We start from the raw sequence: 44748 nt of genomic DNA on the forward strand, positions 1-44748 counted from the left end.
GGGCGGGGGGCTGTGGGGCACGCGCTTCACCGCGCACGCGCGCGTGTATCCGCTGGGCGTCGCTCGCTCCTTCTTCCTCCAGGGCGGGATGACCTATCACCAGGGCCGCGAAGCAGACTCCGAGGGCGACTCGCTGTCCGTGCGCGTCACCCGTGATGCCGCCCGCACCGCGAACGCCACGCTGGGCTACCGCGCGGATCTGGGCACGCGCGGATGGCTCGCCTTCGAGGCCGGCTGGGCCTTTCTGGTGCAGGGCGTCGAGTTCGCGAGCCTTGTCTCCGCGCCCGCGCCGCCCGTCTCGCGCGGGATGCAGGATGAGCTCCGTCAGCTCTTCGCGACGCCCTTCGGTCCCCAGGCGCTGGCCGCGTTCGAGCAGACCCGCAAGGCCGGGTTGGAGCCCGTTTACGGCATCTCGCTGGCGGACCGCGAGCGCATGCGGCAGGTGGTGGAGACCTTCAGTGCGGTGGCGCAGGACCGCGACCGCGCGGAGCTCATCCTCTTCAGCGCGACGGTGGTGTCCTCCCTGGGCTCCAGCGCCATCCTGCTGTCCCAGGAGGGCACTGACGCGCGGCTGCAGGGCTTCGGCACGCTGGGCGTGAGCCTGCTCTTCGGCAGCCTGGACCTGCTGCAGCAGTTGCGTCGCGAGGACCCCGCGCTCCTCCTGGAGGAGTTCAACGCGTCCGACGCGGATCCGGCGGCGGATCCAGGCCGGACCATCGCCCGCGTGGACTACCGGCTCAACCGCTTCCTCGCGCAGGAGCGGAAGATCCGCCGGCAGCTCGCGACGGCGGGCTGGCTCTACGTGGGCGCGTCCGTGGTGATGTTCGGGCTGGCGGAGCTGCTGCGCGTGACGGACAGCGACCCCCAGGTGGTGGTGGATGGCGAGCGCGCCGCGCTGCTGATGGCGGTGAGCGGCACGTCCTACCTGCTGCGCGCCCACTACACGCAGAGCGCCACGGAGCACCTGGTGCGCCAGTGGAACTCGGACCCGGAGCTGCGGCGGCTGCCCCGCGTGTCCGTCGCACCCGTCCGGGGGGCGCGATGCTCGCCGTGGGCGCTGCCTTCTGAATGAACATCGCGTCGGCTTTCTTGCTGTTCGGGCTCCGGCCCTGGAGCCCGACGACAGGGTAGGGTCGGCGCCATGTCGATCCCTTCCTTCACCACGTACCCTGAACTCGAGACCGGGCGGTTCCGCCTGCGGCAGCCCCGGTTGGAGGACGCCGCAGCGCTGGCCGTCGTCTACGGCCACCCCGAGGTGTCGCGCTACCTCCTCTATGACGACTTGGGGAGCACGAAGGCCACGAGCGAGAAGTTGGCGCGGGACCTGGAGTCCGCGAAGCGCGGCGAGGGCTTCCGCTGGGTGCTGTGCGAGCGGGGGCAGGACGTCCCCCTGGGCAGCGTGGGGCTGTTCCACTGGAACGCGCGCGACCGCAACGCGGAAGTGGGCTACGTGCTCTCCATGCCCCTGTGGGGCCAGGGCGTGATGAAGGAGCTGCTGCCCACGCTCCTGCGCTTCGGCTTCGTTCAGATGGGGCTCCACCGCATCGAGGCCCGCCTGGACCCGCGCAACGCCGCCTCGATGCGCGTGCTCACCCGCGCGGGCTTCCAGCCGGAAGGCGTCCAGCGGGAGAACTGCGCCGGGCCCGGTGGCTTCACGGACACCGCCCTGTTCTCACTGCTGGAAAGGGAGTGGCGCCGCGACACATCCTCCGACGCGCCCGAAAAGAATGAGTGTCCGGGGGGCTCCCTGCCCTGAGCCCAGGGCGTCACGGCGCGGAGCGGAAGAGGGGTGCTCGGGCTGCACGGAAATCATAGGGTGGGCGCTTCCAGGACAACCCATGACCGCCCGCCCGCTCCCCCTCGCAGTCCTCGTGGTGCTCGCCGCGCTGGGCGCCGCCGCCCAGCCGCCCACGTCCCCGCTGGGACCCGTGTCGCCCACCACCGGTCTGGTGTTGCGGGACGACGTGGTGCACGCCCTCATCCAGGAGAGCTCGGGCGACCGCATCCACGACGGCGTGCAGCGGCTGTCGCTCCTCGCCCGGGACGCCCAGGACGGCTACGCCGAGGCGGCCGGATGGACGCTGGCCGCCGCCCAGGCCGCGGGGCTTCAGGACGTGCACCTGGAGGCGATGAAGGATGGCCCCCAGTGGCGCGCCACCCGGGGCGAGCTGTGGGTGGCCGGTCCCCACCGCTACCGGGTCACGTCCTACGCGGACCTGCCCATGTCCCTGGCGAGCGGCAGTGGCAGCTTCGAGGGCACGGGCCTGGAGCTGGTCGACGTGGGCACGGGCACCCAGGATGCGGAGTACGCGGGCAAGGACCTGAAGGGCAGGGTGGCGCTCACCCGAGGCCATCCCACGGCCACGCTGCGCACCGCGGTGGCGAAGCTCGGCGCGGTGGGCGTGGTGTCTTCCTATTCGACGCCGCCCTGGAACGCCCCCCACCGCATGGATGGTGACTTCCCGGATCAGGTGGGCTGGGCCCATGTCCCGAATGCGCTGCTGCCGCAGGGGCAGCGCCCGCCCTTCCTGTTCATGGTCTCGGACCGGCAGGGGCGCGAGCTGCGGGCCCAGCTGCGGGAGGGCCCGGTGAAGGTGGACGTGAGCGTCGCCTCGGAAGCGCCCACCGGACATCTCAGCATCGTCAGTGGCGTCATCCCCGGCACCCGCGCTGGGGAAGAGGTCGTCCTCACCGCGCACCTGGACCACTACAAGCCCGGGGCCGACGACAACGCATCAGGGGCGGCCACCCTGCTGGAGCTGGTGCGCACGTACACCACGCTCATCCGCCGGGGCGTGCTGCCGCCTCCGGTGCGCACCTTGCGCGTGCTGTGGCTGCCGGAGTTCGAGGGCACCCGCGAATGGTTCTCCCTCCACGGTGCGGATCCGGTGCGGCGGGTGGTCCAGTTCAACTTCGACATGCTCGGCGCCAGCATGACCCGCGCCCACTCGCGCTTCCTGGTGTCCTACACGCCGGACTGGAATGGCAGCTTCGTGAACGCCGTGTCCGAGTCCACGGTGGCCTTCATGAACCGCTTCAACGGGGTGGCCTACCCGCCGAGGAAGGACTTCCGCATCGGCTCGGTCACCGGCTCGCAGGATCCACTGGATGCCCACATGGATCGCTACAGCCGGGGCTCGGACCACCAGCTCTTCAACGACCACGGCATCCCCGGCGTGGCCTTCTCCACCTGGCCTGACGACGGCTACCACACCAGCGGCGACCGGCCGGAGAACGTGGATCCCACCCAGCTGCACCGCGCCGCCTTCGCGGGCCTGGCGAGCATCACCGTCGCCGCCTGGGCCGAAGGCACGGGCGCCCTGGAGCTGGCGCGCCTGGTGTCGGTGCACGGCGTGCGGCGCGTGGCGGAGGACGAGTTCCGGGCCCGCCGCGACCTGGCCGCGACGCCCGTCGCGCAGCTGCCCGGCACCGCCCGTCTGGCCCGCGCCGTGGTGCGCGCCGCCTACCAGCGCGAGCGCGACGCCCTGAGCTCCTGCGTGCCCCTGGGGGCGCCCGCCGCGCCGGTGCAGGCCATGGCCCGGGCGCTGGAGACCGCGGAGACGCAGGCCCTGAAGCGCGTGGAGGTGGAGGCCAAGGCGCGCGGGGTGTCGTTGAAGGAGCCTGCTCCCAGCGAGGCCGAACGTCGGGCGCGGGCCTTCGTTCCGCGTCGCGTGAAGGGCCAGGAGCTTGCCTCGTTCGACGACGTGGAGCGCCGTGCGACCCCCGAGGCAAAGCCCCGGGTGGACGCGGTGCAGGCCGCCCTGACCGCGGCGGCCACGGCCCTGCGAGAGCGAGGGGAGGGCGAGCTGCGCTTCTACCAACTGGCCGAAGCGCTCGCGAGCTACGCCGACGGCGGGCGCTCCGTGGCGGACATCCGCGACGCGGCCTATGCCGAGTACGGCCACGTCTTTCCCGTGGAGGCGCTCGTGGACCTCTTCGAGCTGCTGGAGCAGGGCGGCGTCATGACGCGGAAGCGCTGAGGGGAACCCCCCCCGGACTGTTGAAGTCCGGGGGGCCGTTCGCGGGCAAGGCCTTACTGCATGCAGCCGGCCCAGCCGCGCTTGCCATTGGCCAGGTCCAGGTGGAACTGGCTGCCGGTGGTGCTGATGGAGACCGCGTCAGCCCAGTCTCCGAGGGTGGCCTGGAAGCTCCCCCGGACGCCCGTGACGCCGCAGGTCGCGCCGGCCGTGTTGGTGAGGTTGATCTGCGCCGTGCCCGGGTTGCCCGCCATCCAGTTCCAGTTGCCCAGGTCCTGGGTCGCGTCCAGGCACACGGCCGTGACGTGGTAGTTCACCGGATAGGAGTGGGTGCCGGGCTTGGCCACGAGCTTCCAGTAGGAGCCATCGTTGAAGACCCGGGCCTCGTCCGGGTTCGCCTGATCGTCGAACGCCCATCCGTACCCGGTGATGTCGCCGCTGCTGTCCTTGATGTCGACGGCGAGGTTCTTCACCTGCTGCAGGAAGCACTGGCGGGTGCCATTGGCGGGGCCAATCACCTTGTCACCGGAGGAGGCCTGCTGCCCCGTGCTCCAGTCGACCTCCAGGCGGTTCGCCGAGGTGTTCACGCAGCGCGCGAAGGCGATGAGGTGCTTTCCCGCCGCGGGCTGGACGAAGAGCTCGTAGTTGCCGCTGGCGTTCTTGCGCACGCCGGCCATCGCCGGGTACGTGCCGCCGGAGTAGAGGAAGGCGCCCACGGGCCGCATGTGCCCGCCGATGCCCGACAGGAAGCAGGTCCGGTTGACGGAGGTGCCGATGTCCACGGAGCTCGTCTGGGTATCCCCCCACGAGTAGTTCCAGTTGCCCGAGAAGGCGTCTTCCCGCTGCCCGATCGCGGTCTCATCCTGGAGCTCGGGCTGCTGCTCCTCCATGCCGCCGCACGCAGCCAGGGGAACCGCCACCATCGCGGACAGCGAGAGCGCCTTGATGAAGTTCGTGAGCATTGTGTGTTTCTCCTTGTCTGGGTTTGACGTGCTCTTGATGAGCATGCAGGGACCCATTTCAAGGCACGTGCCACGCTCCTCCCGCCCGCATTCCCCCGTGCGGCAGGGCTTTTCACGGCAAGCCCCGCCAGTCGTGGGCAGCTCCGGCCGGCAAACCTTGCCGGTCCCTGGGGCGACCCGGTGGGATAGGGTCGCCGACCATGCGCACCCATCGAGTCCTGTTCACCCTGCTGCTGCTCACCGCTCCCAGTGCACTCGCGCGCGAACCCTTCCCTGACGCGACGACCCATGAAATCCAGGCGATCTTGCTGAATGCGCACAATGGCTACCGCTCGCGCCACGACGCTCCCAGGCTGGAGGTGGATCCAGCGCTCGTGGCCTTCGCGAAGGGCCGCGCGAGAGAGGTCTCGACGTCCGAAGGTCTCGGCGAGGCCCACCGGGGACTCGTCCACGGATACGGTGAGAACCTCTATTGGGCCGGGAGCTCGACGAAGGCGGAGGCGGCCGCCATCGCGGCTGCCGCCGTCAAGGCCTGGTACGACGAGATGAAGCTGTACGACTTCAAGAACGGTTCCTCCTCCAAGGCCACCGGCCACTTCACGCAGCTGGTCTGGAAGGGCACCACCAAGGTGGGCTGTGCCGTCGCCCAGGGGAAGGGCTCCAGGTTGTACGAAACGTATGTGGTCTGTAATTACCAGGCCCCAGGAAACATGATGGGGGACTTCCAGAAGAACGTCTCCCCCAAGCGCTGACTGGGAGCGCGGCAGGGCCCCCTTGCACGCAAGAGGGCCTCGGCAATCGCGGGGACGGTCGGGATCAGTCCTGCTTCAGGGTGCTGAACACGGCGGGCAATTCCTTTTCACCCAGGCCCGCGCCGAGGGCCCGCCGGTAGTTCTCGAGCAGCTCCTTGGGGAAGCGCGCGCTGATGCGGGCGTCCGTGCTCAGCCGGACGATGTGCTCGATGGCCGCGACGTGGGTGTTGAGACTGCACTGATCACCCGAGAAGTCGTTGCGGTCGATCATCCCCTGCGCGGCGTCGGCGGTGACGGAGATCAGGCCGAGGAAGGAGTTCTTCTGGGCGAAGAAGGCCTTCGGATCGAGCCCTTCTGCCTTGCACATCGCCGCGGCGTGGAGGACCGCCAGGGTGCCTCCGTAGTAGGCCTCCAGGATGGCGCAGTCGAGCGTCGCGGCGGAGCCGATCTTCTCGTCGACGAAGACGGAGTTCCTGGCGATCGCCTGGAGGGTCTCCGCGTGCCGGTCGAAGGTGGCTTTCGACCCGGCGTAGAAGACCGTGGCGTAGTCGGTGGCCACGAAGGCCGGGTAGGCGAGGATCGCGGCATCCAGGTAGTCCACGCCGTGAGCCTTCGCCCACTCCAGCCCTCCTCGCGCGTCCGCGGGGGAGCCGCTGGTGATCTGGACGAGCGTCGTCCCGGCGAGCGCGGCCGCGACGCTCGTCGAGGAGACCAGCTCGGAGAAGGCGGCGTAGTTGGACAGCGAGACGACCACGAGTTCCCGTCCGGAGACGGCCTCGCCCAGGTTCTCGAACGCGAGGGTGCCACCGCCCACGGCCCTGGCCTTGGCTGGCGTCCTGTTCCAGACCGCGACCTCGTGCCCCGCCGCGGCGAAGGCCCGCGCCAGAGCGCTTCCCATGAGCCCACTGCCAATCACCGCAATCTTCGTCGGACGGCTGGAAGGCATCTTCAGTCCCCTGTTGTTTGAGCAAGCGCGGGCCTTGCACCCGGTGCTCGCGGATGAGAGCACGGGCGCGCTGGAGAATCCCGAGGTTGTTACAGGGGAGGCCGGGGCCGAAACGGCTGGTTCACGGAGGCTGGTGGTGACTTGGCTCCTGCGCCCACGGCTCGCGGAGCATGCTCCCGGTGCCAAGGGACAGGCCGTAGAGTTCCCCGGCATTCGTGCGCATCACCATCGTCGCGATCTCCTCGGCGCGGATGCGGCTCACTTCCCCACCGCGAACCATGTCGCCGAGTGCCATCGCCAGCGCGGTTCGCGTCTGGCTCGTTCCAATCCAGGCGGCCAGCTCCCAGCCGGTGTCCGGCCCGAAGGACGCGGCGTCGGTCCCGAAGAGCACCTTGTCGGGGAACTGGCGCAACCAGTCCCTGAGTATCGCGGCCAGCGCCTGGGGCGTGTAGAGCAACGCCATCGCGGACGTGTCCACGTACACGTTCGGCTTCCACATCATCGCGCGCGCATGGGCCGCGAAGACGCCACCGCCGTGCACGAGGACGAAGCGGGTGTGGCGCAGCGTCGGATCATTGAACGTCGGCTCCAGCAGCAGCGGGTCGGCTCCGGCGGTCTCGTAGTACGCACCCGGGCCCTCGAACGCGTGGAGGTGGACCGCCATCCCCAGGCGGCCGGCCTCGCGTGAAATCTCCCGGAACAGGAAGTCCTGGAGCGCCTTGTACTCGGCATGGGACGGCTCTCCACCGCCGACGTAGCGCGAGTACACGGCGGCCGCGGTCTGGGCGGGGACGTCGGCGAAGTCCAGGGAGCGGAGCAGGGCCGCCTCGAACTTCACCGCGACGCAGTCCGCCAGCTTGTGACGCTCCAGCGTGGGCGTCACCACGGTCCGCAGGTACGCCTCCAGTGTCCCCGGCAGCTCCGCGACCTTCAGCTCCGCCAGGTAGCGCCGCAGGAGCGACACCTCCTGCGGATACAGCTTGAGGCGATCCGGCGTCCTGGCGGCTTCCGCGCGCGTGGAGAGCGGAAACATCAGTGCATCCACGAAGGACACCCAGCGGAAGCGCGGCGGCGAAAGGCCCGGTCCCATCGCCACCCGGTTCGTGAGCATCACCTCCGTCCCCACGCGGTCCAGCACCCATTCGGGGAATCTCTCTCCGTGCTGCTCGGCGATGGCCCGCATGGTGGCCCGCAGCACGAGCCAGTGCTCGTCGCTCAGCAGCTCATCGTGGGGATATCCGTAGAGGGCTTGATACGCGGCCACCCAAACAGGGCTCTCCGGCTGCAAGGTCACAGGGAGCGGGAAGTCCCCCAGCACCTCCAACGAAAGCGCGTCGAACTCCGTGTCGCCGGGCACGGTCGTGTTCGCATGGGTGTGGTTGTCCACGGCCCGGAGCTCACCGATGAATTCGCGCAGCTCGGCCGTGCTCGTGTCCGGTGTCATCACGCCCTCCTTTTCACCATGACCATGGGGGAGGGTGCCGCCAACCGTGTGCGGGCATCCGTCCGCAGGACTCGCAGGCCGGCCATGGCCCGGTGCGGCAAGGCTCAGGTGGCACGGTTGCGCACATCGCGCACGCGATTGCGCCCTGGGTGGGATCCAAAGAGACCGGCAGCTGACAAGACAGCATGGAAGCAACCCCTGCCACGCTGGAGACACCGTGCGAGTCCCGAACAAATCCCTGGCCGTGGCGTGCGCCGCGGTCTTCCTGTCCTTCGGCTGTGGCGACGACGCGGATGACGGCCCCCCGCAGGCGGATGACATCGAGAGTCGGAGGGCGGGAGAGTCGCTCGACTCGCTGGAGTCCCGCTGGAAGCGGGCCGTGAAGGACAAGCCCACCGGCATCGCCTCCACCGTGGACCTGTCGGGCAGCTCCATCGTCCTGACCACGAGAGGCCAGACCCAGGTGGACGCGCCTGGCGTGCTGGTGCCCGCGCCCATGTTCCCCAACAACCAGCGCTGCCTCTTCCTGACCAACGCGCAGGTCGGCGCGCAGACGGGGCTGCTGGTGCTGGAGGGGACGCAGATCCAGTTCACCGCCGGCACGCTGGGCAGCGTCGAAGTCGGCTCCGCCACCGCGAACTCCGTGGTCGGGCTGACCACCCGGGATACCACCAGCGACTCCAACCCCACCGCCACCTTCCCCGAGGACTGGAGCGGCACGGACAAGTCCCTGTTCTTCTCCGACGCGGCCGTCATCCACGCCAGCAACCTCACGCTCACGGGCTTCACCCGGGGCCTGCTCATCACCCCCACGGGCAACACGCCCATCACGGGCAGCGTGACGGTGGGCTCCGCGGAGCGGCTGTACTGGGATGCGAAGTCCGTCATCCAGGTGGCGACGAGCACCGTCCAGAGCCCCGCGTTCGCGCTTGGCGGCGAGGTGAATGCCGGCGCCCTCAGCTCGCCGGAGCTGTCGGCCTCCGGTCAGCCTCCCAGCATGATCAAGGGCACGCAGGCCCAGGTGACGCTCCGCCCCGGCAACGTGAAGAGCCAGGGCTCCTTCCAGCTCACCCAGGGGGTGACGCAGCAGGGGGCCATGCTCCTGCCGGCCGACGTGGAGCTGGCCTATGACACGACGCCCGTCACGGTGAAGAAGAACCAGCGCGCGCTGATCCCCGTGGTGTTCCGGGAGAAGACGCTCCACGGGGATGCCGTGCTCTCCAAGCTCGAGGTGACGGGCACCGGCAAGGAGGCGGTCAGCGTCCCGTTGGATCAGGTGGAGAGCTACCTGGATTCGCTCTGGGCGAACGTGGGGCAGTCAGGCATCAGCGCGCCCTTCCTGGCCATTGGCCTCGCGCCCCTGTCGCCGTTCATCGCACTGGGAGAGGCGCTCGGGTGTCTGTTCTCCACCTGTCCCCGTGCCTTCCCCATCTGGATGGAGACGGGGAAGGTGGAGCGCTTCCACATCATCGTCCAGGGCAAGCTTCCCCCGGGCACCTACGACGCGACGGTCACGCTGGTGGGCCACAACTCCACCGCCCAGAGCATCCCGGTGGCCTTCACCATCACCGAGTAACGGGGCGTTTGATGCGCTCACCGCGGTGGGAGAGCACTTCCCCACCGCGGAAGGCGCGGCCCTCCCGAATGCACTGTCGTTGCCGCGGGCCTTCGCAATATCGCATCGCGTCCTCCCGGCCGTGTATCCTGGTCATTCCACGGATACGGATCGGCTGTTCACGGAGACGCATCGGCATGTCACTGGGATTCGAAGTCGAGTTGAATGTCAATGTAAGAACCCAGTCCGGAAAAGTCTTCGACGGATTGTACAAAGGCGTGACGTTGTTCAAGACCCAGGTCAAGCCTGGCGTGAACGCGGTCATCGAGACAGGCACGATGGGCGGTTCGTCGACCTTGGAGCTTGTCTCCAACGTCAACCTCAACCCCTACGACTCCGCCCCCAAATGGAAGGTCCAGGTCAAGCAGCTCGTGGCGCTCGTCGAGGCCCTGTCGGGCATCAAGAGGATGGAATCCATCGAGTCCTTCGTGAGGCAGACCCAGCACACGCTGCTCAAGGTCTCCCCCAAGCGGATTTCCAAGGACGTCGACGAACGCATGGGTGCCTCGGAGGTCCCTTACTGGCAGAGCCTCTTCTGCTGCTGCTGGCCCTCGGAGGATCAACGGGTGGCGGAAGTCCGGGCCGCCACGCTGACGCCCGCTGGCAAGTTCATCTCGGATGACTGCATCCAGGTGAACTTCTCCACGAACCTGGACTACCTGGGCGAATGTCTTGTCAAGAAGGAGCACCCCTTCGATGCGCTATTGGAACCCAGGCATGGCGACGCCGAGATGCAAGTCGTCGCGAGCATCTTCAACCTGTCTTTGCCCCATCGATTCGGCCGCGAACACCCCCGGCTGCTGGCGTATCTGTTCCTGGTCCTGCACCGGCTGACGTTCGAACATCACATCGGGGCGGGAAAGAACCGCTTCCTCTTCCTGCCGCGCTTCGACCTCCTGGACCTCCGCGAGCGCTTGAGCGACACGGACCGCAAGGTCCTGGGCGACATGGACCTCGAGACCCTCTCCCAGCGCTGGTTTGCAAAGGGGAAAATGCGGCTGACAAGCGTCTTCAGCCCGGCGTATCAACAGGTGAAACGCAGCGGTCCCGCTCCCGTGCAGAACACGGTCGAGGAGTTCCTTCGTGCGGCCCTCTACGCCGACTTTGGAGGACTCAATCGGAAGGTGGTCACCGACCACATCATGCGCGTCCCAGATTCGACCTTGCCCATCGAGGTGAAGGGAGCCGACAACATCGTCTTTGAAGGGAGACTCGGCACCTGGACGCAGTTCGCCGGAAAGGACATCGACCTGGAGGAGCTGAGCCGCGAGGAAATCCTGGATGCACTCAAGCGGGCCCTGAAGGCGCTGGGCAACATCGTGACGGGGTACGACGTCGCTCCCAAGACGAAAAGGATCCCACTGGACGACTTGGACTCCGGAGAGGGTGAAGGCGACAGCCTGCTTGTTTCCCTCGGCGATGTCTGAGGCCAGCCGGCTCCCTCTCACGGGAGCCGGCCAGGTCATGCACGTCGCGCTACGGCAGGGGCCGGGAGCCCGCCGACGGACCCTCGGGGACCGCGGGCCAGCCGTTGGACCAGGTGATGGCATCCACGAGCATCACCCGCGCGGTGTGGGCGCTGTTCCAGGCGTGATAGACCATGAACGTGTCACCGCGAGGCCCGGTGACGACGGAGTTGTGCCCCGGCCCCACCCAGCCGCCACCCGTCGCGAGGATGGGCGCGCCGAGCTTCGTGTACGGACCCAGCGGGCTGGTGGCCCGCGCCACGCCCACCGCGTACCTGCTGTCGTAGTACGCGTTGCCGCTGTAGAAGAGGTAGTAGTAGCCGTCGCGCGCGACGACCCACGGCGCCTCCACGACGCCGCCCTCCCACCCCAGGTTGTTGGTGATGAGCGTGCGGCGCGTGCCCACCAGCGACAGGCCGTCCGCCGCCAGCTGCTGGCCGTAGATGGGCGTGGGCTGCCCCACCGCGTTGCCGTCCGCCTTCCACACGAGGAACGGCGTGCCGGCGGTGTCCTTGAAGAAGGTCGCGTCAATCATCCCCATGCCCGCGTCGTGCACCAGGGGCCGGCCCAGGTCGGTGAACGGCCCGAGCGCGCTGGCCGACGTGGCCGCGCCAATGGACAGACGTCCGTCCGAGTGCCGCGCCGTGTAGTACGCGATGAAGCGCGTTCCCACCTTGTGGAGCTCCGGCGCCCAGAAGTCGCCCGTCGCCCACGAGGGCCGCGTCCCGGACGGGAAGATGGAGCCCGCGCCCGTCCAGTTCACCAGGTCCGTGGACGTGCGCAGCGGGAAGGCGCTGGCGGCACCGCCGGACGTGCAGGCGGCGACATACCGCGTCCCATCATGGATGACGCCCGGGTCCGCGCAGTCCACGGGGACCACCGGGTTCTGGTACAGCCCGCCACAGCCCGTGTAGCGGAATGACATGCCACACGCGTTCGAGCCGCTGAAGTACGGCGCCCAGCCGTTCGACAGCACCGTGTAGGAATTGGGGGACGCATTCGTGCACGCCCGGTCCCAATACACGCGTCCGCCAACATCGTCGTACTGCGCCGGGTGGTTCGCAGGGCGCAGCCACGCCGCCCCGTAGGTGACGCGCGTCGCGCACGCGGCGGCCCCGGCGCAATCCGTGTCGAGCGCGAGGACACACGCGTTGTTGCCGGTGAAGTACGGCCGCCAGCCATTGGAGAGCACCGCGTAGGAATTGGTGCCCTCGTTGATGCAGGCGCCGTCCCACGTCACCAGGTCCGCCGCGACGTCATACTGCGCCGGGTGGCCCGAGGGACGGATCCACCGGTCGCCGTAGGTGATGCGCGTGCTGCACGCGAGCTCCTGGGAAGCGGAGCCCACGGGGGACGCGTCCACGGGCGCGGCGTCAGGGCCGCAGCCGGAAGCGAGCGCCGACAGGGCGCCCACGACCGCCAGGGCCAGGATGCGGGGGGATTGTTTCATGCGAAGACCTCCGAGCAAGGGGGGAAGGTGAACCAGTATGGTGGTCCTGATAAAACAGTCAAAACTGTTTTCCCTGCGTGCGCGGAGGGCGTGTTCCCGTGGCGTCATTCGTTCAGGGAGCCTCCCGGACTCAATCTTTCCTCGCTCGCGCGTCTGACCTGCTGCCGTGCCTGTGCCGCATGCATTCCGATTTTCGGAGCATGTGTGTCCTTGGAGGCGATCCGCCGTGACCCACCCATCTGTCTTCCGGGGAGCCCGTTGGCTCGTCCTGGCGCCCCTGCTTGGCTGCGGTTCCTCCGACTTGGAGGCCGCTGCCACATCCCTCCCGAGCGCGCCCGCTTCGCGCCCGCTGGCGCTGGCCACGGGACCCGAGCTGCTGCGGGACGTGAACACCCGACCGAGCCCCTTTCCGCGCATCCTCACCAGCAGCTCCGGGTCTGGCGGAGGCGCCGTCACCCTGGCCAATGGCACCGCCGTGATGGTGCTCGACGATCCCCTGACGGGATGGGACCTGTGGCGCAGCGACGGCACCTCCGCGGGCACCACCCTCATCCAGGACCTGACGCCGGGGATGCTCTCCAGCGTCCAGGGTCCCACGGAACTCACCGCCGTGGGCAACGCGGCCTACTTCTTCACGGCGCGGAGCTTCCTGGGCAGGACGGGCCTGTGGAAGACAGATGGCACCACGCCTGGAACCCTCCTCCTCCAGGAGTTCGAGGGCTCGGGAGATGACTCAGACGAGCGGCGCGGCACCATCCTTCCGTTCGGCTCCGGCGTCCTCTTCTCCTTCGGCAGCGCGCTGTGGAAGACGGATGGCACGGTGGCGGGGACCCGGGAGCTCAAGCGCTTCCCGCCCAGGGTGGATGGGTTCGGCTACGAGTTCCCCGGGATCACCGCGCTCGGCGTGGCGCTCGACGGCGTCGCGCTCTTCATGGGCAACGACTCCGCCACCGGCATGGAGCTGTGGAAGACGGACGGCACGCCCGAGGGCACCGTCCCCGTCAAGGACCTCATCCCGGGAGAAGCGGACGGCCAGACCTGGCGCTTCACGCGGGTGGGGCAGAGCGCCTTCTTCGTCGGGGGCCTCGCCATGGATCAGCTCTGGAGGAGCGATGGCACCCCGGAGGGCACGACCGTCGTGTACGCGTTCCCGGAGTTCCAGGACCGCATCAACCTGCTCACCGCGGTGGGAAGCACCCTGTACTTCTCCACGGACCGCGCGCTCTGGAAGAGCGATGGGACGACGGCGGGCACCGGGGAGGTGCAGCGCTTCAGCCGCTGGAACTCGTACGGACTCCAGGTCGTGGGCAGCCGGCTCTTCTTCGTCGCGTACGACGCCGTCGCGGGCGAGGAGCTGTGGACGAGCGATGGCACGCCCGGCGCCGCCACGCGCGTGGCGGACCTGTGGCCCGGGGCAGGGGACTCGCAGCCCTCCAACTTCGAGTCCTGGAAGGGCCACCTCTACTTCCAGGCCACGCCCCAGGCGGGCATGCTCGGCCTGTACAAGACGGATGGCACCCCCGCCGGCACCACGGCGCTGAAGACGTGGGAGGGCTACACCGGGGACTACGCCCCGAGTTCGCTCGACCCGGTGAGCCTGGGAGACTCGCTCCTCTTCCACGTCGAGCCGCTTTCAGGCGGGACGCAGGTGTGGCGCACCGATGGCACCGTCGCGGGGACGCGCCTCCTGGAGCCGCTGAAGGCGGGCGCGACGCGGTCGTCCATGGCGTCCCTCTCCAACGTGGGGGAGCTGGCGGGCCACCTCTACTTCCTGGCCTCCGAGGACGGGCAGCTGCTCTCCCTCTGGAAGAGCGACGGGACGTCCGCCGGGACCTCCCGGCTCACCACCTTCGCCAACACCCGGGCGGACCTCTTCGCGGAGGCGTTCGCCACCCAGAGGGTGGGCACCCGGTTGTTCTTCGGGCTGGAGGACACCACGCACGGCGCGGAGCTCTGGCGGACGGACGGCACCGCGGCGGGCACGGCGCGGGTGAAGGACCTGGTCCCCGGCGAGGACGGGAGCGACCCGCGCAACCTCATCGAGGTGGGCGGGGGGCTCCTCTTCACCGCGGGCAGCTATGAATCCATGCAGCTCTGGAAGAGCGATGGGACGGAGGCGGGCACCGTGCCCGTTGCGCTCTCCGACCCGGAGGCCGTGCTGAACGAGGCGCATACCTTCACGAAGCTGGGGGACCGGGTGCTCTTCGCCGCCAAGAACGCGGACGGCGATGAAGTCCTGTGGGTCACGGATGGCACGACCGGGGGCACGCGGGTGCTCAAGACCTTCGTGAAGGGGACGGGCGTCAGCTCCACCTGGGTCAACGACATCGCGGTCGCCAACGGCGTCGCCTTCTTCGCGCTGACGGAACTCCACCAAGAAGAGGCCGCGGGCGACCCGGCCCGCCTCTGGAAGACGGACGGAACGCCGGAGGGCACCGTGCAACTGGTCCCCCAGACGTTCGGCGGCCTGGACGCGCTCGCGTGGGTGAACGGGCGGCTCTACTTCGCGTCGAGCAACGCGGCGAATGGCTGGGAGCCGTGGGTCAGCGACGGGACGGCGGCGGGCACGCGGATGCTCGTGGACCTCCACCCGGGCACAGGCAGCAGCAACCCCCGCCATTTCCTGAAGCTGGGCACCACCGTGTTCTTTACCGCCAACGATGGCACGCACGGGATGGAGCCGTGGGTGACGAACGGCACGCCGGAGGGCACCTCGCGGCTGGCGGACATCTGGCCCGGCGCCGAGTCCGGCATGCGCTTCTTCGTGGCGGACGGCACGTCCTTCCTCGCGCCGCTGTCCCTCGAGGACCGGGGCATCGTGCTCTTCTCGGCGGCGGAGCCCGGGCACGGCGCGGAGCTGTGGCGCACGGACGGCACGGCGGCGGGCACCTCCCGTTGGGTGGACGTGCTGCCCGGCCCGCTCTCCTCGGACCCCACCAACCTGGCGCGCCTGGGCGACCGGCTCTTCTTCTTCGCCGCGGATGAGACGCATGGCCGCGAGCCCTGGAGCCTCTCGCTGGACTTCACGCCGACGGCACCGGACACGACGGCGCCGGTCCTCACCTGTCCGGCCAACGTGACGGCGCGGGCCAGCGGCGCGGACGGCGCGGACGTCACCTACGCCGCGACCACCGTCGCCGACGAGCGCGGGGAGACCGTCGCTCCCACCTACAGCCAGGCCTCCGGCACGCGCTTCCCGGTGGGGGACACCACGGTCAGCGTCACGGCGAAGGACGCGTCGGGGAACGAGGCCCGGTGCACCTTCCAGGTGAAGGTGGAGCCGGCCGCGAAGCCGCAACCGCCCGCCGACACGGACGACTCCGGCTCTGGCTGCAGCGCGGCGCTGACGCCGGAGGCATGGCCGTTCTGGTCCCTGCTGACGCTGGGCTGGACGCTGCGCCGGCGCAAGGGCACTCGCGGCACCGACGCCTGACGCAGGGGGCGCACGGGACGGCGGAGGCCCGCGATGGGGCACCGCCGTCCCGTGCGCCCCGGGTTCAACAATGCACCTCCAGACACCTGCACGCACCCGGGTCGCCTTGCGGTGCACCTGTCGGATGCCGCTAGCGTGCCTGTCGTCCATTCCAACCCGGAGGTCGCGACATGGAAACGGAACGCGGAAGGGCCTGGGTCCCCTGGCTGGTGACGGCGCTGGTGGCGGTGCTCGCGGGCACGGTGCTCTACCTGTCGCATCGCAGCTCGACGCTGGCTGACGCGGCGGCGACGGCGGCGGCCACCCGGGCCAGCGACGCCGAGGCCGCGAAGCAGTTGCTGGAGACGAAGCTGGCCGCGCTGGAGGCCGAGCGCGAGAAGCTGACCACGGAGAAGGATCAGCTCAACACCGAGAAGGCCCAGCTCAGCCAGACGGTGCAGGAGCAGGAGGCGGAGCTGGCCCGGCTCAAGGCCACCTACGAGGACCTCCAGGACAAGATGAAGAAGGAGATCGCCGAGGGCGCCGTCCGCCTGACGCAGAACGAGGGCCGCATCCAGGTGGACCTCGTCGACAAGGTCCTCTTCGATTCAGGGGACGCCAGCATCAGCGCGCGCGGCCAGGAGGTCCTCACCCGGCTGGGCGGCGTCCTGTCCAAGGTGGATGACAAGCGCATCCAGGTGTCGGGGCACACCGACGACTCACCCCCTTCCCAGAAGCTCCAGGCCACCTTTCCCACCAACTGGGAGCTGTCCGTCGCGCGCGCCGTCAACGTGGTGCGCTTCCTCCAGGACAAGGGCGGCGTGCCCGCGAAGCGCATGCTCGCGGCCGGCTACGGCGACACGCGGCCCCTGGGGGCCAATGCCTCGCCCCAGGGACGCGCTCGCAACCGCCGCATCGAGCTGCTGCTGATTCCGGAGCTGTCCGCCCGGCGCAACCCCGCCATCGCGAAGGCAGCCCCCGCGAAGGCGGCCCCCGCGAAGGCGACCCCGGCGAAGCCCGTCCTCGTCAAGAAGGTCCGGGCCAACAAGTAGGACTCAGGGGCGGCGGGCGTGCGGCGAGCGGGCCCGGGGTTCAGCGCAGGTGCTGGAACTTCTCGCGGTGGCTTCGCGCGACCCGCAGCTCCGCGCCGCCGGTGAGCACGACGATGAGCTCCCTGCGGCCCTCGCTGCGCAGCTCCCGGATGCGGCGCGAATTGACGATGGCCGAGCGGTGGATGCGCATGAAGCACCCCGGATCCAGGCGCGCCTCCAGGCTCTGCATCGACTCGCGGTGGAGGTACGCCTTCCCGCCCGCGTGGATCTGCACGTAGTAGTCGGCGGCCTCGATGTATTCGATTTCGTCCACGTCCAGGAACACCACGCGGCCCGTGTCACGGATGGCGAGCCGGCGCACCCACGGCTCGGGCGCGGGCGGAGGTGGCGGGGCGGGCACGCCATCGCGCTCACCGTAGGTCGAGAGCACCGACATCAGCCGCTGGCTCAAGTCCGACATGCGCGTCAGGCGGATCTGCGCCTTGGCGCGGCCGACGGCGTCGTGGAAGCGCTCGTCGCCAAAGGGCTTGAGCAGGTAGTCCAGCGCGTGGATGTCGAAGGCGCGCAGCGCATAGCGATCATACGCGGTGACGAAGATGACGGCCGGGACCTCCGCGGGGGCCAGGTGGGCCAGCACCTCGAAGCCGTTGAGTTCGGGCATCTGCACATCCAGCAGCACCAGGTCGGGCCGCTGCTCGCGGATGAGCCGCACGGCCTCCGGCCCATTGCCCGCCTCGCCCACCACGCGGACCTCCGGGTCGCGGGCGAGCAGCAGGCACAGGCCCTCTCGGGCCAGGGGCTCGTCATCCACGACGAGCGTGCGGATGCACGCGGACGCATTCATGACGCGGCCTTCTCCAGCGAAGCGGACTCGAAGGGCAGCTCCAGGCGCGCGTGCACGCCGCCCCCTGCGCGGTTCTCCAGCGTGAAGGCGTGGCGGTCGCCGTAGAGCTGGTGCAGGCGCGCGCGCACGTTGGCCACGCCGATGCAGCCGTCGCGGGTGTCCCAGCCGGGAGAAAGGCCGGGCCCGTCGTCGAGCACCTCCAGCAGCAGCCGTGCCCCGTCCCGCGAGGCGCGCAGCTCCACGCGTCCGGCGCCGGAGCGCGTGGCGAGACCGTGCTTGAGGGCGTTCTCCACCAGCGGCTGGAGGATGAGGTGCGGCACGAGCGCGCCGAGCGTGGCGGGGTCGATGGCGCGGACCACCTGGAGCCGATCCGGGAAGCGGGTCTGCTCGATGTCGAGGTAGCGCTCCAGGAAGTCGAGGTCCTCGTGGAGCGGGACGTGCTGGCGGCCGCTGGTGTTGAGGGCCATGCGCAACAGCTCGCTCACGCCGGTGAGCATGCGGATGGAGCCGACGGTGTCCTGCTTGCGCACCAGGACGGAGATGGCGTTGAGCGTGTTGAAGAGGAAGTGGGGGTGGAGCTGGGCGCGCAGGGCGTCAAGCCTCGCGTGGGCCAGCCGCGTCTCCAGTTGGGCCTGGGCCAGCTCCCCCTCGCGGTAGCGGCGGTGGTATTCGATTGCGTGGCCGACGGCGAGGATGCCGCCGTACACGAGCAGGTCCGTGACGAAGTACTTGAACACCAGGAGCGGCAGCACCTGGCCCAGGGAGTTCTGCAGGAACCACGGCTCCTTCGCGGCCCGCGACACGAAATAGACAAGGATGACGTGGGGAACGAGCAGCGCGGCATGCGCCGTCAGGTGCACCGCGAGGCTCCGGGGCCAGCCGTCCCGCTCCAGCCGATAGCGCCGTCCGAGCGCGAGGATGATCGGGGTGGCGAAGGCCCAGTACTGCCACGGCGGCAACTGCATCAGCAGCGCCCGGCTCAAGGGGTAGTTGGGGTCCCTGGCCTGCGAAGAGAAATAGACGTGGATTGAAGTGATGACGCCTGGCAGGGCCCACATGAGCATGAGCCGGGGCAGGCGGCGCGCGAGGGAAGGGGAGGCGTCCACGGGGAGCCGATGCTACCTCCTCGCCCGGAAGTCCCGGCGGGCCGGTGCAGCCAACGGGCTCCGCCCTGCAGCCAACGGGCACGCGGGGCCTCCCGGGCTCAATCCTCGTCGTCAACCGCGTGGGGCTCGGGCTCCAGCCGGGCCTGACGCTCGCTGGCCTCCCACGACGCTTCCGCGTCACCGGCGTGCACGCGGGCGGCGGCCTCATCGTCCTGCGCGCCCGTCCACGTGGTGTGCCCGCCTGCGAAGCCTTCCAGCGGCCGGGGCCCACGGTGGGACTCCACCTCCAGGTCCTTCTCTTCCTCCGCGCGCAGCCGCTCCCGCTCCTGTTCCCGCTCGTGCTGGTGCTGCTTCTCGATGGGGCTGTCCGCCATGGTGCCGTCACCTCCTGTCAGAAGGTTCGGTCCTCCCTCGCGGAATGGCAGCCTGCGGGCGGGGAGTCACGGATGGCCGCCTGCCCTCCGGACGGTTGGAAGCCCGGGTGGACGCGCGACCTACAGCGTGTCGTCGAGGTGAGCAGCCCTTCCCCCTGGCTTCAAGCGGACGTGCCGGCAATCCCATGCCTCTCACGCGCCCCTTTATCCGAGGCGCGTGAAATCATCACGCAGGCCCTGCGCTATTCGACGGAAGCGACCTTGTCGTTCTTGTCGAACTTCACCTTCACCTTGGTCATCTTGCCCTTCCAGTAGGTCCAGGTGCTGGAGGCGAAGGACGGCGTCTCATGGGGAGGCGGGGGACCCCACGCCATGCGCACGGCCTCGCGCGACATGCCGGGCTCCACTTCCGAGGCCTCGACCTTCTTGCGGTCCTCTGGCGACAGCGCCGCGAGCTTCGCGGCCTGGTCCTCGGCGGCGAACGCGGCCTGGAACAACTTCCACGTGTCCGCGCCCGAACGGGAGTCGTTCTCGAAGGAGAACTCCATGCCCGAGTCCACGGCCTTGAACTTCACCTGGGAGGAGCCCTTGTCCAGCACCTCGACCTGGGTGTTGAACGGGAGGATGGGGCCCTTGAGGTAGTTCACCCAGGACACCGTCCCTTCCTCGAAGTGGAGGTTCGCGGTCGCGTAATAGAGGACCTTCTGCACCGGGGCGGGCGCGGGCGCGGCCACGGGGGGCTCATCGCCGAACGACACGACCTTGCCGTCGGCGTCGAACGCGACCTCGAAGGTGGCGAACTTGGAGCTCCAGTAGGTCCAGCGGTTGCCCTGGAGCGACGGGGTGCGGTGCGGCGGCGGCGGCCCGATGGTCAGCAGCACCGCTTCCCGGGACATGCCCCTGGCCAGCTCTCCCGACTTCACCTGCTTCTGGTCTTCCGGCGAGAGCGCGGCGATGCGCGTCGCGGGATCCGTGGGGGCGAAGAACCCGGTGAACAGCACCGCGAGCGGCTTGCCCAGGCTCCGGTGGGTCACGACCCGGAACTCGGCCTGGGAGGGGTCGAGCACCTTGCAGGTGATCTCATCGTCGTCGCGGTCCAGCACCTCGATCTTCGTGCCGACGGGAAGCAGCGTGCCCTTGCCGCGGTAGTTCACCAGGGAGAGCTGACGCTTGTTGAGCAGGAAGTTGGCCTGCGCGAACAGCGTCTCGGCCTGGGCGCTCAGCGCCGTCAGCAGGCCCAGCGCGAGCAGGCCGCGAAGAACGTTCTTTCGATACATGTGAAACCCCCTCATGTTTGGAATCGCGGCGCGTATGTAGTTGTCTCGCGAGGACGGTCGCAAGAACTTTGCGGGTGCCTGCGGTATGAACAGCGGATCATGCGCCGCGCTCCGTCCATGGGTCCTCCGCCGCCTCCGCCCCGCTTCCGGCGGCGCTTGTTGGCGGTGATGCTGCTCACGGGCCTCATTCCGCTGGTGCTGCTGGGCGCGCTGGCGCAGGGCGTGCTGGAGCGCGTGCTCTCCGTGTCCATCGCCCCGGTGGAGGGTGTGCTCGATGGCGTGTCCGCGGACCTGGAGCGGCGCGGACTGCCGCAGGGCACGCTCGACGATGCGCGGTTGAACCTCGCGCAGGCGGAGCTGGCGCGGCGGGCGCTGGTGCGCCGCGTGCCCGTCTTCATCGCCGGGTTGGGGTTGGTGTCCGGTCTCGTGCTGGCCGTGGCCGCGGCGCTGCTCGGCCGCGTCCTCACGCGCCCCGTGGGCACCCTCATCGACGGGATGCGGGCCTACTCCCGGGGCGACCTGGCCGTCCGCTTGTCCGTGCCGGAGCCTCCGCGCGACGAGCTCCAGGACCTGCTGGGGCAGTTCAACCGCATGGGCCAGGAGCTGCTGGGCCAGCGCGAGCGCCTCAAGGCCGCCGAGCAGATCGCGGCCTGGCAGGACGTGGCCCGCGCGCTCGCCCACGAGCTGAAGAACCCCCTCACCGCAATGAAGCTCTCGCTCGCGCGTCTGTCCCGCCAGGATGACAGCACCTCGCCGGACCCGACGCGCCTCGCCGAAGCGGTGGCACTCCTCCAGGAGGAGGTGGACCTGCTCATGCGCATGACGCAGAGCTTCTCCACCTTCGCGCGCCTGCCGGCCCCGCGCTTCCAGGACGTGGGGCTGCGCGCCCTGCTGGCCGAGGTCTGCGCCCTGTACGCGGGCACCTCGCCGGTGCCCGTGGAGCTGGAGCCCGGGCCGGAGGTCCAACTGCGCGCGGATCCGGACGGGCTGCGCCGCCTCTTCGGCAACCTGGTGAAGAACGCCGCCGAGGCCTCCGGGCCGGACACGCCGCCCGTGCGGGTGGCCCTGCGCGCGCAGGCGGACGGCGCCGTGCACGTCACCGTGAACGACGGTGGCCGTGGCGTCCCGGGTGTGCTGGAGGGCGCAGTCCTCACCCGGGGGCTGTTCAGCACCAAGCCCGGCGGCAGTGGACTGGGGTTGCCCATCGCCCAGAAGATCGTCCACGAGCATGGCGGCACCTTGCGACTGGAGCCGGGCGCGAGCGGCGGGACGCTGGCGCACGTGGCGCTGCCCCCGGTGCCGCCCAGTTCCCAGGTGACTTCATGAAGCCAGGCCCCCGCATCCTCGTCGTCGATGATGATCCCGGCGTCATCCGGGCCCTGCGAGGGCTGCTGGGCGACGAGGGCTTCACCACCGTGGAGGCCCGCTCCACGGCGGAGGCCGCGCGCCTGCTCGAAGCGCCGGAGGCCCCTCCCGCGCTGATGCTGTTGGACCTGCGCATGCCGGGCGAGACGGGACTGGAGCTGCTTGCGCGCCTGCCCAAACCGCTGGCCGTGCCGGTGGTGGTCCTCTCCGGAGAGGCCTCCCCCGCGGAGGCGGTGCAGGCGCTGAAGCTGGGGGCCACGGACTTCGTGGAGAAGCCCCCGTCCGCCGAGCGACTCGTCACGGCGCTGCGCAACGCGCTGGCGCTGGGGTCGCTGCGGGAGGAGCGGGAGCGGCTGCTGGACGCGCTGGCCCGCCCGGGGCACCTGGTGGGGGACAGCCCGGCCATGGAGGCGCTGCGCCAGCTCATCGCCCGAGTGGGCCCGAGCGACACGGCGGTGCTGATCACCGGCGAGACGGGCACCGGCAAGGAGCGCGTGGCGCAGGCGCTGCACAAGGCCTCCGGGCGCAAGGGCCGGCTGGTCGCGGTCAACTGCGCGGCCATCCCCGCGACGCTGCTGGAGAGCGAGCTGTTCGGGCACGAGCGCGGTGCCTTCTCCGGCGCGGTGGCGCGGCGCACGGGCCGGGTGGAGCAGGCGCAGGGCGGCACGCTGCTGCTGGATGAGCTGGGTGACATGCCGCTGGAGCTCCAGGCGAAGCTGCTGCGCGTCCTGGAGACCCGTCAGGTGGAGCGCCTGGGCGGCACGCTGCCGGTGCCGGTGGACGTGCGCATCCTCGCGGCCACGCATCAGGATCTCACCCGCGCGGTGAAGGAGGGGCGCTTCCGGCAGGACCTCTTCTTCCGTCTCAACGTGTTGCCGCTGCACGTCCCGCCGCTGCGCGAGCGCCCCGAGGACCTGTTGCCCCTGGCCCGCGTCTTCGCCGCGGAGTTCGCCGGTCCCCGTGCGACGCTCGTGCTGGCCCCTGGCGCGGAGGCCGCGCTGCGCGCCTATCCCTGGCCGGGCAACGTGCGCGAGCTGCGCAACGTCATCGAGCGGCTGAACCTGCTGCGGGGCGATGGTCCGTTGGAGCTTCGCGCGGACGCGGTGACGGCTCCGGCGGGCACCCCGGCCGCGCCCCGTGCGACGCTGGGCGACAAGAGCTACCGCGAGCACGTGGAGGACTTCGAAAGAGAGCTCATCCGCGCCGCGCTCCGGGAAGGGGAGAGCATCGCGGGGGCCGCGCGCCTCCTCCAGGTGGACCGGGGGAACCTCTACCGGCGCATCAAGGCGCTGGGCCTGCCTGTCTCGCCATGACACGCCCCATGGACCCGGGCGATGTCACGGGCACATCCCCGCCGTGACATCCGGATGTGTCCATGACATCGATGCGCTCGGCGGATCCTCGTCCTTCCAGGCACTTGCCGGGGCCCTCCACCTGGAACGGCGCATGCTCCTGCTCCCCCGCATGAATCGCATCGTGCTCTGCCTCTGCTTCGTCTCGCTCGCAGTCTTCGCGCAACCCGCGAGGGATGCGGGCACGCTCCCACCTGATGCCGGCGCGCTCACGGCGCCCTCCGGCACGAGGGCACACTCCCAGGCTGAAACGCCTGGGGATGATGGTTCTCGGGATGATGACGGTCCGGACGATGACGGTCCGGACAATGGGGCTCCGCGCGTTGGTGCCTCAAACGATGGCTCTCCGGACGGAGATGCTTCGGACAGGAAGGCCTCTTCGCGGCGTGAGGTGTGCCCCGGCGGCTTCGACGACGACGAGGACTCCGACACCGCCTCGGTCCTCGCGCCGCTGCGGCTGGACGTCGACGGCAAGGGACTGGCGCCGACGGCCCTCGAACTCGTGGGGCTCCGGCACCTGACGGACGCGCAGGTGCGCTCGCTCGTGGGCGCCCCCGCCGCCGGGCCCACGCCCCCGATGTCACCCGACGACGTGCAGACCCTGCTGCGCCGGTTGGCGCGAACGGGCCTCTTCGCCCACGTGGAGCCCCGCCTGCGCGTCAGCGAGCAGGGGCCCGCGCTGCTGGAGGTCACGCTGGAGGAGCACCCCACCGTCACGTCGGTGGATGTCCAGGGGCTCCAGGACCTTCCTCCCGACGAGTGGCTGGAAGCCCTGTTCCCGCAGCCCCCCGGCTCCTACGAGGACGGAGACGAAGACGACGACGAGCACGAACACGGGGAGGTCGTCGCCACGGTGCGCATCCACGGCCGCACCGCGACGCTGTCCGTCATCAACCCGTGCCCGCCGCTCCACCCGCCCCGCGAGTTGTTCGCGCGCCTGGAGCGCGGGAAGTTCCGCCCCGGCATCGTCCTGGGCGGGCTGGACGCCGCGCTGGAGCGCGCGCTGAAGGACCTGCGGGACGATGACGGCTATCTGCTGGCCACGCTGTCCGCCACGCTGTCCCACGAAGGCGCGTTGGTGGTGACGGTGGACGAGGGCCGGCTGGAGGCCGTGGACGTGCCGGGCGTGGAGCCGGAGATGGCGGCGCGGGTGCGCGAGGCGCTGGGCCTGGCACCGGGCGATGTCTTCCTGCGCAGCGACGCCCGCCGCGCCGTGGAGCGCCTGGAGTCGCAGCTGCCATTCCTCCGGACGGTGGACGGTGAAGGGCTGGGCGAGGAACGCCGGAGCGTGCGGATCATCGAGGAGCGCGAGGCCCAGGGCACGCGGCGCTACCGCACCCAGGAGCAGGAGCGCCCGTCCCGCCACCGCGAGCCGAAGGAGCCCGGATCCGTTTGGCGGAGCCTGTTCTCGCGGCACGAACGGGAGGAGGGCATCACGCTGGAGGGACGGCGGCTGGTGGTGCACGTGCGTCCGCGCCGGCCGGACCTGTCCATGGAGTTGCTGCCCGTGCACACGCAGGTGACGGGGTTCGCGCCGGGGCTCGCGGCGGACCTGCGCTTCTGGGATCCGAAGGACCGGGTGCACGCGACGTTGGATGCGGCCTTCTTCGTCCCGCTGCGGCTGGGAGGCCAGCGCTTGCCGGACGACCCGGAGGGGACGCGACGTCAGCGCCGCGTCAGCCTGCTGGGCGGCGCGAAGCTGCACGTGCCCGCGTTGGGGCTCGCGGAGGTGGGAGCGCAGGTCCACGACTTCACCGACACGTTGGACCGCTGGCGGCTGGGGGACATCGACTCCTACGTCTACTCGTTCCTCATCAACCGGCCCGACCGGGACTACTTCCGCCGCAAGGGCTTCGCGGCGTTCGCCACCTGGCGCTGGGCGCGCTCGTGGCTCGCGGGCGCGGAGTTCCACGGCGACACCTACGAATCGCTCCAGGCCTTCACTCCGCCGCTCAGCCTCTTCCGCCGGGACTCGCCGGCCTTCCCCAACGCGCCGGTGAGCGAGGGGCGCTTCCACTCCGTCGTGCTGCGCGCGGAGTACGACAGCAAGGCGAAGCCAGGGTCGCCAGTGGGCTCGCTCTTCCGGACGCCGGAGACGTCACTCTTCCGGCGCGAAGGGGACCGGACGCGGGAGCCCGCGCTGCGCGGACTCGTCACCCTGGAGGTGGGGCAGCAGGTGGGCGTGGACACGCGCTTCTGGAAGCTGGTGGGTGACGCGGTGCTGGACCTGCCCGTCAACTGGCACTCGGGGCTGAGCGTGCGCCTGCGCGTCGCGGGAGGCGAGGACCTGCCACTGCAGAAGCAGGAGGCGCTGGGCGGCTGGAGCACGCTGCGCGGCTTCGGCTTCAAGGACTTCCGTGGGGGCGACGCCTCGGTGCTCGGCAGCGCGGAGTACCGCTGGCAGGCCTTCGGCATCTTCGCGGACCTGGGCTCGGTGCACGCCGCCTCCGACTGGACGGATCCACGGCTCGGCCTGGGCGCCAGCTTCCACTTCAGCGACGCGGTGCGCGTGGAAGCGGCCTGGCGCACGGATGAGAAGGCCCGGGCCACGCCCGAGGCGCGCCTGCTCTTCGTCCGGACCTTCTGAGGCATGGCACGGCACGGCACAGGCGGACGGTGGCGGCTCCAGGCGGCGCTCACGGCGTCGGTGGGGCTGCTGGCGTCCACGGCCCGGGCGGACGAGGCCCGAGCCACCTGCGCCGCGACGCTCACCGGGCGGCGCGTGGTGGTGCGCTCGGAGGCGCGCGCCTTCGTGTCGCCGGAGCTGGACCGGTTGGTGCGGCTGGGCATGGCGGGGAAGCTGGAGGTGCAGCTGACCCTCATGCGCCGCCGCTCCCTCTGGTTCGACGCGCGCATGGACAGCACACAGGTCACCCAGGTGCTGGCCTTCACGCGCACGGGCTACCTGCTGGACGGAAGGCCCCTGGCGGAAGGGGTGGCCACGCTGGAGCTGGAGCGCGTGGCCTGGATGCTGGATGCCCCTCCGGAGCCAGGAGAGCGCTTCATCGTGCAGGTGGAGGTGCGGTTGCACGTGGTGACGGCCGCGAGCCTCGGGCGCGTGGCGACGTGGCTCACCCAGGGCGCTTCAGCGGGGACGGAGCCCGACGACCGCTCCGCGCTCACCGCGACCCTGCTGCGCTCCGTCGCGGAGGACCTGGCGCGTGGGGCCTCCGGGCGCTGTGACGTGCTCCGCTCGCCCTGATCAACTGCGCAAACCTGTCGGCGCCATCAAGGCCGAATCCGGGTGCCGAACTCCTTCAGGCGTTGGACGACAGAGGCGGGATCGAGCAGTCCCTCGGGGTGGTAGAGCCCGGGCGCCACGGGCGGGCCACCCGCGAGCCCGAGCAGGCGCTCCACCGCGAGCGCCACGCCCCGGGCGCTCAGGCCCGAGTGCACGTCCGCGTCGACAAGCTCGTGGCGCACGCGCCCCGTCGTCCCATCCTCCCGCTCGCCGGTGATTTCGATGATGACCTCATGCGATACGCCCTGTCCGCTGGGGCGGCTCGCCGCTTCCCGCACCGCGAAGTCGAGCCTGACCGTCCTCGCCTCCGTCGCGGCGGCGAGGCTCACCACGTCGAGCAGCGGATAGGCCCGTCCCCGCCACTGCGTCCCGTCCACACCGACGAAGTCGCGGTTCACGTCCTCCCCCCGCGCCCAGACGAACCTGCCGTCCTTGAGCAGCAGGGGACTCGGCATGTCGTTCGTGACGCGCTCCATGTCGCCGCTCGCGGCGGGCCCGCCCACGTCCTCCTCGTCGAAGACCGCGCCAATCTCAATGGCATCCACGCGCCGGAACGCCCGGGCGAAATGAAGCGTGGCCAGCGTCACCGTGCCGCCAAGGAAGTGACCCAGCAGGAGCACGGGCGAGCGGGTGGGGTGCTGGATGTGCAGCGCCACCTCCGGCCCGATGTCGAACACGAAATCGGAGAAGGAGACGAAGGGCAGTCCCTTCGCCTGGGCGTACTTCATGGCGTGGAGGGTGTCGTCCTTCAGCAGCACGACCACCGCGCTGAAGGCCGCGGACTCGGGCAGGCCCAGGTCGCGCCGCTCCAGGTCGATGCGCACCGCCTCCGCGCCGCCCAGCTCCCGGGCGAGTGCCTGGGCCCTGCCAACGTCTCGCACTCCCAGGGTGATGGGCAGCCCGGGTTGAAGCTTGCGAAGTGTCTTCGCGGCCCGGCTTCCAACGACGCCGGAGCCTCCGATGAGGAGGACAGGATGCTGCGTGTTCGAGGACATGACGGATGCGCTCCTCCGGTCCGCCGGACCGGGGCTGTGTCTACGGTGGGTAGGTTACGAACGGTAGGAATCCAGGTCGGCGGCAATGACAGACAGCGCGCCGGCAGGCAGGGCTACGAGCGGCGGATCCGGGTGCCGAACGCTTCCAGGCGCTGGACGAAGGAGGCCGGATCGAGGAGGACGTGGGGCAGGTAGAGCCCGGGCGCCACGGGCGGGCCGCCCGCGAGCCCGAGCAACCGCTCGACGGCGATGGAGACCCCGAGCGCGGTCACCGGTGCCTGGCCTTCGGGATGGACGAGCTCGTGGCGCACGCGCCCCCGCGTCCCATCCTGCTTCAGCCCGGACAGCTCGATGATGATCTCCGTCGAGAAGGGCCCGCCGCGCCGGCGCGTCGCCGATTCACCCACCACCATGTCGAACCGGATGGACCGGGCCTCGGTCGCGGCCGCGAGGCCCAGCACGTCGAAGGGCGAGTACACCTGTCCCTGCAACTGCGTCCCATCCACCGCGGTGAAGGTGCGCGTCGCGTCCGCTCCCCGGACCCAGCGCCACCTGCCGTCCTGGAGCAGCAGGGAGCTCGTCGCGACGTTCGTGAGGCGCTCGAAGTCGACGTAGGCCGCCGGGCCGCCCACGTCCTGCTCGTCGAGGACCACCGCGAACTCGATGGATTCGAGCGTCTTGAATTCCCGGGCGAAGTGGAGGGCGGGCAGCATGGCCGCTCCGGCCAGCCAGGTGCTGTCCATGAAGATGGGCGCGCTCGCGGGCTGGTGGATGTAGTGCGCCACCTCGGGCCCCATCTCGAATACGCCAGAGGAGATGCTGACGTACGGAATTCCCTTCGCCTGGGCGTACTTCATGGAGTGGAGGGTGTCGTCCTTCAGGAACACGACGACGGCGCTGTAGCCCCTCCCGTCGGGCTGGCCCAGGTCCCGCCGCTCCAGATCGACCCGCACCGCGTCCGCGCCGCCGACCTCCTTCGCGACAGCGTCGGCCCGGGCCAGGTCTCGCCCCCCAATCGTCAGGGGCAGATTCGGATGGAGGCGGCGAAGCGTCTTCGCGGTCTGGGAGCCGACGAGGCCGGAGCCTCCAATGATGAGGACAGGGTGCTGTGGACTGGCGGACATGACGGATGAGCTCCTCTGCCTGGCGGGGCAGGGTGGGTGCGGCCTCAGGCTTCGCTACGATTAGTAAGTTACCAATGGTAGGTTCGCCACGTTTTCTTGGAGGAGGCCCCCCGGGGGGATTACGAAACGGCACCCGCCATGAGTGAGACCCCCACCCGGAAGTTGCCGAAGGCGCAGCGACGCGAGCAGCTGCTCGACATCGCGCAGACCATCGTCCGGGAGGAGGGGACCGACGCGTTGACGCTCGGCTACGTGGCCGAGCGGGCTGGCGTCAGCAAGCCCATCGCCTACGAGCACTTCAAGACGCGGTCGGGGTTGTTGATTGCCCTCTACGAGCAGATCGACGCCCAGCAGGTCCAGGCGCTCCTGGAGGCGCTCAAGCGCACGCGGAAGCGGCTGGAAGACGTCGCCCGGGTGATGAGCGCCGCCTACATGCACTGCTACACGTCGGCCGGCCCGGAGTGGCATGCCATCACCGCGGCGATGAAAGGCGACGAGGAGATGGAGGCCTTCCATCGCGAGCTGCTCGACAGCTACGTGGCCATCTACCGTGAGACGCTCGCGCCCTACTCGAACCTGGAGAGGGACGCGCTGCACCTGCGCTGCGTTGGCATCATCGGCGCGGCGGAGGCCATCTCCCGCGACATGCTCCGGGGCCTCGTCGACGAAGCCACGGCCGCGGAGACCCTGGCCTCGCTCATCGTCAGTTGGCTCTCAAGAAAGGCATAGGTACTGGCGCCCCGGGGCCCCCGCTCACATGCGGGAACCCCGAGGCCCGGGTGCCTACTTCCGCAGCTTGAACAGCAACACGTCGGAGCGCCGGGCCTGCGGCGTGTACCAGATGCCGTCCAGCTCGAGCGCCTGCGTCAGGGTGCCCGCCACCACCAGGCCCTCCGGCGAGGATGCGAGGCTGAAGCCATACATGAACATGGGCCCCAGCACCCGGACCCACTTGGGCTCCAGGGCGGGACCGAAGGCCGCCAGGGTCGGCTGGGGCACCGTGTCCGGCAGCCCCCCGACGTCGCCCAGCCCGACGAGGCTGCCCGCGCCGTCCTGGACCGTCACGATGTTCCCGGCCCCGTCCACCACCATGTCCGCGAACCCGTCGTGCGCGAACTGACGCAGGGCCGCGTCCCCGCCCGCCGCGGTGAGCACGCCCACGAGCGCATCCCGGGGACCGTCATACTCGTCCGGCTCGCGGCTGACGTAGCTCTGTCCGGCGAACGACAGGTATCCGTTGTAGTTCCCGGTGAAGGCGATGCGCTGATCAGGCAGCACGGCCACGGAACTCACGTCGCTGCGCGGAGCGCTCAACACCCGCGCCCAGCCGAAATCACCGCCCACGCCATACCGGGCGACGAAGCCTCCGCGCGCGGCGACCACACCGCCACCGAAGTCGGTGTTGCCTCCCGCCTCGCCGCCCACGATGACGTTCTCACCGGCATCCACGGCGACGCTGCTCGCCTGGGTGCCCGTCAGGGACGTCGTGGCCAGCACGCGCGACCAGAGGTGCGCGCCGTCCCACTGGAGCTTCAGCACGTAGGAGTTCGGGTACGTGTCGTCGTAGGGGAACGGCTTGCCCGAGTACACCGGCCCGGTGCCGAAGTCCGTGTAGCCCCAGAACGTGCCGACGAGCACCGCGCTGCCGTGCGCATCCGTGGCCAGATCGAGCACATCCATGGGGTTGTCAAAGTGGTCCTCCGTGGTGTCGAACCAGGCCCGGAAGCCGCGCGTCCAGTCCACCGTGCCCGTGGGCGTGAGCTTCATCACCACGATGCCGGAGCCCTGGGGCAGCGGGCCCTTGCCCAGGTCCGGCGCCCCCGTGTAGCTGCCGGCCACCAGCACGTTGCCCACCGCGGTCACCACCACCTTCTCCAGGACCACTCCCGCCTGCAGGAAGGAGCGCGTCCACGCGACGCTCCCATCCGCCCGGTGCAGGGAGACGCTGTGGCCCGACGTGACGTGCTGGGGACCCGTGCCGGAAAACCGCGTGACGACCGCGAACCCGCCATCCGGCGCGGGCGCGACGTGGCGGGAGGACTCGGCCTCCGCGCCTCCGGCCTGCCGCACCCAGGCCGTGGTCCCCGAGGGCTTCGTGCCCCGGTACGAGCAGAACGGAGCGCTCTCATACGTGACGACCAGCCGGGGCGCGCCACCGAGGATGCCGTGCTCCTCCCCGTCCGTGGACGTGAAGCCCACGCTGTTGGTGCTGTCCGGCAGCAGCGCGAACGCGTACGTCCCGGACGCCGTCACCACGTTCGTCACGTCCAGCTCCACCCACGCATCCCGCGCGACGGCCCCCAGGTCCACCAGCGGCTCGCCCTGTGGCGTCGGGCGGTGGTTCCAGTCCGTCGTCGCCCCGTCGAACGTCGTCGCCCGGTACAGCCGGGGCCCGTTGCCCGTGCCGTCCACGGCGTACAGGCGCAGCGCCACCCGCTGGATGCGCTCCGGCCGCAGCTGCACGTCGAAGCGCAGGAAGGCCTCCTCGCGGGGATCGGCGTCCACCCGCAGCGCGGCGCGGTGCTGGAACTTCGTGTCCGGCTCGGCCGCCGCGGCATAGGTGTCGTGCAGCGCTGAGAGCGGATCCTCCATGTACTCCGTGCGGGTCAGGCACGCGTCCGTCGGAGCGGACTTCGACGCGCCCGTCCAGACCATCAGCCGGGGACGCAGCGCGGCGTCCGCGCTCTCCCGCGAGTGGAACGTGATGCCGTCGCTCGACGTGGGATACAGCCCGAACGACACGTCCCCATTGCCACGCACCAGGTCCGTCACGTCGTAGTCCACCCAGCTCCCCGTCGCGAGCCCCTGCGCGTCCTCCACCGCGCTGCCCGTGCGGGAGGGCCGCGAGCTCCACGTGACGCTCGACTCGTTCCAGGGCAGCCCCGTCAGCGCGTACACGGAAGGACCGTCATCCGAGCCCGAGCTCACATACAGGCGCAGCACCGCGCGCTGCACGGCCTCCGTCAGCCCCTGCACCGGGAAGCGCAGGTAGGCCTCCTGCACGGGCGCGCCGTCCACCTTGAACGTCGTGGCGCTGCCCTGGGTCGCGTTCGGAGTGTCCGCGGAGACGAAAGCATCGGCGCTCGCGGCGAAGGAGACCTGGGCGCCGGAGAGCGTGAGCGGCGCGGGAGGAGGCGGCGGGTTGTCCGAGCCGGACTCGACGGTGAGGACCAGCTGGGGCCGCAAGCCCACCTCGCTGTACTCACTGGACGCGAACGTGAGGCTGTCCGTGCCCTTCGCCGAAAGGAGGAAGTCGACGTTGTAGTAGCGGCTGGGGATGTACATGCCCGACACGTCGAGCTCCACCCACGTCCCGCTGCTCACGGCCCCCGACGTCGAGGTGAGCCAGGAGCTGCTCCAGTCCGGCCGGGTGTTCCACGTCACGTCCTCGTTCCAGGTGTGCACGCCCGTCGAGTCATGTACGGCGACGCCCTCGGCGGCGTTGTTCATCGCGAACAGGCGCAGCCGCGCGGACGTCACCGTCCCGGGAGCGGGGAGCTCCGCCCCGGAGAACCGGAGGTACATCTGCGCCTCGGGGGTTCGCGAGACCTTCAAGGTGGAGGAAGAACCGAACCGCGTGGTCGGGGACGCGGCCTCCACATGCGCGTCCGCCGTGGGCGTCAGGACGACCGTCCGCGTCGTCAGTTCCGCGCGCTCCGTCCCGACGGTCTCCGCCCCTGTCTCGGGTGAATTCTCTTCCACCGTCAGTGGCGCTCCGCACCCACCCAGGGTTGCGAGCACCACACCCATTCCCCACAACGCCACTGCTCCTGTCATCCGTCTCACGCTGACTCTCCTTCAAGGACCGCGAAGGAAGGCCTGAGCAACAGGCGCGCCAGACCGGAGGGCAGGGTCCGCCCCGGGTTGCAGGGCGAGCAACACGGCGGCCCCACAGGCCCCGCGATTAAGCGCAATTAAATGCATTTAATTCGCGCGCGGGCAGGGGAGTCATTCATTGTGCCGGCGCTAAATAATGCAGCCGTCGCTGGAAACTCTCGTGGTGGATATCGGATGATGTTGTGCGGGCCCTGGGGGGCTCATGAGGGGGAGATTCATGTCTCGGATTGGAAGCAACCCGTTCACGTTTTTCACGCCGCCGTCGACCGCGGGGGGCACGCGCAGCGCGCCCACGCAGTATCCGCCGGGCACGAAGATCGGGCCGCAGCCCCGCCCCAATGTCGTGCGCGATACCTTCGAGAGCGTGGTGAACGGCGACGCGATGCGGCGGTTGCAGGGGCTGGCGAAGCTGATGGACGTGGCCGCGAAGGGGCCCTTCGCGGCGCGTGAGCCGCATGGGGGGCCTCCGCCGCTGACCCAGGCGGAGGGCGTTGGCGACCTGACTTTTGGCAAGAAGGACACGGAGGAGGGGGGCCCCGTCACGCGCCTGCAGAAGTTCCTGGAAGGGACGGGCCACCTGGTGATGGGGAATGCGCCCTATGGCAACTTCGGGGGGATGACGCAGGCCGCGCTCAACGCCTACCAGGTGGATGAGGGCATCAGCCCCGCCGACGGCAAGATGAGCCCGGCCACGCTGGAGGCCATGCAGCGACCGCAGCATCCGAGGACGGATGCCACGATGGGCGTCCTGGCGGAGGCGTACGCGCCACAGCTCGGACGGCCCATGGGACCGCTGGAGCCAGGGCGGGATGGCGCGAGGGTGCAGGAGTTCGAGCGTGGCAGCCTCACCCGCATGCCGGATGGCGAGGTGCGAGTGAAGGATTTGTCCGGCAAGGACCTCGTGCCGCCCACGCCTCCGAGCACCGTCACGACGTTGGAGGAGGCGAAGGCCTTCCACGTTGCCCAGTGGGGGGAGAAGGGCGCCACGGACTACAACGATGGCAGCGAGTACTACGGTGGCAACGACTGCGGACCGGCCTCGGTGGTCATCGCCGCGACGGCGGTGGGGGCGATGGAGCACCCGGACGCGGCCGGGGCGGGCGAGGCCATCGACGGCGTGCGTGACAGCATCTTCGGCGCGTCCAACGAGTCGGTCACGATGAAGATCGACAAGGTCACCAAGGGCGTGACGGAGGCGGGTGCCGTGGCCACGGTCTACGGCAGCGCGGACGTGACGGCGGAGTCACTGGATGGCGCGCTGACCCGCGGCCATCCCGTCATCCTGGGAGGCAATCCCTTCGGAGACGATGAACTCCACCAGGCCTGGGGCCCCGCGGCCGCCGCCGCTGGCAACTACCTGGAGGATCGGAACTTCGGCGGGCACTGGGTCACCGTGACGGGCAAGACGGCGGAGGGCAACTACATCGTCAATGATCCGCTCTGCCCCCGTGGGCCCATCGAGGTAACGCCGGAGCAGATGGCCGAGTACCTCAATGGCAACCTTGGGATGATCGAGGTGAGTCCCAAGCCCGTGCCGGTGCCCTGACGCGGCGCGAAGCGCCAGGGCCGAGCAGCCCTGGCGTCTCGCGGGAAAGTGGGCTCAGTAGGGCTTGCCGCCCTTCTCCATCACGAAGCCGGAAGGGGGCGCTGAAACCCCATTCACCGTCGTCCCTCCGTTGTGGATGCTGGGGAACACGGGCTGCATGCTCTGCGGGAACCCGAACGTGGGCTTCGTCAGCGCTTCGAGCCGACCGAGGTCCTCCGCCGTCAGCTTCACGTCGGTCGCCTTCACGTTGTCCTCGAGCTGCGCGAGCCGCCGCGCGCCGATGATCGTGGAGCCCACGCCCGGCTGCGCCATCACCCAGGCCAGCGCCACGCGGGCCGCGGTGCTCTGGTGCGCACGGGCAATGGCCTCGAGCGCATCGACGAGGGCGTAGGTCTTCTCGTTCAGGAACGGCTCGACGAAGAGCCCTCGGTCGGCCTTGAGCTGTCCCGCGTTCGCGCGCGTGTACTTGCCGCTGAGCACACCGCTCTTGAGCGGCGACCAGGGCGTGATCCCCAGGCCGTGCTCCAGGGCCATCGGCACGAGCTCCTGCTCGACGGAGCGTTCAAGCAGCGAGTACTCAATCTGCAAGCCAATGAACGCCGACCAGCCCCGGAAGCGAGCGAGCATGTTGGCCTCGACGATCTTCCACGCTGGCGTGTCGGAGACGCCGAGGTACCGGACCTTGCCTGCCCGGACCAGGTCCTCGAGCGCGGCCATCGTCTCTTCAATGGGCGTGTGCTTGTCCCAGTTGTGCAGCCAGTAGAGGTCGATGTAGTCCGTCTGCAGGCGGCGGAGCGAGTTCTCGCATGCCGAGATGATGGACTTGCGGCCGGAGCCGCCCCCGTTCGGGTCCCCCGGGTAGAGGTTCCCGCTGAACTTCGTCGCGATCACCAGCCGCTCGCGCCGGGCGGCGTGGCGTCCTACGTGGTCACCGATGATCTTCTCGGAATGGCTCTTCGTGTAGAAGTTCGCGGTGTCGATGAAATTGCCACCCAGGTCGATGAACCGGTCGATGATCCGCTCCGACTCCTCGACGCTCGTACCCCACCCGAGGTCTTCACCGAACGTCATCGCGCCGAGGCACAGCGGGCTCACGCGGAGGCCGGAGCGGCCGAGCGTCACATAGTGGTCGAGAGGCATGGGAGACTCCTGGGACGTGTTAGCGTTGAAGGCCGCTTGGTTCAGCCCTGAACCAATTTAATTTTGTACCAATTACCGCGCAAGGGAACATGTCGAAGATCGACCCGGCGAAGATCTGGTCGCTGAACTACCGCCTGCTGATGTCGGTGATCTCCAGCGTCGGCTCCGACGTCGCGGCGCTGGGGCTGGAGACGAAGGAGTTGTTCGTGCTCTCGGAGGTGGAGGAGCACCCCTATCCCGCGGAGCTGGCGGCGACGCTGAGCATGCCCAAGCCGACGGTGACGGTGTACGTGAAGCGGCTTGAGGCAGCGGGCTTCGTGCGTCGCGAAATCGACGCCACGGACCTGCGGCGGCACCGGCTTCAGCTCACGCCCGCCGGGCGCAAGGTGATGACGCGCGGCCTCGCGCTGCTGTCGGAGGCGTTCGGCGCGCGGCTCGGACGCCTGAGCGCGGCGCAGCAGGCGGAGCTCCGGACCCTGCTTGAGAAGCTGAGCTGACGGCGCCCCACCGGAGCGGCTGAAGCGGGCGGGAGCCAGGGGTGAGCGCGCCAGGGCCCGATGCCCTACGCTGGGCGTGCCAGCCCATCAGGCAAGCTTCCCTCTCATCTTCCTGGGGATCGCAACCTTTCGGGCGTTTGCGCGATAATTCTGGGAAATCGAGAGGCATGGACCGCCTCTCCAAATACGCCTGTCTCCAGGCGTGGGGGCCCCAGCATGTCGACCATCCAGCGTGGCATTCCGAATCGCGTCGAGACCCGCACCCCGGAGCGCGCTGACGCCCAGCCGGTCACGAAGCCGGCCGTGAGGGATAACGCGGTGCGTGCCGAGCTGGCGCGGGACGTCTTCCAGGCGACGCCGGGGACCCGGAGCGCGGTGAGCCTGGGGGCGGAGACGACGGTCGCGCGGGCCACCAGCACGACGGCGGTGGCCCCCACGGCGCTGACGGAGGCCGAGCAGAAGTCCGCCGAGCAGGCCATCGCGAATGCGTCCGACGGCCGGGACGCGAGCTACGTCTCCGACTGGCTGAAGAACAACCCGGATCCCGCCAAGCAGGCGGCGTTCATGGACCTGATGTTCAAGTTCGAAGGCGTCGCCGGCGCCATCCTGGACAACGTCCAGCGGCTGCCCGAAGCGGACCGCGCGCGCCTGTCTGGCGCGCTCGACAATGCCTACCGCTCTGGCGCGGTGACCCCCGGAGAGCTGCAGAAGGCCGTCGCGGCGGCCCACAGCGGGGCGCTGCCGGGAGCGACGCACGAGGGCCTGGCGGGCATCGTCGCGGGCACGGGCAACGCGGACCTCATCGAGACGTATGCCAAGAAGGAGATGGAGATCATCCGCGCGGACGGCGGGTATGATCAGCAGCGCAGCGCGGCCGTCGCCACGGCCCTCGCGGGCCTGCCGCCGGACCGGCTCCAGTCCTTCCTGGCCAATAACAAGGAGGGCATGGCGGACGTCCTCAAGAACATCAACGTGGACGTGGACGCGTCCTACTCGCCCGCGCTGGGCAAGCTGCTGGACGCGGCCGGCCGCATCAACCCGCCCACGGCGGAGTCGCTGAAGCTGTTCTCGGACTCCATCGGCAAGCTGGGGGAGAACCGCGAGTCGCGCGCCGCCGCCGCCCGCTTCTTCACCCAGCACGGTGACGCGGTCCTGGCCTCGATGCAGGACAAGTCCGGCTCCCTGAACCTGGACGGCCAGAAGAAGATGTCCGAGTTCTTCACCCGTACGCTCTTCTCGCCGCCGGAGTTCGAGGGCCAGGACGCGTTCCGCCAGGACGTCATGTCCCGGCTGCAGTCGATGAGCACCGACCTGGAGCAGCACGCCACCGAGAACCCGCCGTCGCAGGACTCCAAGCGCGCCGCCCGGCTCATGGGCGGCCTGGTGGGAGCGCTGGAAGGTGGCTTCCAGATCGCCGTGGAGGAGCTGAACAAGCGCAACGACGCGGTGAAGGGCATGGTGGACCTGCTCTTCTCCGCCAAGTCGTTCCTGCCCGACCTGCCCATCCCCGGCGCGGGCAAGCTCAAGGACCTGACCATCGATCAGCTCCAGAAGTGGGTGACGTCCAACCTGCAGGAGAAGGCCCAGAAGCCCGAGGACGCCATCCCGTTCCACGGCGCCTTCGGCGAGCAGATCTCCAACCCGGACCTGCGCACGGACTACGACGCCGCCCGGGACACCGCGTTCGTCAATCGCCAGCGCGGCCTGACCTGACGGCCCGGCGGGGGCTGGCGGACCTTGCCAGCCCCGCTTCCCGGTCCGTCATGGGCCTCGCCGCCCTGTCAGAACGGGGGACACTGGGAGACGCAGTACGCCCGGTTGGTGTCACAGGTGGACCTGGGGGTACCGCCCGGGCCATGGATGCACCCGTACCACTTCGCATCACAGGCATCGATGCATTCAACGCGCGTCACGCCCTGCTCGACCTGCCCCTGCTCCTCCGGGGTGAGCGTCCCATCGGACAGTGTGTTCAACGTTGAGAGTCGGCGCGGTTCCTCGCGGTGCGCGATTGGCTGCTGGCGCGAGGAACCGCAGGTGAGTCAATAGCACAGATAATTGTCGCTCCAGGCGTTGGGATCACCCGGCTCATTGACCTGGATGCAGCGCTTGCCCTGGATCGGTCCGAGGTAGGACCCCTGGAAATCCAGGTGGCTGGCTTCGGGCACGCAGAGATAGTTCACGAGCCCATGATTGATGTCCGAGCACAGGTGGTTGTCCCCCCAACTGTGGGGATCCGATGGCTCGTTCAGGCTCGTGCAGTACTGCTTCCCGGCGATTGGAAGGCAAACGACAGGGGTTGATTTGATTTCATGTCTCTCTCTTGCGACGCTGGGGGTTTGAAGCTGGGCGGGCTGCGGTGATTGTCTGTGTCGACAGGTGCTCGTAGTACACCCCGCATGCCAGGCAGGTATGCAGGCGTGCTCACCCAGGGACGAGGGCACTTCCTCCGAGGGAGTCGGCCTGGATGGGAGCAGCCCAGTTCCGTGGACACCCGAGATGCGATGGAAGGAGCACGGGATGTCCGCGAACAAGGCGAATCAGAAGAAGCCCAGGACGCCGCACCGTGAGTTCTCGGCAAGTTCTCGCCGAGAAATCCTTCCCGGCAACCCCCGTCGGCAACTTCTTGCCAGGAAGACCTGGAGCCCGTGGGAGGGCCCGCTCACGCCACGATGACCGTGACGCTCACCGGAACCCTTGCACGAGGAGGAGGCATGCCTTCTGCAGAGCCTTGTCTCGTCATCGACACTGGACGCATGAAGCATCCATGCCTTCTTCGACATGCGAGAGACACATGCTGAAAAATCAGAAGAGGGGGCTTGAAGTCGGTCATCTCCTTGCTGCGGTTCGGCGCCTCGGCGAGCGGGGTGCGGCTGGGCGACGTCGGCTTTGCGTGCGGATCTGGATGAGCACCCTGGGCCTCGTGGCCTGCAACTTCCAGAGGGTTCCCCCTCCCAAGCCCCTCGAAGTGCCGGCTCCCACAGCGGAGGCGAAGGCTCCCGAGGCTTTCGCCGCGGCGCCGGTCGCGGAGGCCGTGAAGGGCCAGAAGTCGAAGGTCTGGCTGCAGGGCATCGACATCTCCCGCTATCAGTTGACCGTGAACTGGGACGACCTCAAGTCCAAGGCCGACTTTGTCTTCGTGAAGGCAACGGAGTCCACGAACCTGAGGGACTCGCGCTTCACGACGCACTGGAGCGGGGCCCGGAAGGCGGGGCTTCCTCGCGGGGCCTACCACTTCTTCCATCCCAAGGAGGACGTGGACAAGCAGGTGGCGAACTTCACGAAGCGCCTGAAGCCCGACCCCGGTGAGCTTCCCCCGGTGCTGGATGTGGAGGCGTTCAAGAACGAGTACGACGGCTTCACGTGCGTGCAACTCGCGGGGATGCTCCAGCGCTTCTCCGAGGGCGTGGAGAAGGAGCTCGGATGCAAGCCGATGATCTACACGAACCACGTGACGTGGAGCACCAACTTCTGTGACCACCCCTACTTCGTGGACTCTCCGCTCTGGCTCGCCGCGTACACGAACCAGACCGAGCCCAGGCTCCCCAAGGGGTGGAAGCGCTGGCACTTCTGGCAATACACGGAGAGCGGCAAGGTGGCCGGCATCGACGGGCAGGTTGACCAGAACTACTTCAATGGCACCTCAGAAGAGCTGAAGGCCCTCTTCGTCACGAAGTAATCCTATCTTTGTCGTGAGGGCGGGACCGCACAGTGCAATTGCGTCGCGCACAACCCTCATCTCCAAGACGCTGGATTCGGCACATGCCGAGGCGGGTCGAGGCGCCGCATGGGCTTGGTGCCGAGAGGGTGCTCGCCTACGCTCGGCGGATGGGGTTGTTCGGACTGAAGCGGGTGGGGTGAGTCATGTTGCGAGTCGTGTCCCTCGCATTGCTGCTGCTGGGTGGCGCGGCCTGCCAGCGCGCATTGACGCCAGAGGAGGATCGCGCGCGGGCGCTCGACATCGTGCGGGCCCGCGCGAGCGTCGCCGAGCGTGAGGGTTGCCCCGCGGAGGTCGTCCCCGAGCGCCAGGCGAAGTCCGGGGACTTCAGCACCTACTGCGACAAGCGGCTCTCCTGGTGCGCGCATCAGTGCTTCGAGTCGGATGTCACGGCCTGCTACGGCCTCGCCATCGTCCTCCAGGAGGACAAGAGAACCGCTGAATGGGCGGAGCCGCTCTTCTACCGCTCCTGCGCCCTGGGCCTGATGTCGGGCTGTACGAACCGGGCCGCGGGGCTTCAGGTCCTGCCACAACCCGACGACACGGTGTTGGCGTGTACCGCGCGCACCTACGAGAAGACGTGCTCACGTGGGGACCCGTGGGGATGCTCCATGCACGGCCTCGATCTCGTCCAGGGCAAGAGCCTGGCGCGGGACCTGAAGAAGGCGCGCAACGTGCTGGGGCGCTCCTGCAAATTCGGGCCGGAGGACCCCGCGTGTCAGGCCGCGCGGAAACTGCTGTCCCAACTCGATGCGTACGAGAAGCAACAGGGGCAGCAGCCGGACCCGAAGTGAGCGAACCGACAGCTGGACAGGGCTCCGGATGCGGTAGCCTCCGGCCTCCCCCGACGTCCGCTGGAGCACTTCCATGGGCCATGGTCCGCGCACCGTCTTCCTGTCGTTGAGCCTGTTCTTCGCGCTGTGGGCCCCAGCCGCCCGCGCGGATGGCCTCTCCGTCATCCCCTACGCTGACAACTGCTGGGGCACCGGCACGGACGCGGATCGGGACGGCCTCAACGATGACTGCGAATACCAGCTCGCGAAGTGGTTCATGCCCCTGTTCTGGTTCGACAGTGGCGAGAGCGGCATGGGCCGCCGGCCCTACTACGCCGTCAAGAGCGAGGCCTTCGCCACGCGCACCGTGCGCATCTTCTATCTGGACACCTTCTTCGACGACACCGGAGTCACCACCGGGCACGACGGCGACCCTGAGTTCCAGATTTTCGAGGTGCACTTCTCCGGAGGGCGCTGGTACCTCGACTGGGCCTACCTGTCCGCCCACCGCAAGAGTTCGTGCGACTCCTCCGCGTGGTACGCGGCCGACCAGCTCGAATATGACTTGAGCGATTCACGCAATGGCTATCGCGGATGGCCGGTCCTCTACATGGCCGAGGACAAACACGCCTCCTACAACACCCTGGCCGTGTGCGACCGGGGCTGCTTCCTCCAGGACTACTGCAGCCGCACCACCGCCCAGTACCTGGACCCCACCGCGAACAAGCTCGCCGCGCGCAACGTGGGCTCCACCGCCGTGCCCCTCATCAACGCCGTCCTCCTCAACGGGAAGACAGAGCGGCTGCTCGACGACGTGGCGTTCACCGGCTGGGATGATCAGTGGTACCGCCCCAACTCCGAAGGCTACCGGCGCCACCTCAACGACTTCGGCTTCTGAGCTCGCGCGCCCATGCACACCGGACGTGGTGGACACACCCGCGCCCTCCTGTTCGCAGGAGGGCTCCTGGTCATCGCCATGGCCTGGGTGCTGGCCCGGCATGACCCGACTCCCCCCACGCCCGCCCCGCCGCGCATCATCGTGACGGAGCCCGCGCGGCAGGGGGAGGCCGCCGCGCGCCCCGGTCTTCCCGCACAGCCATTGTCCGCCGCCACGGAGGTCCCGCCCGCCGCGACCGGTGAGGCCCTCTCCGCCGCCCTGAACGAGGAGCGCGTGGTGCTGGCATCGAGCGCCGTCATCGAGGGACTCGACGCGGACCGCCCGTGGGTCTGCGCGGGCGAGCTGCTGACGCTGTCCGCGCGAGTGGGAGGCACTCCCGAGCCAGGCGTTGTCCCGCGCTGGGTGTGGCCGGGGCTGGAGACCGGGGCGGAGCTGCATCCCGGCGCACGCCTCGCGTGGCGTGCCCCCGCGACCGCGGGCCGGTACTTCGTCCGCTTCCAGCTCTGCAAGGACCTGGGAGGCCGCCGCGTCGGTGTGCTTGCCGAGCAGATCGCTGGCATCGACGTGCGCGCCTGTGGCACGGGGGAGGGGCAGGCGCACCTGCTTCGCATCGAAGTCACCCAGCGCGGCCCCACCACCTTCGACCTCCGCGCGGTGTCTCCTGCTCCCATCGCCGCGTACACCTGGGACTTCGGTGACGGAAGCTCCACCGTGACGACGGTGCCTGAAGCCACGCATGTCTTCGCGCCTCCCGCGCCGGGGGGGCAGGACGTCCGGGTCCATGCCGTGCGGCTGACCACCGAAGGAGGGCAGGGCGCGACGGCGTTCGTGCAGGTCCGCGCGCAGCCCCCGCCTGAGGGTGCTCCTGCGGCGAGCTTGAAGTTGGAACGGGTGGCCGCGCGCTCCGCGAACGACGGCTGGAGGAGCCAGCTCCAGGTGGACGTGCCCGAAGACACCCACGTCGTCTGGGAGCGCGTGGAGCGCCTCACCGTGAGCTGGGACGACCAGGTGGGCACCCGCACCTACGCATGGCGGGAGCTCATCACCGTGAAGGAGGACCTGGGCCGAGGGGGCTTCCGGGGTGACGTCACCGTGCCCGCGGGCGACGTGCGGTCGGAGGTGAAGCAGGTCCTCGACACCCTCCACGGCCGCGATGCGATGGGTCAGGAGGTGTCGTTGTCCTGGGCGTCCTTCAAGGCGGAGCCCCCGCGCCCGTCATCGGTGTCGCCGGAGCGGCCCCTTCCGAAGTAGCCGCCTTGCGCGTCCTCGTTGAGCTTTGAGCCTGCTCACGCCGACCGAGCCAGTGCGACCGCGTCGGGGCCTGCGGGAAAACGGAGCTTCTCCGACGTGTCGTTCGCGGCGTGCCAGACCGCTTCAGCCACGTCGGACTCGCGCGTCACCGCGGCGGGCTGCCCGAAGGAGGCGAAGATGCGCTGTGCGAAAGGCGCATATGCCTCGGGGAACAGCCCTTCCATGCGGGGGCTTCCGTTGCTCGTGAAGCGGGTGCTCGGGCAGTAGCCCGGCTCGACAAGCTTCACGCGCAGGTTGAAGGCTTCGAGCTCGAACGCGAGCGACGCCGTGAATCCTTCGATGGCCACCTTGCTCGCGGTGTACACGGCCACCAGTGGCATCGGCGCCAGCGTCGCGCTGGACGTCACGTTCACAATCACTCCCGACTTGCGTGCGCGAAACCGGGGCAGCACGGCCTGCGTCATCGCCATCACACCGAAGACGTTGGTCTCGAACACGTCACGCACCGTGGCCATCGGCGTGGCCTCGAAGGCCCCCATGAGCCCGATGCCCGCGTTGTTGACGAGCACGTCGATGGGCCCGCTCGCCTCCAGCGCCGCCGCGATGCTCTCGGGCTTCGTCACGTCGAGCGGCACCACGCGCAGCCGGTCCGAACGAGGGAGGACGTCCTCGCGTGGCGTTCGCATGGTCGCGACCACGTTCCAACCCTGTGCGTGAAAGTGGCGCGCGGTCTCGAGTCCATAGCCGGAGGAGCAACCCGTGATGAGCACCGTCTTCATGACCTCCCTCCCGCGTTGAGCCTGCCGCCGACAGGCACTTCGTCCTGCGTCGCCCGGAATCCGTACGTTGCCTTCATGTCGACTCCCTTGCCGCGATTCGCGCGGCGTCGATGGTCCCAAGGTACTTGCGGCCGGCAGGACTCTCCACCACGCGGGGTCCATATTTCTTTTGCTAGAGTCCAGCCATGGCCGACCCGCTCTCGGAAGTCATCGCCTTGCTTCAGCCACGAGCCGTCTTCTCGAAAGGCATCAGCGGAGCGGGCCGCTGGGGCGTTCGCTACTCGGACTTTGGCCAGCCGAGCTTCTGTGCCGTGCTCGAGGGGCGCTGCCGACTCGCTGTCGACGGTCAGCCCGCCCTCACGCTCGTGGCGGGCGATTTCGTACTCCTGCCGGCGACGCCGGGCTTCACCCTGTCCGGCTTTGATCCGGTGACACCCGCGCGCATCGACCCCAAGGTGACGCCCTCTCCGAAGGGTGAGGTGCGTCACGGCACGCGTGGCGGCCCTCCCGACGTGCGCCTGCTCGGCGGTTACTTCGTCTTCGACTCGCCGGACGCGGCCCTGATGGTGTCGTTGCTCCCGGCCCTGGTGCACGTGCGCGGCGTGGAGCGGCTCTCGATGCTGGTGCGACTCGTCGGCGACGAGACGTGCGAGCAGCGCTCGGGCCGCGACCTCGTGCTCACGCGTCTCGTGGAGCTACTGCTCATCGAGGCGCTGCGGTCGACGTCGAGCGACGACGCGCCTCCCGGGCTCCTGCGCGGTCTGGCCGATGCGCGGCTCGCACCGGCGATACGGCAGATGCACGGTCACCTCGCGCGTCCGTGGACGGTGGCGCAGCTCGCGAAGAGCGCGGCGCTCTCGCGCTCGGCATTCTTCGATCGCTTTACGCGCACCGTGGGGCTGCCCCCGATGGAGTACCTGCTGGACTGGCGGATGGCCGTTGCGAGGGGGCTGCTTCGCCGCCGGGAGCTCGCCATCGCGGAGGTCGCCGAGCGCGTCGGGTACAGCTCGGCGAGCACCTTCAGTACGGCGTTCAGCCGACACGTGGGCCAGTCTCCGGGCCGCTATGCGCGGGCAAGCCAGGCGGCATAGCGCGCCCCGGAGCCTGCTTCACCGGCAAGACCCACCCCAGGGGCGTCGCCCCCACGGGCGGTGGCAACCGTTCGTTCCTCACAGGCCAGTCGAACAGGCGCTGCCATCCTGGTGGGCGAGGCGCGAACGAAGCCGTCGACTCCTGCGAGCGCGTTCACCCGTGCATAACGATTCTGGAGTCCATGCGGATCCACATTGGAAAGAGCAGCTCGCCGGATTGTGAAGCTGCCTCTCGGGAAGCGAGCCAACAGGCGCTGCGGGGGGCGGACGCCCCCGCCTTCGCGCTCGTCCTGTGCACGGACCAGTACGACGCGGGGCGCTTCGCGGCCGCGGTCCGGAGGGAACTGGGAGACATTCCCTGGGCCGGATGCTGCGCAGCGGGCGTCTTCGCGGGAACCGAGCTGTTGCTCCAGGGCATGGTGGTCGCGCTCTTCTGCGGGAAGGACTTCCGTGTCGGGGTGGGAATG

Annotated in this window: 36 protein-coding genes; 22 read left to right on the top strand and 14 right to left on the bottom strand. The window is 69.5% G+C overall.

Going from position 1 to position 44748, the window contains the following annotated elements; translation table 11 throughout:
* The 3 genes from D7Y13_RS45645 to D7Y13_RS05865 form a co-directional block, all read left to right on the top strand.
* Positions 1 to 1072, top strand: a 1072-nt coding sequence (locus D7Y13_RS45645) for a hypothetical protein (RefSeq protein ID WP_158626146.1), incomplete at its 5' end; no start/stop codon positions are given.
* Between the two features lie 69 nt (positions 1073 to 1141).
* Positions 1142 to 1756 (top strand): GNAT family N-acetyltransferase, encoded by a 615-nt coding sequence (locus D7Y13_RS05860; RefSeq protein WP_120583170.1) that lies wholly within the window; start codon positions 1142 to 1144, stop codon positions 1754 to 1756.
* An 82-nt stretch (positions 1757 to 1838) separates the two neighbouring features.
* On the top strand, positions 1839 to 3980 hold the full coding sequence (locus D7Y13_RS05865) for a M28 family peptidase (RefSeq protein ID WP_120583171.1): 2142 nt from the start codon (positions 1839 to 1841) through the stop codon (positions 3978 to 3980).
* A 53-nt stretch (positions 3981 to 4033) separates the two neighbouring features.
* Here the strand turns inward: D7Y13_RS05865 and D7Y13_RS05870 are convergent, their stop codons facing one another.
* Entirely contained in the window at positions 4034 to 4939 is a 906-nt protein-coding gene (locus D7Y13_RS05870) for a hypothetical protein (RefSeq protein ID WP_120583172.1), read from the bottom strand.
* Positions 4940 to 5139: 200 nt separating this feature from the next.
* Here D7Y13_RS05870 and D7Y13_RS05875 point away from each other — a divergent pair, with 200 nt between their 5' ends.
* Positions 5140 to 5691, top strand: a complete 552-nt coding sequence (locus D7Y13_RS05875; RefSeq protein WP_120583173.1) for a CAP family protein — start codon at positions 5140 to 5142, stop codon at positions 5689 to 5691.
* Between the two features lie 64 nt (positions 5692 to 5755).
* On the opposite strand, the gene D7Y13_RS05880 is transcribed toward D7Y13_RS05875, so the two are convergent.
* Together D7Y13_RS05880 and D7Y13_RS05885 are read right to left on the bottom strand one after the other, a co-directional pair.
* Complete coding sequence (locus D7Y13_RS05880) at positions 5756 to 6637, bottom strand: NAD(P)-dependent oxidoreductase (RefSeq protein WP_120583174.1); 882 nt, start codon at positions 6635 to 6637, stop codon at positions 5756 to 5758.
* 121 nt (positions 6638 to 6758) lie between these two features.
* Positions 6759 to 8081: an amidohydrolase family protein gene (locus D7Y13_RS05885; RefSeq protein ID WP_158620336.1), complete on the bottom strand. Its 1323-nt coding sequence runs from the start codon at positions 8079 to 8081 to the stop codon at positions 6759 to 6761.
* A gap of 217 nt (positions 8082 to 8298) precedes the next feature.
* On the opposite strand from D7Y13_RS05885, the gene D7Y13_RS05890 reads away from it, so the two are divergent.
* Together D7Y13_RS05890 and D7Y13_RS05895 are read left to right on the top strand one after the other, a co-directional pair.
* Complete coding sequence (locus D7Y13_RS05890) at positions 8299 to 9657, top strand: hypothetical protein (protein ID WP_120534432.1); 1359 nt, start codon at positions 8299 to 8301, stop codon at positions 9655 to 9657.
* Between the two features lie 176 nt (positions 9658 to 9833).
* A complete protein-coding gene (locus tag D7Y13_RS05895; protein ID WP_147444267.1) occupies positions 9834 to 11123 on the top strand; it encodes a hypothetical protein in 1290 nt (429 codons plus the stop codon).
* A 49-nt stretch (positions 11124 to 11172) separates the two neighbouring features.
* Here D7Y13_RS05895 and D7Y13_RS05900 read toward each other — a convergent pair whose 3' ends face one another.
* Positions 11173 to 12612: a glycoside hydrolase family 43 protein gene (locus D7Y13_RS05900; RefSeq protein ID WP_120583176.1), complete on the bottom strand. Its 1440-nt coding sequence runs from the start codon at positions 12610 to 12612 to the stop codon at positions 11173 to 11175.
* 226 nt (positions 12613 to 12838) lie between these two features.
* Here D7Y13_RS05900 and D7Y13_RS05905 point away from each other — a divergent pair, with 226 nt between their 5' ends.
* Positions 12839 to 16045, top strand: coding sequence for an ELWxxDGT repeat protein (locus D7Y13_RS05905; protein ID WP_120583177.1), 3207 nt, complete (start codon positions 12839 to 12841; stop codon positions 16043 to 16045).
* Positions 16046 to 16215: 170 nt separating this feature from the next.
* On the top strand, positions 16216 to 17076 hold the full coding sequence (locus D7Y13_RS05910) for an OmpA/MotB family protein (RefSeq protein WP_120534428.1): 861 nt from the start codon (positions 16216 to 16218) through the stop codon (positions 17074 to 17076).
* A 40-nt stretch (positions 17077 to 17116) separates the two neighbouring features.
* Here D7Y13_RS05910 and D7Y13_RS05915 read toward each other — a convergent pair whose 3' ends face one another.
* The 4 genes from D7Y13_RS05915 to D7Y13_RS05930 form a co-directional block, all read right to left on the bottom strand.
* Entirely contained in the window at positions 17117 to 17920 is an 804-nt protein-coding gene (locus tag D7Y13_RS05915; RefSeq protein WP_120534427.1) for a LytR/AlgR family response regulator transcription factor, read from the bottom strand.
* The gene (locus tag D7Y13_RS05920) at positions 17917 to 19026 is read right to left on the bottom strand and encodes a sensor histidine kinase (protein ID WP_120534426.1); all 1110 of its coding nucleotides are present in this window, start codon (positions 19024 to 19026) and stop codon (positions 17917 to 17919) included. The genes D7Y13_RS05915 and D7Y13_RS05920 overlap by 4 nt, the downstream gene beginning before the upstream one ends.
* Positions 19027 to 19124: 98 nt before the next feature.
* Positions 19125 to 19400, bottom strand: coding sequence for a hypothetical protein (locus tag D7Y13_RS05925; protein WP_120534425.1), 276 nt, complete (start codon positions 19398 to 19400; stop codon positions 19125 to 19127).
* A 242-nt stretch (positions 19401 to 19642) separates the two neighbouring features.
* The gene (locus tag D7Y13_RS05930) at positions 19643 to 20677 is read right to left on the bottom strand and encodes an outer membrane protein assembly factor BamE (protein WP_120534424.1); all 1035 of its coding nucleotides are present in this window, start codon (positions 20675 to 20677) and stop codon (positions 19643 to 19645) included.
* Between the two features lie 99 nt (positions 20678 to 20776).
* On the opposite strand from D7Y13_RS05930, the gene D7Y13_RS05935 reads away from it, so the two are divergent.
* The 4 genes from D7Y13_RS05935 (at position 20777) to D7Y13_RS05950 (ending at position 26596) form a co-directional block, all read left to right on the top strand.
* Positions 20777 to 22003 (top strand): sensor histidine kinase, encoded by a 1227-nt coding sequence (locus tag D7Y13_RS05935; RefSeq protein WP_233595453.1) that lies wholly within the window; start codon positions 20777 to 20779, stop codon positions 22001 to 22003.
* Positions 22000 to 23355: a sigma-54-dependent transcriptional regulator gene (locus D7Y13_RS05940; RefSeq protein ID WP_120583178.1), complete on the top strand. Its 1356-nt coding sequence runs from the start codon at positions 22000 to 22002 to the stop codon at positions 23353 to 23355. Before D7Y13_RS05935 ends, D7Y13_RS05940 begins: the two co-directional genes overlap by 4 nt.
* A gap of 151 nt (positions 23356 to 23506) precedes the next feature.
* On the top strand, positions 23507 to 25981 hold the full coding sequence (locus tag D7Y13_RS05945) for a BamA/TamA family outer membrane protein (RefSeq protein ID WP_120583190.1): 2475 nt from the start codon (positions 23507 to 23509) through the stop codon (positions 25979 to 25981).
* Positions 25982 to 25984: 3 nt separating this feature from the next.
* Positions 25985 to 26596 (top strand): hypothetical protein, encoded by a 612-nt coding sequence (locus tag D7Y13_RS05950; RefSeq protein WP_120534422.1) that lies wholly within the window; start codon positions 25985 to 25987, stop codon positions 26594 to 26596.
* A gap of 26 nt (positions 26597 to 26622) precedes the next feature.
* Here the strand turns inward: D7Y13_RS05950 and D7Y13_RS05955 are convergent, their stop codons facing one another.
* Positions 26623 to 27630 carry an SDR family oxidoreductase gene (locus D7Y13_RS05955; protein ID WP_120583179.1) on the bottom strand — a complete coding sequence of 336 codons (1008 nt, stop codon included), beginning with the start codon at positions 27628 to 27630 and terminating at the stop codon, positions 26623 to 26625.
* Between the two features lie 113 nt (positions 27631 to 27743).
* Positions 27744 to 28754 (bottom strand): Rossmann-fold NAD(P)-binding domain-containing protein, encoded by a 1011-nt coding sequence (locus D7Y13_RS05960; protein ID WP_120583180.1) that lies wholly within the window; start codon positions 28752 to 28754, stop codon positions 27744 to 27746.
* 138 nt (positions 28755 to 28892) lie between these two features.
* Here D7Y13_RS05960 and D7Y13_RS05965 point away from each other — a divergent pair, with 138 nt between their 5' ends.
* A complete protein-coding gene (locus D7Y13_RS05965) occupies positions 28893 to 29483 on the top strand; it encodes a TetR/AcrR family transcriptional regulator (RefSeq protein ID WP_120583181.1) in 591 nt (196 codons plus the stop codon).
* A 54-nt stretch (positions 29484 to 29537) separates the two neighbouring features.
* Here the strand turns inward: D7Y13_RS05965 and D7Y13_RS05970 are convergent, their stop codons facing one another.
* Complete coding sequence (locus tag D7Y13_RS05970; protein ID WP_233595455.1) at positions 29538 to 32456, bottom strand: CBM96 family carbohydrate-binding protein; 2919 nt, start codon at positions 32454 to 32456, stop codon at positions 29538 to 29540.
* 352 nt (positions 32457 to 32808) lie between these two features.
* Between D7Y13_RS05970 and D7Y13_RS05975 the strand changes: the two genes are divergently transcribed.
* Positions 32809 to 34137 carry a peptidoglycan-binding protein gene (locus D7Y13_RS05975; protein ID WP_158620337.1) on the top strand — a complete coding sequence of 443 codons (1329 nt, stop codon included), beginning with the start codon at positions 32809 to 32811 and terminating at the stop codon, positions 34135 to 34137.
* A 54-nt stretch (positions 34138 to 34191) separates the two neighbouring features.
* Here the strand turns inward: D7Y13_RS05975 and D7Y13_RS05980 are convergent, their stop codons facing one another.
* Positions 34192 to 35277, bottom strand: a complete 1086-nt coding sequence (locus D7Y13_RS05980) for an aldo/keto reductase (RefSeq protein ID WP_120536968.1) — start codon at positions 35275 to 35277, stop codon at positions 34192 to 34194.
* A gap of 89 nt (positions 35278 to 35366) precedes the next feature.
* Between D7Y13_RS05980 and D7Y13_RS05985 the strand changes: the two genes are divergently transcribed.
* Both D7Y13_RS05985 and D7Y13_RS05990 read left to right on the top strand, forming a co-directional pair.
* Entirely contained in the window at positions 35367 to 35774 is a 408-nt protein-coding gene (locus D7Y13_RS05985) for a MarR family winged helix-turn-helix transcriptional regulator (protein ID WP_199732734.1), read from the top strand.
* A 216-nt stretch (positions 35775 to 35990) separates the two neighbouring features.
* A complete protein-coding gene (locus tag D7Y13_RS05990) occupies positions 35991 to 37487 on the top strand; it encodes a hypothetical protein (protein ID WP_120583183.1) in 1497 nt (498 codons plus the stop codon).
* A 68-nt stretch (positions 37488 to 37555) separates the two neighbouring features.
* Here the strand turns inward: D7Y13_RS05990 and D7Y13_RS45120 are convergent, their stop codons facing one another.
* Positions 37556 to 37747, bottom strand: a complete 192-nt coding sequence (locus D7Y13_RS45120; RefSeq protein WP_147452424.1) for a hypothetical protein — start codon at positions 37745 to 37747, stop codon at positions 37556 to 37558.
* Between the two features lie 929 nt (positions 37748 to 38676).
* On the opposite strand from D7Y13_RS45120, the gene D7Y13_RS45650 reads away from it, so the two are divergent.
* The 4 genes from D7Y13_RS45650 (at position 38677) to D7Y13_RS06010 (ending at position 42411) form a co-directional block, all read left to right on the top strand.
* Positions 38677 to 39450 (top strand): glycoside hydrolase family 25 protein, encoded by a 774-nt coding sequence (locus D7Y13_RS45650; RefSeq protein WP_158620338.1) that lies wholly within the window; start codon positions 38677 to 38679, stop codon positions 39448 to 39450.
* A gap of 185 nt (positions 39451 to 39635) precedes the next feature.
* Positions 39636 to 40283: an SEL1-like repeat protein gene (locus D7Y13_RS06000; protein ID WP_120583185.1), complete on the top strand. Its 648-nt coding sequence runs from the start codon at positions 39636 to 39638 to the stop codon at positions 40281 to 40283.
* Between the two features lie 73 nt (positions 40284 to 40356).
* Complete coding sequence (locus D7Y13_RS06005) at positions 40357 to 41160, top strand: hypothetical protein (RefSeq protein WP_120583186.1); 804 nt, start codon at positions 40357 to 40359, stop codon at positions 41158 to 41160.
* A gap of 12 nt (positions 41161 to 41172) precedes the next feature.
* Complete coding sequence (locus D7Y13_RS06010) at positions 41173 to 42411, top strand: PKD domain-containing protein (RefSeq protein WP_233595457.1); 1239 nt, start codon at positions 41173 to 41175, stop codon at positions 42409 to 42411.
* 35 nt (positions 42412 to 42446) lie between these two features.
* On the opposite strand, the gene D7Y13_RS06015 is transcribed toward D7Y13_RS06010, so the two are convergent.
* Positions 42447 to 43190: an SDR family oxidoreductase gene (locus D7Y13_RS06015; protein ID WP_120537705.1), complete on the bottom strand. Its 744-nt coding sequence runs from the start codon at positions 43188 to 43190 to the stop codon at positions 42447 to 42449.
* A 185-nt stretch (positions 43191 to 43375) separates the two neighbouring features.
* Between D7Y13_RS06015 and D7Y13_RS06020 the strand changes: the two genes are divergently transcribed.
* Complete coding sequence (locus D7Y13_RS06020; RefSeq protein WP_120583187.1) at positions 43376 to 44281, top strand: AraC family transcriptional regulator; 906 nt, start codon at positions 43376 to 43378, stop codon at positions 44279 to 44281.
* Positions 44282 to 44463: 182 nt separating this feature from the next.
* Positions 44464 to 44748 (top strand): FIST N-terminal domain-containing protein (locus tag D7Y13_RS06025; protein WP_279637071.1); only part of this gene is annotated, 285 nt, incomplete at its 3' end.

This window comes from Corallococcus praedator (assembly GCF_003612125.1).
Taxonomy (GTDB): Bacteria; Myxococcota; Myxococcia; order Myxococcales; family Myxococcaceae; genus Corallococcus; species Corallococcus praedator.

Coding starts and splice junctions, on each gene's coding strand:
- D7Y13_RS05945 (WP_120583190.1), top strand. CDS start 23,507: ATGAATCGCATCGTGCTCTGCCTCTGCTTCGTCTCGCTCGCAGTCTTC.
- D7Y13_RS05960 (WP_120583180.1), bottom strand. CDS start 28,754: ATGTCCGCCAGTCCACAGCACCCTGTCCTCATCATTGGAGGCTCCGGC.
- D7Y13_RS05865 (WP_120583171.1), top strand. CDS start 1,839: ATGACCGCCCGCCCGCTCCCCCTCGCAGTCCTCGTGGTGCTCGCCGCG.
- D7Y13_RS06010 (WP_233595457.1), top strand. CDS start 41,173: ATGCACACCGGACGTGGTGGACACACCCGCGCCCTCCTGTTCGCAGGA.
- D7Y13_RS05965 (WP_120583181.1), top strand. CDS start 28,893: ATGAGTGAGACCCCCACCCGGAAGTTGCCGAAGGCGCAGCGACGCGAG.
- D7Y13_RS05910 (WP_120534428.1), top strand. CDS start 16,216: ATGGAAACGGAACGCGGAAGGGCCTGGGTCCCCTGGCTGGTGACGGCG.
- D7Y13_RS05985 (WP_199732734.1), top strand. CDS start 35,367: ATGTCGAAGATCGACCCGGCGAAGATCTGGTCGCTGAACTACCGCCTG.
- D7Y13_RS06020 (WP_120583187.1), top strand. CDS start 43,376: ATGGCCGACCCGCTCTCGGAAGTCATCGCCTTGCTTCAGCCACGAGCC.
- D7Y13_RS05915 (WP_120534427.1), bottom strand. CDS start 17,920: ATGAATGCGTCCGCGTGCATCCGCACGCTCGTCGTGGATGACGAGCCC.
- D7Y13_RS05955 (WP_120583179.1), bottom strand. CDS start 27,630: ATGTCCTCGAACACGCAGCATCCTGTCCTCCTCATCGGAGGCTCCGGC.
- D7Y13_RS06005 (WP_120583186.1), top strand. CDS start 40,357: ATGGGCCATGGTCCGCGCACCGTCTTCCTGTCGTTGAGCCTGTTCTTC.
- D7Y13_RS05895 (WP_147444267.1), top strand. CDS start 9,834: ATGTCACTGGGATTCGAAGTCGAGTTGAATGTCAATGTAAGAACCCAG.
- D7Y13_RS05860 (WP_120583170.1), top strand. CDS start 1,142: ATGTCGATCCCTTCCTTCACCACGTACCCTGAACTCGAGACCGGGCGG.
- D7Y13_RS05925 (WP_120534425.1), bottom strand. CDS start 19,400: ATGGCGGACAGCCCCATCGAGAAGCAGCACCAGCACGAGCGGGAACAG.
- D7Y13_RS05935 (WP_233595453.1), top strand. CDS start 20,777: ATGCGCCGCGCTCCGTCCATGGGTCCTCCGCCGCCTCCGCCCCGCTTC.
- D7Y13_RS05940 (WP_120583178.1), top strand. CDS start 22,000: ATGAAGCCAGGCCCCCGCATCCTCGTCGTCGATGATGATCCCGGCGTC.
- D7Y13_RS05880 (WP_120583174.1), bottom strand. CDS start 6,637: ATGCCTTCCAGCCGTCCGACGAAGATTGCGGTGATTGGCAGTGGGCTC.
- D7Y13_RS06015 (WP_120537705.1), bottom strand. CDS start 43,190: ATGAAGACGGTGCTCATCACGGGTTGCTCCTCCGGCTATGGACTCGAG.
- D7Y13_RS05875 (WP_120583173.1), top strand. CDS start 5,140: ATGCGCACCCATCGAGTCCTGTTCACCCTGCTGCTGCTCACCGCTCCC.
- D7Y13_RS06000 (WP_120583185.1), top strand. CDS start 39,636: ATGTTGCGAGTCGTGTCCCTCGCATTGCTGCTGCTGGGTGGCGCGGCC.
- D7Y13_RS05990 (WP_120583183.1), top strand. CDS start 35,991: ATGTCGACCATCCAGCGTGGCATTCCGAATCGCGTCGAGACCCGCACC.
- D7Y13_RS05980 (WP_120536968.1), bottom strand. CDS start 35,277: ATGCCTCTCGACCACTATGTGACGCTCGGCCGCTCCGGCCTCCGCGTG.
- D7Y13_RS05900 (WP_120583176.1), bottom strand. CDS start 12,612: ATGAAACAATCCCCCCGCATCCTGGCCCTGGCGGTCGTGGGCGCCCTG.
- D7Y13_RS05930 (WP_120534424.1), bottom strand. CDS start 20,677: ATGTATCGAAAGAACGTTCTTCGCGGCCTGCTCGCGCTGGGCCTGCTG.
- D7Y13_RS05870 (WP_120583172.1), bottom strand. CDS start 4,939: ATGCTCACGAACTTCATCAAGGCGCTCTCGCTGTCCGCGATGGTGGCG.
- D7Y13_RS05975 (WP_158620337.1), top strand. CDS start 32,809: ATGTCTCGGATTGGAAGCAACCCGTTCACGTTTTTCACGCCGCCGTCG.
- D7Y13_RS05950 (WP_120534422.1), top strand. CDS start 25,985: ATGGCACGGCACGGCACAGGCGGACGGTGGCGGCTCCAGGCGGCGCTC.
- D7Y13_RS45650 (WP_158620338.1), top strand. CDS start 38,677: ATGAGCACCCTGGGCCTCGTGGCCTGCAACTTCCAGAGGGTTCCCCCT.
- D7Y13_RS05885 (WP_158620336.1), bottom strand. CDS start 8,081: ATGACACCGGACACGAGCACGGCCGAGCTGCGCGAATTCATCGGTGAG.